Annotated in this window: 54 protein-coding genes and 1 pseudogene (1 of these 55 running past the window's edge); 37 read left to right on the top strand and 18 right to left on the bottom strand. The window is 66.5% G+C overall.

Going from position 1 to position 56,177, the window contains the following annotated elements; genetic code table 11:
- The 3 genes from iolB to D3877_RS20210 form a co-directional block, all read left to right on the top strand.
- Positions 1-753, top strand: the 3' portion of a protein-coding gene (iolB, locus tag D3877_RS20220; protein WP_119832615.1) for a 5-deoxy-glucuronate isomerase. The gene continues 57 nt to the left of window position 1, outside the view; the window shows 753 of its 810 coding nt (coding positions 58-810); its start codon lies beyond the left edge, outside the window; it ends in the stop codon at positions 751-753.
- A gap of 76 nt (positions 754-829) precedes the next feature.
- Entirely contained in the window at positions 830-2,161 is a 1,332-nt protein-coding gene (locus D3877_RS20215; RefSeq protein ID WP_119832614.1) for an HdeD family acid-resistance protein, read from the top strand.
- Complete coding sequence (locus D3877_RS20210) at positions 2,158-3,312, top strand: MFS transporter (RefSeq protein ID WP_119832613.1); 1,155 nt, start codon at positions 2,158-2,160, stop codon at positions 3,310-3,312. The genes D3877_RS20215 and D3877_RS20210 overlap by 4 nt, the downstream gene beginning before the upstream one ends.
- A gap of 4 nt (positions 3,313-3,316) precedes the next feature.
- Here D3877_RS20210 and D3877_RS20205 read toward each other — a convergent pair whose 3' ends face one another.
- From D3877_RS20205 to D3877_RS20180, 7 genes are all read right to left on the bottom strand, one after another.
- A complete protein-coding gene (locus D3877_RS20205) occupies positions 3,317-3,943 on the bottom strand; it encodes an SCO family protein (protein WP_119832612.1) in 627 nt (208 codons plus the stop codon).
- A 74-nt stretch (positions 3,944-4,017) separates the two neighbouring features.
- Positions 4,018-4,125: a cytochrome bd-I oxidase subunit CydX gene (gene cydX, locus D3877_RS20200; protein WP_119832611.1), complete on the bottom strand. Its 108-nt coding sequence runs from the start codon at positions 4,123-4,125 to the stop codon at positions 4,018-4,020.
- 13 nt (positions 4,126-4,138) lie between these two features.
- The gene (gene cydB, locus D3877_RS20195) at positions 4,139-5,290 is read right to left on the bottom strand and encodes a cytochrome d ubiquinol oxidase subunit II (RefSeq protein ID WP_119832610.1); all 1,152 of its coding nucleotides are present in this window, start codon (positions 5,288-5,290) and stop codon (positions 4,139-4,141) included.
- A 10-nt stretch (positions 5,291-5,300) separates the two neighbouring features.
- The gene (locus tag D3877_RS20190) at positions 5,301-6,860 is read right to left on the bottom strand and encodes a cytochrome ubiquinol oxidase subunit I (protein ID WP_119832609.1); all 1,560 of its coding nucleotides are present in this window, start codon (positions 6,858-6,860) and stop codon (positions 5,301-5,303) included.
- 15 nt (positions 6,861-6,875) lie between these two features.
- Positions 6,876-7,040 carry a hypothetical protein gene (locus tag D3877_RS29940; RefSeq protein ID WP_158599953.1) on the bottom strand — a complete coding sequence of 55 codons (165 nt, stop codon included), beginning with the start codon at positions 7,038-7,040 and terminating at the stop codon, positions 6,876-6,878.
- Positions 7,037-7,330, bottom strand: a complete 294-nt coding sequence (locus D3877_RS20185) for a hypothetical protein (protein ID WP_119832608.1) — start codon at positions 7,328-7,330, stop codon at positions 7,037-7,039. Before D3877_RS20185 ends, D3877_RS29940 begins: the two co-directional genes overlap by 4 nt.
- 342 nt (positions 7,331-7,672) lie before the next feature.
- Positions 7,673-8,086 (bottom strand): DUF2946 domain-containing protein, encoded by a 414-nt coding sequence (locus tag D3877_RS20180; protein ID WP_238474995.1) that lies wholly within the window; start codon positions 8,084-8,086, stop codon positions 7,673-7,675.
- A 252-nt stretch (positions 8,087-8,338) separates the two neighbouring features.
- Between D3877_RS20180 and D3877_RS20175 the strand changes: the two genes are divergently transcribed.
- The 11 genes from D3877_RS20175 to D3877_RS20125 all read left to right on the top strand — a co-directional run bounded on the left by D3877_RS20175 (position 8,339) and on the right by D3877_RS20125 (position 19,388).
- Complete coding sequence (locus tag D3877_RS20175; protein WP_119832607.1) at positions 8,339-9,613, top strand: aromatic ring-hydroxylating oxygenase subunit alpha; 1,275 nt, start codon at positions 8,339-8,341, stop codon at positions 9,611-9,613.
- The gene (locus D3877_RS20170; protein WP_119832606.1) at positions 9,610-10,728 is read left to right on the top strand and encodes an FAD-binding oxidoreductase; all 1,119 of its coding nucleotides are present in this window, start codon (positions 9,610-9,612) and stop codon (positions 10,726-10,728) included. The genes D3877_RS20175 and D3877_RS20170 overlap by 4 nt, the downstream gene beginning before the upstream one ends.
- Positions 10,729-10,839: 111 nt before the next feature.
- On the top strand, positions 10,840-11,820 hold the full coding sequence (locus tag D3877_RS20165) for a zinc-dependent alcohol dehydrogenase family protein (protein ID WP_147395244.1): 981 nt from the start codon (positions 10,840-10,842) through the stop codon (positions 11,818-11,820).
- A gap of 64 nt (positions 11,821-11,884) precedes the next feature.
- The gene (locus D3877_RS20160; RefSeq protein ID WP_119832604.1) at positions 11,885-12,559 is read left to right on the top strand and encodes an energy-coupling factor ABC transporter ATP-binding protein; all 675 of its coding nucleotides are present in this window, start codon (positions 11,885-11,887) and stop codon (positions 12,557-12,559) included.
- The gene (locus D3877_RS20155) at positions 12,559-13,182 is read left to right on the top strand and encodes an energy-coupling factor transporter transmembrane component T family protein (protein ID WP_119832603.1); all 624 of its coding nucleotides are present in this window, start codon (positions 12,559-12,561) and stop codon (positions 13,180-13,182) included. The genes D3877_RS20160 and D3877_RS20155 overlap by 1 nt, the downstream gene beginning before the upstream one ends.
- A 15-nt stretch (positions 13,183-13,197) precedes the next feature.
- A complete protein-coding gene (locus D3877_RS20150) occupies positions 13,198-13,749 on the top strand; it encodes a biotin transporter BioY (RefSeq protein ID WP_119832602.1) in 552 nt (183 codons plus the stop codon).
- Positions 13,750-13,753: 4 nt separating this feature from the next.
- Positions 13,754-15,235 (top strand): class I adenylate-forming enzyme family protein, encoded by a 1,482-nt coding sequence (locus D3877_RS20145; RefSeq protein WP_119832601.1) that lies wholly within the window; start codon positions 13,754-13,756, stop codon positions 15,233-15,235.
- Positions 15,232-16,404 carry a thiolase family protein gene (locus D3877_RS20140; RefSeq protein WP_119832600.1) on the top strand — a complete coding sequence of 391 codons (1,173 nt, stop codon included), beginning with the start codon at positions 15,232-15,234 and terminating at the stop codon, positions 16,402-16,404. Before D3877_RS20145 ends, D3877_RS20140 begins: the two co-directional genes overlap by 4 nt.
- Complete coding sequence (locus D3877_RS20135; RefSeq protein WP_119832599.1) at positions 16,401-17,639, top strand: MFS transporter; 1,239 nt, start codon at positions 16,401-16,403, stop codon at positions 17,637-17,639. The genes D3877_RS20140 and D3877_RS20135 overlap by 4 nt, the downstream gene beginning before the upstream one ends.
- Positions 17,640-17,791: 152 nt before the next feature.
- A complete protein-coding gene (locus tag D3877_RS20130; RefSeq protein WP_119832598.1) occupies positions 17,792-18,595 on the top strand; it encodes a crotonase/enoyl-CoA hydratase family protein in 804 nt (267 codons plus the stop codon).
- Positions 18,596-18,626: 31 nt separating this feature from the next.
- Positions 18,627-19,388, top strand: a complete 762-nt coding sequence (locus tag D3877_RS20125; protein ID WP_119832597.1) for an SDR family NAD(P)-dependent oxidoreductase — start codon at positions 18,627-18,629, stop codon at positions 19,386-19,388.
- Between the two features lie 7 nt (positions 19,389-19,395).
- Here D3877_RS20125 and D3877_RS20120 read toward each other — a convergent pair whose 3' ends face one another.
- Entirely contained in the window at positions 19,396-20,019 is a 624-nt protein-coding gene (locus D3877_RS20120; RefSeq protein ID WP_119832596.1) for a MarR family winged helix-turn-helix transcriptional regulator, read from the bottom strand.
- A gap of 188 nt (positions 20,020-20,207) precedes the next feature.
- Between D3877_RS20120 and D3877_RS20115 the strand changes: the two genes are divergently transcribed.
- Complete coding sequence (locus tag D3877_RS20115; protein ID WP_119832595.1) at positions 20,208-21,083, top strand: amidohydrolase family protein; 876 nt, start codon at positions 20,208-20,210, stop codon at positions 21,081-21,083.
- A gap of 137 nt (positions 21,084-21,220) precedes the next feature.
- On the opposite strand, the gene D3877_RS20110 is transcribed toward D3877_RS20115, so the two are convergent.
- A complete protein-coding gene (locus tag D3877_RS20110; protein WP_238474994.1) occupies positions 21,221-23,074 on the bottom strand; it encodes a feruloyl-CoA synthase in 1,854 nt (617 codons plus the stop codon).
- A gap of 220 nt (positions 23,075-23,294) precedes the next feature.
- Between D3877_RS20110 and D3877_RS20105 the strand changes: the two genes are divergently transcribed.
- Positions 23,295-24,008 (top strand): GntR family transcriptional regulator, encoded by a 714-nt coding sequence (locus D3877_RS20105; protein WP_119832594.1) that lies wholly within the window; start codon positions 23,295-23,297, stop codon positions 24,006-24,008.
- On the opposite strand, the gene D3877_RS20100 is transcribed toward D3877_RS20105, so the two are convergent.
- The 3 genes from D3877_RS20100 to D3877_RS20090 all read right to left on the bottom strand — a co-directional run bounded on the left by D3877_RS20100 (position 23,996) and on the right by D3877_RS20090 (position 26,912).
- The gene (locus tag D3877_RS20100) at positions 23,996-24,919 is read right to left on the bottom strand and encodes a SphA family protein (protein WP_119832593.1); all 924 of its coding nucleotides are present in this window, start codon (positions 24,917-24,919) and stop codon (positions 23,996-23,998) included. The genes D3877_RS20105 and D3877_RS20100 overlap by 13 nt on opposite strands.
- 185 nt (positions 24,920-25,104) lie before the next feature.
- Positions 25,105-26,103, bottom strand: a complete 999-nt coding sequence (locus D3877_RS20095; protein ID WP_119832592.1) for a fumarylacetoacetate hydrolase family protein — start codon at positions 26,101-26,103, stop codon at positions 25,105-25,107.
- The gene (locus D3877_RS20090; RefSeq protein ID WP_238474993.1) at positions 26,100-26,912 is read right to left on the bottom strand and encodes a cyclase family protein; all 813 of its coding nucleotides are present in this window, start codon (positions 26,910-26,912) and stop codon (positions 26,100-26,102) included. Before D3877_RS20090 ends, D3877_RS20095 begins: the two co-directional genes overlap by 4 nt.
- 258 nt (positions 26,913-27,170) lie before the next feature.
- On the opposite strand from D3877_RS20090, the gene D3877_RS20085 reads away from it, so the two are divergent.
- Positions 27,171-28,505, top strand: coding sequence for a spinster family MFS transporter (locus tag D3877_RS20085; RefSeq protein WP_158599952.1), 1,335 nt, complete (start codon positions 27,171-27,173; stop codon positions 28,503-28,505).
- A gap of 15 nt (positions 28,506-28,520) precedes the next feature.
- Here D3877_RS20085 and D3877_RS20080 read toward each other — a convergent pair whose 3' ends face one another.
- Positions 28,521-28,709 (bottom strand): hypothetical protein, encoded by a 189-nt coding sequence (locus D3877_RS20080; protein ID WP_147395243.1) that lies wholly within the window; start codon positions 28,707-28,709, stop codon positions 28,521-28,523.
- Positions 28,710-28,836: 127 nt separating this feature from the next.
- Between D3877_RS20080 and aspA the strand changes: the two genes are divergently transcribed.
- The 4 genes from aspA to D3877_RS20060 all read left to right on the top strand — a co-directional run bounded on the left by aspA (position 28,837) and on the right by D3877_RS20060 (position 34,847).
- Positions 28,837-30,255, top strand: a complete 1,419-nt coding sequence (gene aspA, locus D3877_RS20075) for an aspartate ammonia-lyase (RefSeq protein WP_119832589.1) — start codon at positions 28,837-28,839, stop codon at positions 30,253-30,255.
- 76 nt (positions 30,256-30,331) lie between these two features.
- The gene (locus D3877_RS20070) at positions 30,332-31,612 is read left to right on the top strand and encodes a dicarboxylate/amino acid:cation symporter (RefSeq protein ID WP_119832588.1); all 1,281 of its coding nucleotides are present in this window, start codon (positions 30,332-30,334) and stop codon (positions 31,610-31,612) included.
- A 78-nt stretch (positions 31,613-31,690) separates the two neighbouring features.
- Entirely contained in the window at positions 31,691-33,490 is a 1,800-nt protein-coding gene (locus D3877_RS20065; RefSeq protein WP_119832587.1) for a sensor histidine kinase, read from the top strand.
- 10 nt (positions 33,491-33,500) lie between these two features.
- Entirely contained in the window at positions 33,501-34,847 is a 1,347-nt protein-coding gene (locus D3877_RS20060) for a sigma-54-dependent transcriptional regulator (RefSeq protein ID WP_119832586.1), read from the top strand.
- Between the two features lie 41 nt (positions 34,848-34,888).
- Here D3877_RS20060 and D3877_RS20055 read toward each other — a convergent pair whose 3' ends face one another.
- Positions 34,889-35,806 carry a LysR substrate-binding domain-containing protein gene (locus tag D3877_RS20055; protein ID WP_119832585.1) on the bottom strand — a complete coding sequence of 306 codons (918 nt, stop codon included), beginning with the start codon at positions 35,804-35,806 and terminating at the stop codon, positions 34,889-34,891.
- 125 nt (positions 35,807-35,931) lie between these two features.
- Between D3877_RS20055 and argH the strand changes: the two genes are divergently transcribed.
- The 5 genes from argH to D3877_RS20030 all read left to right on the top strand — a co-directional run bounded on the left by argH (position 35,932) and on the right by D3877_RS20030 (position 41,558).
- Entirely contained in the window at positions 35,932-37,338 is a 1,407-nt protein-coding gene (gene argH, locus D3877_RS20050; RefSeq protein ID WP_119832584.1) for an argininosuccinate lyase, read from the top strand.
- A 102-nt stretch (positions 37,339-37,440) separates the two neighbouring features.
- Positions 37,441-38,286, top strand: a complete 846-nt coding sequence (locus D3877_RS20045; protein ID WP_119832583.1) for an amino acid ABC transporter permease — start codon at positions 37,441-37,443, stop codon at positions 38,284-38,286.
- 2 nt (positions 38,287-38,288) lie between these two features.
- The gene (locus D3877_RS20040) at positions 38,289-39,089 is read left to right on the top strand and encodes an amino acid ABC transporter ATP-binding protein (RefSeq protein ID WP_119832582.1); all 801 of its coding nucleotides are present in this window, start codon (positions 38,289-38,291) and stop codon (positions 39,087-39,089) included.
- 51 nt (positions 39,090-39,140) lie between these two features.
- Positions 39,141-39,983, top strand: a complete 843-nt coding sequence (locus D3877_RS20035) for an ABC transporter substrate-binding protein (RefSeq protein WP_119832581.1) — start codon at positions 39,141-39,143, stop codon at positions 39,981-39,983.
- A 171-nt stretch (positions 39,984-40,154) separates the two neighbouring features.
- Positions 40,155-41,558, top strand: coding sequence for an MmgE/PrpD family protein (locus tag D3877_RS20030; protein ID WP_119832580.1), 1,404 nt, complete (start codon positions 40,155-40,157; stop codon positions 41,556-41,558).
- A 38-nt stretch (positions 41,559-41,596) separates the two neighbouring features.
- On the opposite strand, the gene D3877_RS20025 is transcribed toward D3877_RS20030, so the two are convergent.
- Positions 41,597-42,160: a GNAT family N-acetyltransferase gene (locus tag D3877_RS20025; protein ID WP_119832579.1), complete on the bottom strand. Its 564-nt coding sequence runs from the start codon at positions 42,158-42,160 to the stop codon at positions 41,597-41,599.
- 83 nt (positions 42,161-42,243) lie between these two features.
- Between D3877_RS20025 and D3877_RS20020 the strand changes: the two genes are divergently transcribed.
- Entirely contained in the window at positions 42,244-43,152 is a 909-nt protein-coding gene (locus D3877_RS20020) for a polysaccharide deacetylase family protein (RefSeq protein WP_119832578.1), read from the top strand.
- Positions 43,153-43,173: 21 nt separating this feature from the next.
- Here D3877_RS20020 and D3877_RS20015 read toward each other — a convergent pair whose 3' ends face one another.
- Both D3877_RS20015 and D3877_RS20010 read right to left on the bottom strand, forming a co-directional pair.
- Positions 43,174-43,587 (bottom strand): OsmC family protein, encoded by a 414-nt coding sequence (locus tag D3877_RS20015; RefSeq protein WP_119832577.1) that lies wholly within the window; start codon positions 43,585-43,587, stop codon positions 43,174-43,176.
- An 88-nt stretch (positions 43,588-43,675) separates the two neighbouring features.
- The gene (locus tag D3877_RS20010) at positions 43,676-44,380 is read right to left on the bottom strand and encodes a pirin family protein (protein WP_119832576.1); all 705 of its coding nucleotides are present in this window, start codon (positions 44,378-44,380) and stop codon (positions 43,676-43,678) included.
- A gap of 130 nt (positions 44,381-44,510) precedes the next feature.
- Here D3877_RS20010 and D3877_RS20005 point away from each other — a divergent pair, with 130 nt between their 5' ends.
- The 9 genes from D3877_RS20005 (at position 44,511) to D3877_RS19965 (ending at position 54,369) form a co-directional block, all read left to right on the top strand.
- Positions 44,511-45,434 (top strand): LysR family transcriptional regulator, encoded by a 924-nt coding sequence (locus D3877_RS20005; protein ID WP_119832575.1) that lies wholly within the window; start codon positions 44,511-44,513, stop codon positions 45,432-45,434.
- A 496-nt stretch (positions 45,435-45,930) separates the two neighbouring features.
- Positions 45,931-46,569 carry a helix-turn-helix transcriptional regulator gene (locus D3877_RS20000; RefSeq protein WP_158599951.1) on the top strand — a complete coding sequence of 213 codons (639 nt, stop codon included), beginning with the start codon at positions 45,931-45,933 and terminating at the stop codon, positions 46,567-46,569.
- A 73-nt stretch (positions 46,570-46,642) separates the two neighbouring features.
- Entirely contained in the window at positions 46,643-47,308 is a 666-nt protein-coding gene (locus D3877_RS19995) for a hydrolase (protein WP_119832573.1), read from the top strand.
- A 96-nt stretch (positions 47,309-47,404) separates the two neighbouring features.
- Entirely contained in the window at positions 47,405-47,725 is a 321-nt protein-coding gene (locus tag D3877_RS19990; RefSeq protein WP_119832572.1) for a XapX domain-containing protein, read from the top strand.
- On the top strand, positions 47,722-49,611 hold the full coding sequence (locus D3877_RS19985; protein WP_119832571.1) for an amidohydrolase: 1,890 nt from the start codon (positions 47,722-47,724) through the stop codon (positions 49,609-49,611). The genes D3877_RS19990 and D3877_RS19985 overlap by 4 nt, the downstream gene beginning before the upstream one ends.
- A 2-nt stretch (positions 49,612-49,613) precedes the next feature.
- Positions 49,614-50,090 carry a DoxX family protein gene (locus D3877_RS19980; RefSeq protein ID WP_119833106.1) on the top strand — a complete coding sequence of 159 codons (477 nt, stop codon included), beginning with the start codon at positions 49,614-49,616 and terminating at the stop codon, positions 50,088-50,090.
- Positions 50,087-50,776, top strand: a complete 690-nt coding sequence (locus tag D3877_RS19975; RefSeq protein ID WP_119832570.1) for a YoaK family protein — start codon at positions 50,087-50,089, stop codon at positions 50,774-50,776. Before D3877_RS19980 ends, D3877_RS19975 begins: the two co-directional genes overlap by 4 nt.
- Positions 50,777-51,073: 297 nt before the next feature.
- Positions 51,074-51,550 (top strand): hypothetical protein, encoded by a 477-nt coding sequence (locus D3877_RS19970; protein WP_238474992.1) that lies wholly within the window; start codon positions 51,074-51,076, stop codon positions 51,548-51,550.
- A complete protein-coding gene (locus D3877_RS19965; protein WP_119832568.1) occupies positions 51,550-54,369 on the top strand; it encodes a bifunctional diguanylate cyclase/phosphodiesterase in 2,820 nt (939 codons plus the stop codon). The genes D3877_RS19970 and D3877_RS19965 overlap by 1 nt, the downstream gene beginning before the upstream one ends.
- Here D3877_RS19965 and D3877_RS19960 read toward each other — a convergent pair.
- Entirely contained in the window at positions 54,320-55,633 is a 1,314-nt protein-coding gene (locus D3877_RS19960) for an acetylornithine deacetylase/succinyl-diaminopimelate desuccinylase family protein (RefSeq protein WP_119832567.1), read from the bottom strand. The genes D3877_RS19965 and D3877_RS19960 overlap by 50 nt on opposite strands.
- Before the next feature lie 191 nt (positions 55,634-55,824).
- On the opposite strand from D3877_RS19960, the pseudogene D3877_RS19955 reads away from it, so the two are divergent.
- Positions 55,825-56,177: pseudogene (locus tag D3877_RS19955) on the top strand (2-keto-4-pentenoate hydratase); the annotation flags it as partial.

The raw sequence follows: 56,177 nt of genomic DNA, 5'->3' as shown, positions 1-56,177 counted from the left end.
GTGACCCCGGACTCGGCGGGTTGGGCGTGCGTCGGTTTTGACCTTTACCAATTGGAAACCGGGCAAAGCGTGAGCGGCCACAGCGCCGACCGTGAAACCTGTTTGGTTCTGGTCGCCGGGAAGGCGTCGGTGATGGCGGGCGATCAAGATTGGGCCGAAATCGGCGACCGCATGAGTCCGTTCGAGGACAAGCGCCCCTACGCCGTCTATGTGCCGCAGGGCGCTGCGTGGCGGGTGCGGGCGACCAGCGCGCTGGAATTGGCGGTGTGCAGCGCCCCCGGCCTGAACGGCGGCATCCCCGTGCGCTTGATCCGCCCCGACGACGTCGCGGCCTCCGTGCGCGGCCAGGGCAGCAACACCCGCCATGTCTTCGACATCCTGCCCGACTCGCAACCCGCCGACAGCCTGCTGGTGGTCGAGGTCATCACCCCGCCCGGCAACTGGTCGAGCTACCCGCCGCACAAGCATGACCAGGATGATGGCGGGGCGGAAACCCAGCTTGAAGAGACCTATTACCACCGAATCGACCCGCCGCAGGGCTTCGCCTTCCAACGCGTCTACACCGACGACCGTTCGCTGGACGAGGCAATGGCGGTGGAAAATGGCGATCTGGTGCTGGTGCCGCGCGGCTATCACCCGGTCGGGGCGGCGCACGGCTACACCGGCTATTACCTGAACGTGATGGCCGGACCGCGCCGGGCTTGGCACTTCAACACCGCGCCGGAACATCGTTGGTTGCTGAAACCCACCTGAACCAACCCGCCATCACCCTTCCCGCCCGCGAATTCACCCCTTATGGTGATGGGGATTTTCGGTTTCGGGTGATGGCATGGTGAAGTTGGCCTTGTTGCTGATCGGTCCAGGCGCGTTCCGCCGCCAATGGAGCGTTCTGGCCATGATCGGCGCCGTCTTCGTCGTGTTGGCGCTTCTTCTCGCCTTGGACATCTCGGCGACGGTTACGGATTTGACCTACGCGGCGTTGGGGCTGGTGTTCGTCGGCAATGGGTTGATCGGCGGGCTGATGGCGCTGTGCGCCCCGGTCGGCGTTGATCGCCGCTTTGGACTGGCAAAGGCCGCCGTCTCGGCGATGGTCGGCGGCCTCATCCTGGCCGCGCCCTTTCAAAGCGATTGGGCGCTGGCCATCCTCTTCGCCATCGCCCTGATTGTGGACGGCGCGGCGCGCATGACCTCGGCGCTGCTCTACCGCTATTCCGGTTGGTGGGGCATCACCCTGTGCGGCCTGGGCGAAGTGGCGATGGCGCTGATGATCCTGGTGGAATGGCCGCTGCCCGCCGACCGGAACGCGGCGCTGTGCGTCGGGCTGTTTCTCGGCCTGTCCGGTTGGTTGCTGTTGCGGCTGGGATTCCTTCTGCGCACGCTGGAGGATGAGGCGGCGATCCTGCTGCTGCCGGTCTTCTCGAATCGGGGCTGGTACGACAACGCGCCGGTGCTGATTGGCGAGGATCCGCCGCAGGAGCATGAACACCCGATCATCGTCCGCGTCTGGACCCCCGCCGGGTCGATTGGCGCGCCAGAGCGCCGCCCGCTGATCGACCGCTATCTGGCCGCCGTCGATCAAAACGGCGTGATTTCCACCGGGCACACCGCGCTGGAGCTGTCGCCCGACCTCTACATCAGCCATTACCCGGCGGTTGAGATCGAGCATACCGAACAGAGTTTTTTGACGACGGTCAGTTCCAAACCCGAGAACGACGTCGCGGGCCGCTTCATCGGCTCTTACGCGGAAGAGGTCGCGTCCTGGTGCGAGGCGGACGCCTGCGTGACGTTCCGCACCTACAGCCAACGGCGCTTGCGGGTCTATTGGGCCGGATACCGGCAGGACAACCGTTACAACCTGACCAACCGCAACTGTTCGGTGCTCGTCGCCGCCGCGCTCGACGCCGCGTTGGAAGGGGTGCTGGTCAGCGATTCGCCCTGGTCGCGGCTGGTCCGGTTGCTGCTGAATCCCGATCTGTGGGTGGCGTCGATGATCCGCAGCCGGGCCTCCTCGATGACATGGACGCCGGGTCTGCTGCTGGACTACGCCCGCGCGCTGGCCAACATTGTGGAGCGGCCGGAGCAATCCTGGATCACGCGGCTGCGCGCGGCGCTGGCCCGTCGGCGCCGTGAAACCCCCAGCCTGGACATTGTCGCCTCATGACCGAACAAAACTCTGCCGACATGGTGACGGGAAACCTGCTGTCGCGCGGCGCCGTCATCGCCACGGCGATGATGTTCGGCCTGACCTACAGCCTCAGCGCCGCGCTGATCGCGCTGGATCTGGCGAAGCTGAACATGGACGAGGCGCTGATCGGCGTGAACGCCGCCATGCACGCGCTGGGCGTTCTGGTCATGGCCTTTCTGCTGCCGCGCATCGTTGCGCGGGTCGGCATCCGCCGCTTGGTCATTCTGGCCCTGATTCTGTCCGCCGCGACTCTGGCGCTGTTTCCCGTCACGCCGGTGTGGCTGTGGTTCCCCCTGCGGATCCTGCTGGGCGCGGCGTCGGAGGTGATGTTCGTCCTGTCGGAAACCTGGACCAACAGCCTGAGCACGGAAGCCACCCGCGCCCGCGCCATGGCGGCCTACACGGCGGCGCTGTCGGTGGGCTTCGCCGCCGGGCCGTTGATCCTGTCGAGCGTCGGCACGACGGGGGCGACGCCGTTCCTGATCGGGTCGGCGGTCGCCCTGACGGCGGCGCTGTTCGTCGCCTCGCCACGGGTCACGGCCCCCGCCTTCGACCACCCGGCCAAGGAAACCCCGCTGTATTTCATGCGTCTGGCCCCGGTGGCCATCGGCGCCATCACCCTGAACGCGGCCATCGAAACCGCTGGCCTGTCCTTTCTGGCCCTCTACGCGGTCAGCCTGGGTTGGAACGAGGTCGGGGCGACGCGGCTGATGTCCTGCATGATGGTCGGCGCCATTCTGCTGCAACTGCCCATCGGCTGGCTGGGCGACCGGATGGACCGGATGCGGCTGGTCAGCGGGCTGGCTCTGGCGGCGGGCCTCGGCGCGTTGGTCTGGCCGCTGGCCCTGACCAGCGAGATCGCCACCTACGCCCTGCTGTTCGTCTGGGGCGGGGCCTTCGTCGGCGTTTACACCATCATGCTGGCGGTGGTGGGCAGCCGGTTCCAGGGATCCGACCTGATCGGCATCTACGCCGCCATGGGCCTGATGTGGGGAGTCGGCGCGCTGGTCGGGCCGGTTCTGGCCGGGCTGGCGATGGACCTCGTTCCGCACGGGCTGGCCTTTTTCGCCGCCGCCGCCTGCTTCGCCTTCGCCGCGTCCAGCGTGGCCAGCCGCAAGGCCGCCTGAGTCGTCAGGATTGCGGGCCGGGCTTTTGGTCAAGCAGATTGGTGAGCGCCGCCGCCACCCGATCCGCCGGGGTGGCGTGGGGCAGAACCTCCGCCAGTTTGCCTTGACGGTCGAGCAAGTAGAGAAAGGCCGAGTGGTCCATGGTGTAGGCGTCCCCGTCGCCGCCCTTGGCGCGGGCGTAATAGGCGCGGTAGCGTTTGGCGGCGTCGGCGATTTGTTCGGGGGTTCCGGTCAGGCCCAGAATGCGCGGGCTGAACATCGTGGTGAACTCCGCCAATTGGGCCGGTGTGTCGCGTTGCGGGTCGATGGTGACGAACAGCGGCTGCACCCCGTCAGCGCGCGGGCCGAGCTTGTCCAGCGCCTCCGCCAGGATCTGCAAATCGGTCGGGCAGATGTCCGGGCAAAAGGTGTAGCCGAAGAACAGCGCCACCACCCGACCGTGGAAATCGCGGTCGGTCACGGTGCGCCCGTTTTGGTCGGTCAGGGAAAAGGGGCCGCCCAGCGCCGCCAGCAGCGCCTTGCCATTGTCCGCCGTGTGTTTGGCCGCGCCGATTTGCGACCACAGCGCGCCCACCGTCAGAGCCAGCGCCAAGGCCGCGCCGGCGCCCCACATCCATGTTTTCGCGCGCATCGCGCCGTCTCCGTCTTGTGTTCAAAAGGGGCGCGCGGCGGGAGTCTTCACCCCGCCGCGCGCCGGGCAAGGGGTCAATCCACCGTGTCGGTGGCGGGCAAATGATGCTCATGCCAGACGGCGTTCAGAATGGCGCAGGTGCAGGCGAAGCCGACGCCGAGAACCCAGGCGAAATACCACATGGCGGAAACCTCCTCAGTACAGGCTGTTGGTCTGACGCTCGACGTCCGCCGGGCTGATCGTTCCGCGCAGGGTGCGGAAGACGAAGCCGGTGTAGGCCAGCACGATGGGCAGGAAGATCAAGGTCGCCACCAGCATGACGAACAGCGTGTTCTGGCTGGACGAGGCGTCCCACACCGTCAGGCTGGCCGACGGATCAAGGTTGGACGGCATCAGGAAGGGGAACATGCTGACCCCCGCCGTGCCGATCACCCCGGCGATCCCCAGACCGCTGGCGATGAAGGCGGTTCCCGGACGGTCCCGCGCCGACAGCCGCCACGCCGCCAGCGGCGCCAGCAGACCCACCGCCGGGGCCGCGACCATCCAGGGATAAGCCGTGTAATTGGCCAGCCACGCGCCGGGTTGGCGCGCCGCCTCCTTGAACAGCGGGTTGGACGGGCCGTCCATCACCGCAGCCTTGGTCAGCGCGTAGCCGGGAATCCCAAAGGCGACCCACAGACCGGCCAGCGCGAACAGCGCCACCATCACCGGCGCCCCGACCCGGACATAAGCCCGCGCGCGGTCGCGCACCCGGCCTTCGGTCTTCAGCGCCAGATACAGCGCCCCATGGGTGGTCAGCATGACGAGCGAGACCAGACCGGCCAGCAGACCGAACGGGTTCAACAGCTCGAACAGGCCGCCGCCCTCATAGGCGACCCGCAACGCGCCGTCGATGCGGAAGGGAACGCCTTGCAACAGATTGCCGAAGGCGACGCCGAACACCAGCGAAGGAACCAACCCACTGGCGAACAGCGCCCAATCCCAGAAGGCGCGCCAACGCGGATTGGCGAGCTTGTTGCGGAACTCGAACCCCACCGGGCGCAGAATCAGCGTGGCCAGCACGAGAAACAGCGCGATGTAAAAGCCGGAAAAGGCCGCCGCGTAAATGGCGGGCCAAGCGGCGAAGATCGCCCCGGCCCCCAGGATCAACCAAACCTGGTTGCCCTCCCACACCGGCCCGATGCTGTTGATGGCGACGCGACGCTCCACATCGGTGCGCGCGACAAAGGGCAACAGCGCCGCCACCCCCAGATCAAAGCCGTCCATGACGGCGAAGCCAATCAGCAGAACGCCCAGAAACAGCCACCAAATCAGGCGGAGGATCTCATAGTCAATCAGCGTGTGCATGGTGGTTTCCTCACTCGGCGGGCGTGGGAGAGACGGCGCCGTGACCAGGGCGCAACGCCTCCGACGGACCCATGCGGACGTATTTGCGCATCAGCACAACATCGACGACCGCCAGCGACGAATAGAACAGGACGAAGCCGGTCAAGGTGAACAGCACCTGCCCGCTGGACACCGACGACACCCCAAGGAAGGTCGGCAGCACCCCGTCGATCGACCAGGGTTGCCGCCCATATTCGGCGACGAACCAGCCCAGTTCGGCGGCGAGCCAGGGCAGCGGCATGGACCACAGGCAGATTTTCAAGAACAGCGGATGATCGAAATTCCGTCGGCACGACCGCCAGAAGGCCACGGCGAACAGCCCGATGAAGAAGAAGCCCAGCGCCACCATGACGCGGAAGCTCCAGAACAGCGGCCCCACCCCCGGCACGGTGTCGCGCGCCGCCTTGGCAATGGTCGCGTCGTCGGCCTTGCGCGGATCGGCGAGGTAACGTTTCAACAGCAGCGCGTGGCCCAGATTGTCGGCGTGGGCGGCCAGCGTGGCGCGGGCCTCCGCGTCGGCACGGTTGGCGCGCAACCGCTCCAGCGCGTCATAGGCGATCAACCCGTCGCGGATGCGTTCTTCCGCCTTCACCACCAGATCGTCGATGCCGGGCAGCACCGTGTCGGTGGAGCGGGTGGCGATCAGGCCGAGCGCCCAAGGCACTTTCACCTCCTCGTGGTTGGTCCGGTTTTGGACGTCGGGGATGGCGAACAGGGTGAAACCGGCGGGCGCTTCCTCCGTCTCCCACATCGCTTCGATGGCGGCGAGCTTCATTTTCTGGTGTTCGGACACCGAATAGCCGCTCTCATCCCCCAGCACCACCACCGACAGGGCGGACGCCAGCCCGAAGGCCGAAGCGACGATCATCGAACGCTTGGCGAAGGCGAGGTGCCGTCCCTTCAGCAGATAATAGGCGCTGACCGACAGCATGAAGACCGATCCGGTGACGTAACCGGCGCTGACGGTGTGGACGAATTTCGCCTGAGCCACCGGGTTGAACATCAACTCCCAAAAGGAGGTCAGCTCCATCCGCATGGTGTCGGGGTTGAAGACGGCGCCGACCGGATTTTGCATCCAGCCATTGGCGATCAAAATCCACAGGGCCGACAGGTTGGATCCGATGGCGACCAGCCACGTCACCGCCAGATGCCCGGTCTTCGACAGCCGGTTCCAGCCGAAGAAGAACAGACCGACGAAGCTCGATTCCAGGAAAAAGGCCATCAGCCCTTCGATGGCCAGCGGCGCGCCGAAGATGTCGCCGACATAATGGCTGTAATAGGCCCAGTTGGTGCCGAACTGGAACTCCATGGTGATGCCGGTGGCGACTCCCATGGCGAAGTTGATGCCGAACAGCTTTCCCCAAAATTTGGTCATGTCGCGCCAGATCGGGCGCCCAGTCATCACGTAAACGCTTTCCATGATGGCCAGCAGGAAGGACAGCCCCAGCGTCAAGGGCACGAACAGAAAGTGATAGAGCGCGGTCATGCCGAATTGCAGGCGCGACAGGCTCACAGGATCAAAATCAAGCATGGCGGATCTGAATCCTCAAAAGCGGTGCGGCGCCGGAGCGGTCAGACGGGCGTCCATCGCGGACGCGTCAATGACCGGGCGGTGCGCGCCGTCGAACAGGAAAAGCCGCATCGCCACGACCACGCACAGCTTGACAGCCAGGGTGAGGGTGATGGCGCGGGCGAGTGGATGGTCCATCATCGATCCATCTCCGTCGGTTTCGCGGGCGCCGACAGGGATGGCGCGATCACCATGCCCAGCAGGCCAAACAGCAACGGAATGGACAGAAACAGGTTCCAACGCGGCGGATGGTCGGCGCTGGTCAGCAGCGTGCGCAGGCCCGCGACGTCGAGGGTCAGCAGCAGCGCCACGAACAGCCCGCCGCCAAAGGCCCCGGCGGCGAAGCCGGGCAGAAGACGGCACAGCAGCGTCCATCCGGGCGGCGGCCGCAAGGCGGCGCCCGGGTCATCGTTGCGATCAGGATTTGGCATGACGAAACACGTCCCTGCGCCCGAAAGCGGTCAGGCGGTGGTGTGATGACGGCGCGCTCTCATGACGGACTCCAGACATGACGGATCATGGGACTCGATCAGGAGAGAAACCGGCGGGCGAAAAACGGCCACGCATCCTTTCCGTTTGTATTGAATCCGCAGCGAAACGGATCCCCGGCACGGAGGAGGCTTGGTGTGCTCGGACGGGCCGCAGCGACCGCTGGAGATGCCGGGGCTTTCAAAACGCGACGCGGGGGTTGCCCAGTCAACGCCAACCGCGCAACGACATTGTTGGGCGGAATGGATGGGCGCAATGGGGCCGCGCGCGAAAAAGCGCTCCGGTCAGCCGATCGGCGGCGGACCGCGCGCTTGGAGACTGGAGAGGAACCACCCCGCCGCGATCACATCGCCGGGCAGGGCGCGCGCGTCATGGGCGGCGACGCGCTCATTCGGCGCGACCAAGGGCGGCGGCGGGGGCAAGCCCGCCCCGCCGACCAGCGGGCAGAGCGGGCAATGGCCGGACGCGCCCGCCTTGCCCTGGTCATCATCAGGGATCGCCTGCCCGTCGGGGCCGATCTTGATCGTCTTGACCCCATCGACCGAACAGATGGTGATGCGCTCGCCAGACGCCGCCAGCGAAACGGCGGGCATCGCCACGCTCCACGCCAACACTTGGCACAGGAACGCCAGCACGCCAGCCATCAGGCCGACGCGGCGACATCCCAGGGCAAGGCGGCGGAACGGAGACACCAGCACGAACGCTTTCGGTCGATGAACGGACGACGGCAGGGGCCGTCCATTGTGGAGGCAGGTACTATAGGCGATTGCGACGCTGCGGGATACCCGCGTAACCTTGCCGCATGATGACAGTGTGTCGCACCCTAAACCGGAAGCCTGGACGCTCCTCGCTGTCGGTCTCAACAAAGAAGCTGTCGCATTTGAGCATCCCGACCGCCGCCGCCGGTGGAAGACTGAACGCGCCGATGCCTTGAACCAGGGGAGCCGTCCATGCCCGAATCCGTCTCCGTCGATGCCCTGATTGCGCGCCGCAAGCCGGGCCATTCGCTGGAAGCGCCGTTCTACACCAGCCAGAGCGTCTTCGATCTGGACATGATGGCGATCTTCGGTCGCCATTGGATCTATGTGGCCGTCGAGCCGGAAATCCCAGAGCCGGGCGATTGCGTGACGGTGAACATCGGGCGGGCGTCGGTCATCATCCTGCGCGACGACGACCTGCAAGTGCGGGCCTTTCACAACGTCTGCCGCCATCGCGGCGCCCGGCTGACGCCGGAAGGCGCGTCCACGGTCGGCAATCTGGTCTGCCCCTATCACCAATGGACCTACGGCCTGGACGGTCGCCTGCTGTTCGCCGAGCATATGGGGCGGGAGTTCGACACGTCCTGTCACGGGCTGAAGCCGGTTCATGTCCGCAGCGTCGGCGGGTTGCTGTTCGTCTGTCTGGCCAAGGAGCCGCCAAGCGACATCGACGCGCTCGCCGCCGCCATCGAGCCGTACATCGCCCCGCATGATCTGCGCCATTGCAAGGTCGCCCATTCCGAAGATTTGATCGAGCTGGGCAACTGGAAGCTGACGATGGAGAACAACCGCGAATGTTACCATTGCGTCGGCAACCACCCGGAACTGACGGTGCCGCTGTTTGAGTATGGCTTTGGCTTTTCCCCCGACAGTCTGGACGACAACCGGCGCGTCCATGCGGAGCGGTACGACGCGCTGCTGACCGAATCCTGCCAACGCTGGGAAGGCATGGGGTTGCCCTCGCGCGAGATCGACCGGCTGACCGACGTCACCGGCTTCCGCACCCAGCGGCTGCCAATTGACGGCAGCGGCGAATCCCAGACGAAAGACACCCGCGTCGCCAGCCGCAAGATTTTGGGGAGTTTGAGCGAACGCAGCCTGGGCGGCCTGTCCTTCTGGACTCAACCGAACTCCTGGCACCATTTCATGAGCGACCACATCGTCACCTTCTCGGTCCTGCCGCTGTCGCCCGACCGCACGCTGCTGCGCACCCGCTGGCTGGTCCACAAGGACGCGGTGGAGGGCGTGGATTACGACCTGAAGGCTCTGACGGAGGTGTGGAACGCCACCAACCGGCAGGACGGCGATCTGGTCGCCATCGCTCAGGCGGGCGCCGCCAGCCCAGCCTATGAACCCGGCCCCTATTCCCCCCACACCGAGGGGTTGGTGGAAAAATTCTGCGCTTGGTACATCGACCGCCTGTCGGCCCATCAAGGCGTCGCGGCGCCGGTTGAGGTCGCGGCATGAGTGGGCGGGCGGACAGCGGGCCTTCGGATTGGGACGCCGAACTGTCGGCGGCGGTTGAACCGCCGCTGTGGGATCCCGACCGCGACGACCGGCTGGTTTGCCGGGCGGTGCGGCAGGAAACCCACGACGTCAAGACCTTCGTCTTTTCCGGGCGCAGCCCTTGCCGCTTCCGCTTCACGCCGGGGCAGTTCATCACGCTGGATCTGCCCATCGACGGCGCGACGGTCAACCGCTGCTACACAATCGCCTCCTCGGCGGCGCGGCCGCACCGCATCGCCATCACGGTGAAGCGGGTGCCGGGCGGACCGGCGTCCAACTGGCTGCACGACCATATGGTTCCGGGGCGGGAGTTGCGGGCGACCGGCCCGATGGGTGACTTCACCCCGGCGGGGCGTCCGTTGAGCAAGCTGCTGTTCTTGTCGGCGGGCAGCGGGATCACGCCCTTGATGTCGATGGCCCGCACGCTCGACGATCTGGCGCTGGAGCGCGACCTGCTGTTCGTCCACGCCGCCCGCACCCCCGCCGACATCATCTTTCGCGCCGAGTTGGACGTTCTGGCGCGCGGCGGAACCGGCGTCCGGTTGGCCCATCTGTGCGAGACGACCGGGGCGGACGGGCCATGGCCGGGCTACACCGGGCGGCTGTCGCCGCCGATGCTGCGCTTGATCGCCCCCGATCTGTTGGACCGCGACCTCTATGTGTGCGGCCCGGCCCCCTTCATGGCCGCTGTACGCGCCATGGCGCTGGAGGCTGGAGTCGATCCGTCCCGCTATCACGAGGAAAGCTTCAGCTTCGAGGATCTGCCGGGCAACGCCCCCCCAGCCCCAACCGAAACCGAACCGGCGACGGTCAGCGGCTTCACGGTCGAATTCACCAAAAGTGGGCGAACGATCACCTGCGGCCCTGACACCCCCATCCTGACCGCCGCCGCTGCGGCGGGGTTACGCCTGCCGTCTTCCTGCTCGCGCGGGCTGTGCGGCACCTGCAAAAGCCGCCTGCTGTCCGGTCAAGTGGCGATGAGCCATGGCGGCGGCATCCGCCAGCGGGAAATCGACCAGGGGCTAATCCTGTTGTGTTGCAGCCGCCCGGTCAGCGATCTGGTCATCGAGCGCTGAAGCGGCGTTCGCCGTCCAGGATAAGCCCTCGACAGCCGCGCCCGACGTCGGCATGAAGACCCCGTCCAAGGGCCTCCGGCAATCGGGGCCTCAGCGGTGGGGAGCGGCGTCTTGCGGGCGATTTTCTGCGACCAATTCGGCGACCCGGCGGCGGTCCTGCGCTGCTGCGACCAACCGGACCCGGTTCCAGCCCCCGGCGAGTTGCTGGTCCGCACGGCGACGGCCAGCGTCAACCCGTCCGATCTGCTGACCGTGCGCGGCGCCTACGCGCGGGCGACCGCCCTGCCTTTCATTCCGGGGTTCGAGGCCGTCGGTCGGGTGGTCGCGGTGGGCGCCGACCTGTCCGCCGACTGGATCGGTCGGCGGGTGCTGCCCCTGCGCGGGTCGGGAACCTGGGCCGAACTGGTGGCCAGCCCCGCCCAATGGGCGGTTCCCGTTCCCTACGCCATCCCCGACGCGGTGGCGACGCAATGCTACATCAACCCGCTCACCATCGACCGGCTGCTGACTCTCGACCTTCCGTTGAGCGCCGGGGACGTGGTGATCGTCAACGCCGCCGGATCGGCCTGCGGGCGCATCGCCGCGCAAACCGCCCGCGCGTTGGGGCTGCGCATGGTCGCCGTGGTCCGCCGCGAGGATCACCGGGACGAGCTGTTGAGCCTGGGGGCCGCCGCCGTGGTGAACAGCGGGCGCGACGATCTGGCCGCGACCGTCGCCGCCTTGACCGATGGGCGCGGGGCCGCCGCCGCGCTCGACGCCATCGGCGGAGCGGAGGGGGCGGCGCTGGCCGGGTTGATCGCGCCGGGCGGCACGCTGGCGTCTTACGGTCTGCTGTCGGGATCCCTGCTGTCGCCCGACCTGCCCGCCGCCGCCGAACGCGGCGTCCGCGTCCTGAGTTTTTGGCTGAAACGCTGGGTGGACCGCTGCTCCCCCGAAGACTGGCAAACCGCCTTCGCCGCCCTGATGGCGCGGGTGGGCAGCGGCGCGCTGACCCTGACCGCCGCCCCGCCCGTCCCGTTCGCCGACGTCGCCGCCGCCATGCGGCTAGCCGAACAGCCCGGACGTCGGGGCAAGGTCGTGCTGGCGGGGTGAGGGCAAAGCGGTTAAGAGGGTGCTCGCCGGTGCAACCGAATCGCAACAGAACCGACTTGGCCCCATGATCGAGCTTCGCGCCGTCACCCACGCCTATGGCGACCGCGCCGTTCTGCGCGACCTGTCTTTGTCGATTCGCGAGCGGCGCGTCGCCATTCTCGGCGGCAACGGGTCGGGCAAGAGCACGCTGGCCCGGATGCTGAATGGGTTGATCGTGCCGTCCTCCGGCGTGGTGACGGTCGATGGGCTGGACACGCGGACCGATGGGCGGGCGGTGCGCCAGCGCGTCGGCTTCGTCTTTCAAAACCCCGACGTCCAGATCGTCTATCCGACCGTCGAGGAGGATGTCGGTTTCGGCCTGAAAGCCCGCAAGGTTGCAAAGGACGAGATCGCCCGGCGGGTGACGACGGTGCTCGACCGCTACAATTTGACTCGCTACCGCCACCAACCCGCCCACCAGATGAGCGGCGGGGAAAAGCAGTTGCTGGCCATCGCCGGGGTGCTGGTGTTGGAACCGGCCCACGTCGTGTTTGACGAGCCGACCACCCTGTTGGATCTGCGCAACCGCCGCACGGTGATCCAGGTGATCCGCGAGCTGCCGCAAAAGGCCGTCGTCGTCACCCATGATCTGGACATGGTGATGGATTTCGACCGGGCGCTGGTGCTGGAGGAGGGACGAATCGTGATCGACGATGTTCCGGCGGTCGCCGTTCCCGCCTATGTCGCGCGGCTCGGCTGATGCTGGGTCTCTATCTGCACCGGGATTCCGCCGTTCACCGGCTGGGGGCCGGGGTGAAGATGGGCGGGTTGCTGGCGGCGACGCTGGTCGTGCTGGCCCTGCCCGGCGCGCTGGGGGCGCTGGCCGCCGGGCTGCTGGGTCTGGGGCTGCTGGTCGCCGCGAAATTGCCGGTTGGCCGGGTGCTGCGCGAGCTGCGCGCGCCGGTGGTCATGCTGACGCTGCTGTTCGGCTGCCAAGCGCTGTTGGCCGGAACCGGCTGGGCGGAGACGCTGGCCGCCGTCACCCGCTTCGCCGCGCTGATCCTGCTGGCGACGCTGATGACGCTGACCACCAAGGTCGCCGACATGGTCGATCTGTTCGAGCGGTTGTTTTCCGCCCTGCGCCCGCTGGGCGTCAACCCGGCGAAAATGGCCCTGATGCTGGCCCTGACCATCCGTTTCATTCCGCTGCTGGCCGAACAGGTGCGCGAGGTGCGGATGGCGCAACAGGCGCGGGGCGTCGAACGGAACATAGCCGCCCTGTTCGTTCCGCTGCTGGTCAAGATTCTCCGCTTGGCCGATGATCTCACCGCCGCGCTGGACGCGCGGGGGTATGACCCGACCGACGACGGTCGCCACACATAAGGACTCGCCCGACCCATGTTGAGCACCCGCGATCTTGTCCTCAGCGCCCTGTTCGCCGCCCTGGTGGCCGGTCTTGGCATGGCTCCACCCATTCCGCTGGGCTTCCTGCCCGTGCCGATCACCGCGCAATCGCTGGGGGTGATGCTGGCGGGCGCGTTGCTGGGGGCCAAGCGCGGCGGCTTGGCGCTGCTGCTGTTCGTGCTGCTGGTCGCCGCCGGGTTGCCGTTGCTGGCCGGTGGGCGCGGGGGAGTCGGCGTTCTGATGGGACCGTCGGGCGGCTTCGTCCTGGCCTTCCCGGTCGGGGCCTTCGTCACCGGCCTGCTGGCCGAACGCTTCGCCACCGGGGCCAACCCGATCCGGCTGTTCGCCGTCTGCGCCATCGGCGGCATCCTGGCCGTCTACGCCGGTGGGATTCCCTGGCTGTCGGTCGTCGCGGGCATGCCGTTGGAAAAGGCGGCGCTGGCCGTCATGGCCTTCATTCCGGGCGATTTCATCAAGGCGGGAATCGCCGCCTTCGCCGCCGCCGCCGTGCGCCGCGCGGGCGTGCTGCCGACCGCCCACGCCTGAACCGATGAGCCTCGCCCACCCCTTCGCCGAGGCGGCCACGCGCGCCCCGGATCGCCCCGCCCTGGTCTTCGACGGCGCGCCGCTGAGCTATGGCGCGCTGTTCGACGCCGTGACGCGGGCGGGGGCGGGCGTCGCCGCCCTCACACACGCCAAGGGCAAACACGCCAAGGGCAAACAGGCCAAGGACGCGCCGCCGCGCGTCGCCCTGCGGCTGGGCAACCGGGCGGAGTTGCTGGCGCTGTTTTTCGGAATCGTCGCGGCGAGGGGCGTCGTCGCCCTGCTGGATCCGAAATGGAGCGCCGAGCAAAGCGCCAGCGCGCTCGCCGCCCTGCAACCGGATTTGCTGCTGGACGACGCCAGCGTCGCCCCGTGGCTGGACGCGCAGCCCGGCGGCTGGAGCCTGCCGCCGGTCGATCCGGCCACGCCCTTTCTCATCGGTTTCACCTCCGGCACCACCGGGCGGCCCAAGGCCTTCATCCGCAACCAAGGCTCTTGGCTGGCGACGCTCGACGCCAGCCGGGCGGAGTTCGGCATCGACGCCGACGACGCCGTTCTGGTGCCGGGGCCGCTCGTCCATGGGCTTGGCCTGTATGGCGCGGTCGAAGGGCTGTCGGTCGGGGCCGCCGTTCATGTCCAACCGAGATTCGACGCCGCCGACGCCGCGCGGCGGCTGGCCGATCCGGGCGCCGCGATCACCACGCTGGTCGTCGTTCCCACCATGCTGGTCGGCATCCTCGACGCGGCGGAGCGGCAAGGCTTGCGCTTTCCGGCCCTGCGCCGCGTCGTCTGCTCCGGGGCCAAGCTCGCCCTCGCCGCGCATGAGCGGCTGCTCGCCCGCTGCCCCGGCGTGGTGGTTCTGGAATATTACGGCGCGTCGGAGCTGAGCTTCGTCAGCCTGCGCGATTCCCGCGAGGGCGCGCCGCCCGACAGCGTCGGCCGCCCCTTTCACGGGGTGGAGCTGTCCTTGCGCGACGATAACGGCCAGCCGGTTCCCACAGGCCAGCCCGGCACGGTTTGGGTGCGCAGCGCCATGCTCAGCGACGGCTACATCGGCGGGTCGGACGGGTCGGGCTTTCGCGCGGAAGACGGCTGGGGAACGGTCGGTGATTACGGTTGGCTCGACGCGCATGGTTGGCTGCGGTTGATCGGGCGGGCGGGCGACATGCTGATTTCCGGCGGCCTGAACGTCTACCCGGCGGAGGTCGAAGCCGCCCTGCGCGCCCATCCGGCGGTGGCCGAGGCCGTGGTCTTCGGCCTGCCCGATCCCTATTGGGGCGACGCGGTGTCCGCCGTGCTGTGGTGGCGTGGCGCCGACCGCGCGTCGTCCGCCGATCTGCGCGCCTGGTGTCACGAGCGGCTGGAGGGTTACAAGGCCCCCCGACGCGTCTTCACGGCGACCGACATGCCGCTGACCGGCAGCGGCAAGATCGCCCGCGCCGACGTGCGCGACCGCGCCCGCGCGGGCGGCTTGGAGGACATCGCGTGAGCGACCGCGCCATCATCGTCGCCGCGCGCCGCAGCCCGGTCGGGCGCGTCGGCGGCAGCCTGCGGGAATTGCCAGTCGAGGCGTTGGCCGCTCCGGTGATCCGCGCCGTCCTGGCGGACGCCGGTCTGGATGGGGCGGAGGTCGACGACGTGCTGTTGGGCAACGCCGTCGGTCCCGGCGGCAACGTCGCCCGGCTGTCGGCGCTGGCCGCCGGGCTGCCGGTCTCCGTGCCGGGGGTGACGGTGGACCGCCAATGCGGATCGGGGCTGGAGGCGATCAACCTCGCCGCCCGGTTGATCCAGGCGGGGGCTGGGGACGTCTTTCTGGCGGGCGGGGTGGAGAGCGTCAGCACCGCGCCCTGGCGCGTCGCCAAACCGACCAGCCTCTACCGCAGCCCGGTCTTTTACGACCGCGCCCGCTTCGCGCCCGACTGCGTCGGCGATCCGTCGATGGGCGAGGCCGCCGAAAACGTCGCCGCCGCCTATGGAATCAGCCGGGACCGCCAAGATTCCTACGCCCTGGCCAGCCACCGCAAGGCGGTCGCCGCGCAAGAGGCCGGTCGTTTCGCACGCGAAATGGTCCCGATGATCCTGCCCGACGGGCGGATCATCGACCGTGACGAGTGCCCACGCGCCGACAGCAGCCTCGCCAAGCTGGCCAGCCTGCCCCCGGTCTTCCGCGACGGCGGCAGCGTCACGGCGGGCAACGCCTGCCCGGTGAACGACGGCGCGGCGGTGGTCGTTGTCGTTTCGGAACGAAAATTCCGGGCGCTGGGCCTGACGCGCGGCCTGTGGGTCGTCGATTCCCAGGCGGCGGGCGTCGATCCCAAACTGTTGGGAACCGGGCCGATCCCGGCGGTGAAAAAGCTGTTGGCCCGCCATCCGGGCTTGAGCGTCGCCGACATCGATTTGATCGAGTTCAACGAGGCGTTCGCCGCGCAAGTGCTGGCCAGCCTCGACGCGCTGGGCGTGGACGAGGCGCGCGTCTGCGTCGGCGGCGGGGCGCTGGCGCTCGGCCACCCCTATGGCGCGTCGGGGGCCATTTTGATGACCCGGCTGTTTTCCGAAATCCTCACCCCAACCGGCTCAGCGCGGCCCCGACGCGGCTTGGCCACGCTGGGCATCGGCGGCGGCCTGGGGCTGGCAACCTTGGTGGAACCGATTCCATGACCGCTGTTTCCCAGTCCGGGAGCGCCTTTCGCTCGGCCTTCCGTCACCGGGCCTTCGCCCTGTTCTGGACCGCGCGCGTCTGCTCGATGCTGGCGATCCAAATGCAGGTGGTCGCCGTCGGTTGGCAAATCTACGACATGACCAGCGACCCGCTGGATCTGGGGCTGGTCGGGCTGTTCCAGTTCTTGCCGTCGCTGGCGCTGGCGCTGTTCGCCGGGCATGTGGTGGACAGCCACGACCGCAAACGCATCCTCTTCGGCGCGTTGACCACCGAATGCGTGGCGGTGGCCGGGCTGTTCGCGGCGACGCTGGTCGGCGCCCTGTCGCCGACGGCGATCTTCGCCACCGTGGCGCTGATTGGCGTGGCCAAGGCGTTCGAGGGACCGGCCAACCAAGCCCTGCTGTCGGCCACGGTGCCGTTGGAGGATCTGCCCAACGCCGTCGCCTGGCAATCGTCGGGCGTCCAGGTCGCGCAAATCTCCGGCCCGGCGCTGGGCGGGTTGCTCTACATCGCGGGGCCAGCGGTGGTCTATGGCGTCAGCGCGGCGATGCTGCTGGTCGCGGTTCTGTTGATCCTGGCCACCCGCCCGCGCCCCGTCACCATGGTCCGCCGGTCGATGAGCTGGTCCACGCTGCTGGCCGGGGCGGCCTTCATCCGCAGCCGCCCGGAAATCCTCGGCGCCATCTCGCTCGACCTGTTCGCCGTGCTGCTGGGCGGGGCGACGGCGCTGCTGCCGATCTACGCCCGCGACATTCTGCATGTCGGCCCCTGGGGGTTGGGGCTGCTGCGCAGCGCGCCTGCGTTGGGGGCGCTGGTGATGGCGGTGGCGATCACCCGTTGGGGGGTGCGGCGCCACGCCGGGCGTTGGATGCTGATCGCGGTGGCCGGGTTCGGCGTGGCGACCATCCTGTTTGGGCTGTCCGCCGACCCGGTCCTGTCCTTCATCGCCCTGCTGGCGGTGGGCGCGACCGATCAAGTCAGCATGTTCGTGCGCCAAACCCTGATCCAACTGTCCACCCCCGACGACATGCGCGGGCGGGTCGGCGCGGTGGCGTCGCTGTTCATCGGCGCGTCGAACCAGTTGGGCGAGTTTGAATCCGGCGCGGCGGCGGCGGCCATTGGCGCGGTTCCGGCTGTCGTGGCGGGCGGCGTCGGCGCGGTCGGTCTGGCCGTCGTCTGGGCGTGGCGCTTTCCAGCCCTGCGCCAGATCGACCGTCTGTCGGAAACCAAGTGAAAACACGCGCGGCGCGGATCAACCTCCGCGCCGCGCTTGCGTGCGCTGTGCTGGCTTTACCCCCCCTTGCGGTTCGCATGGGGTGGTTGACCGACGTCCCATAAACTGTTATTGGCTATAACCATCATTCCGAAGAATTAAGTGGTGACGCCATGCCCCCGACCGAGCCAATCCTGACCGGCATTCTGCCCGCCTCCCTGCGCGCCGAACAGAGCGGCGCGGTCGCCATCTTGCGGCTGGACCGCCCGGAAAAGCGCAACGCGCTGAACGACGAGGCCATCCTGGGCTTGGAAGCCTTCTTCGCCGCCCTGCCGGACAGCGTGAAGGCGGTGGTGCTGGCCACCGACGGCGACAATTTTTCCGCCGGGCTGGACCTGTCGGAATTGTCGGAGCGCAGCACGGTGGAGGGCGTGACCCACTCCATGATGTGGCACCGGGTGTTCGAGCGGATCGAGTTCGGGCGCGTCCCGGTGGTCTCGGTCCTGAAGGGGGCCGTCGTCGGCGGCGGGCTGGAGTTGGCCTGCGCCACCCACATCCGCGTCGCCGAGCGCGGGGCCTATTTCGCCTTGCCCGAGGGCCAGCGCGGCATCTTCGTCGGCGGCGGCGGCTCCATCCGCTTGCCGCGCTTGATTGGCGTGTCGCGGATGGCCGACATGATGCTGACCGGGCGCGTTCATGACGCCGAGGCCGCCTACGCCATGGGCCTCGCCCAATATCTGGTGGAGCCGGGCGACGGGCTGAGCAAGGCGCTGGAATTGGCCGGAAAGATCGCGGCGAACGCGCCGATCACCAACTTCGCCGTCATCCACGCCCTGCCCCGTATCGCCGAGGCCGACCCCCGCCAGGGCTTCATGATGGAGGCGCTGATGGCCGCCGTCGCCCAGGGCAGCGACGACGCCAAGGACCGGCTGCGCGCCTTCCTGGAAAAGCGCGCCAAGAAAGTCACCGAATTCTGACCATCCGGCGCAACGGAAAGGACAGCGCATCATGAACATCCAGGGACAGGCCGCCATCGTCACCGGCGGCGGGTCGGGTTTGGGCGCGGCGACGGCCCGCGCGCTGGCCGCCGCCGGGGCCAAGGTCGCGGTGTTTGACGTCAACGCCGACGCCGCCCGCGCGGTGGCGGCGGAGCTGGACGGCGTCGGCGTCGCCTGCGACGTCACCGACCCGAACGGCGCCATCGCGGCGTTGGCGACGGCGCGCGAGGCCCATGGCCCGGCCCGCATCCTGGTCAATTGCGCGGGCATCGGCGTCGCCAAGCGGATTTTGGGCCGCGACGGGCCGCAGCCGCTGGAGGATTTCGCCCGCGTCGTCCAGGTCAATTTGATCGGCAGCTTCAACATGCTGCGGTTGGCCGCCAATGACATGGCGACGCTCGACCCGTTGGCCGATGGGGAGCGCGGCGTCGTCGTCTCCACCGCCTCGGTCGCCGCGTTCGAGGGGCAGGTCGGGCAAGCCGCCTACGCCGCGTCGAAGGGCGGCATCGCGTCCCTGACCCTGCCCGCCGCCCGCGAGTTGGCGCAGTTCGGCATTCGCGTGCTGGCCATCGCCCCCGGCCTGTTCCTAACCCCGATGATGCGCAATTTGCCGGACGAGGTTCAGGCCAGCCTTGGCGCCTCGATCCCCTTCCCCAAGCGGTTGGGCAAACCGGAGGAGTTCGCCGATCTGGTGGCGCATTGCGTCGCCAACCCGGCCTTGAACGGCGAGGTCATCCGGCTGGACGGCGCGTTGCGGCTGCCGCCGCGCTGAACGTGGGTCAGGCCGGCTCGGCAGCGGATTTGGCGGCGGGTTTGGCCGCCCGTCGCCCGCGCGGCTTGGCCGTGGGCGGCGGCAGTTCGACGAGATCGGCCTCGTCCAGGCCAGCCGCGCCGCCGAATCCCTCAAGGCCGGTCAGCAGCGTCAACAATTGCGTCCGGCCATCGCCGCCCAGCTTGTCCTGAATCCGCTGTTCATGCTGCTCCCACAACAGGCTCAGCTCCTTCAGCAACGCCGCGCCCTTGGGCGTCAGATGCAGCGCGTGAGACCGGCGATCCATCGCCGCCATCTTGCGCTTGACCAGCCCGCGATCCTCCAGGGAATCAAGCAGCGGCACGAAGTTGGTGCGCTTGATGCTGAGCGCGGCGCTGACCTGCGATTGCTTCAGTCCGGGATTCCGCCCGACGATGACCAGAACCGAAAATTGCGCCGGTCGGATGTCGGCGGCGGCGAAGGTCGCGATGAAGTCGGCGAAAACCGCCATCTGCGCCCGCTTCAGCAAAAAGCCCACCGATTCGCCCAGCACGCCGTAATCGATCGCCGTCTCGCCGTCCGGCTCGGCGCTGGTCGTTGACGAGACGGGCGTGCGGCGTGCGGTGGAACGGGTTGGGCGGCTGTCGGTCATTGCTTTGCGACTCTGGTTTGGAAACAAGCGGTGATCGTAACAGAGGCCGCCGCGATATGGTATCGCCATAAATGTTATTATACATTATAGTCATTAGAAGATGATTTTCCGCCTGACGACACAGTGTCAACCGCAGCGCCCACCATCATCCTGAACCATCCCAGAGCCGGAAGGCCGGAGACCCCACCATGAACGTCGACGAACTCGTCGCCATCGACATCCACACCCACGCCGAAAAATCCTGCCGCGCCCCGCTGCTGGAAGAGGCGTTGGCGATGGAGGAGGCGAAGGCGAAATACTTCAAGAATGATTTGGGCCAGCCGGGCATCCCGGAAATCGCCGAATATTACCGCCAGCGCAAGATGGCTTGCGTCATCTTCCCGGTGGACGCCGAATGCTGCACCGGCATGCCGCGCGTCCCCAACGACGAGGTGGCCGAACTGGTCGCCCAAAACAAGGACGTGATGATTCCGTTCGCCAGCATCGACCCGGCGCGCGGCAAAATGGGCGTGCGCGAGGCGCGCAAGCTGATCGAACAGTATGGCGTGCGCGGCTTCAAGTTCCACCCGACCGTCCAGGGCTTTTACCCCAACGACCGTATGGCCTATCCGCTCTATGAGGTCATCGCGGAACACAAGCTGCCCGCCCTGTTCCACACCGGCCAGACCGGCATCGGGGCGGGCATGCCGGGCGGCGCGGGTCTGCGCCTGAAATACTCCAACCCGATGCACATCGACGACGTGGCGGCGGATTTCCCCGACATGCCGATCATCCTCGCCCACCCCTCCTTCCCCTGGCAGGAAGAGGCGCTGGCGGTGGCGACCCACAAGCCGAACGTCTACATCGACCTGTCGGGCTGGTCGCCGAAATATTTCCCGCCGATCCTGGTCCAGTACGCCAACAGCCTGTTGAAGCACAAGGTTCTGTTCGGGTCCGACTTCCCGCTCATCACCCCGGATCGCTGGATCGCCGATTTCAACAAGCTGCCGATCAAGGACGAGGTGCGCCAACTGATCCTGAAGGACAACGCCGTCAAACTCCTCGGCCTGAAAAGCGCCGCCTGATCCGACGCCGATCTGCCGAACGCCGATCCGCCAAAAAAAAGAACCGGGCGCCGCAAAGCGCCCGGTTTTCAGTGTCTGCGCGGCTTGGAAGGGAGGCAGCGCAGGATGAAGCCAGAAAAGCCGTCAACCGACCGCCATCACCCGTCGATGGCGATGACGCGGGGGCCGGGGGCCGGATCGTAGAGGGACTCGACCAGGGCGGCCCGGTTCTTCAACACCGCGCGCTGGTTGATCGATCCCTTGTCGGTGATCTCGCCGACGTCGAGGGAGGGCGGTTCGCTCAACAGCGCGGCGCGGACGATGCGGGTCGAGCTGCCGGTGCTGGCCCCGGCCAGGCTGGACAGCAGCGCGCGGAACCGCAGCAACACCGCGTGGTCGCTCAACACCTCCTCCAGCGTCGCCGACGGCTCCAGATGCGGGCACAGCTCCCGGCAGGACGCCGCGTGCGGGAAGATCATGATGGCGATGTCGTCGCGGTCATGCCCGGCGACCACCACATCCTCGACCAGCGGGGCGCAATGCTGGATCACTTGCGCCCGCAAGGTTCCGACGCTGACCCAGGTTCCGGTCGCCAGCTTGAAATCCTCGGCGATGCGGCCATCGAAGACAAAGCCCTCGTCGATGTTGTCGGGGTCGGCGAAGCGAATGGCGTCGCCCAGGCAATAGAAGCCTTCCTCGTCGAACGCCTTGCCGCTCAACTCCTCCTGCCGCCAATAGCCCGGCGTGACGCTCGGCCCCTTGATCCGCGCCTCCAGCTTGTCGCCCGACGGCACCAGCTTCACCACCACGTCGGGCATTGGCAGGCCAATGCGGCCCGGCTGGTCATATTGGCGGTTGGCGTTCAGCGCCATCGGCCCGGTTTCCGTCGCGCCCAACCCGGTCAGCATGACGATTCGCTCCCCCACCGAGCGGATGGCCAACTCGTCCAGCTTGCGCCAGACATGGGGGGCGAGGCCGGCGCCGGCGTAGAACAGCACCTTGACCCGGCGGAAAAAGCGCTCGCACAGGTCGGGATCGGCCTCCAGATGCGGCAACAACGCCTCATAGCCCTTGGGCACGTTGAAATACATGGTCGGCGAGACGTCGCGCAGGTTCCGCACGGTGACGTCGACGCCGCTGCCCATCGGCTTGCCCTCATCGATGTAGAGCGTCCCGCCATTGTTCAGGGCGATGCCGAAATTGTGATTGCCGCCAAAGGTGTGGTTCCACGGCAGCCAATCGACCAAAACCGGCGGCTCGTCGCGCAGGAAGGCGAAGAGATAGGCCAGAATCTCCTGGTTGCTGCACAGCATGCGCTGGGTGTTGATGACCCCCTTGGGCATGCCGGTGGATCCCGAGGTGAACAGGATCTTGGCGATGGTCTCCGGCCCAACCCGGTCATGGGCGGCGTCCACCGCCGCCGTCACCGGGGTTTTGAGCAGATCGTCAAACAGGGTCACGCACAGATCGTCGGGCGGGTTGCGGGCGATCATCCGATCCACGTCGGGCGGCACGGCGACGCGGAAGGCCCGCTCGAACCGATGGCCGTCGTCGGCGTAGACCAAGCCGGGCGGAAACAGCCCCAACACATGGCGCAGCTTGCCGAAATCGCTGCTGATGAGCGAATAGGCGGGCGACACCGGGGCGTAAGGCACGCCGACATATTGCGCCGCCAGCATCATCAGCGCGTGTTCGACGCTGTTGTTGGACAGCACCACCACGCCGCGCGTGACCGACAGGCCGCGATCCAGAAAGGCTTGACCCAACGCGCGCACGCTTGCCAGCGCTTGGGCGTAGGTGATCTCCCGCCACGCCCCATCGGCGCCGCGCTGGGCCAGGAACAGCCGGTCGGGCGTCTCGCGCGCCCAATGCTCCAGCCGCAGGGTCAGCTTGTCGGGATAGGGCGGCAGCCGCTGCGCGGCGCTCACCAGCGAGGTTCCATCGGATCGGCGCTCGACCGACACGTCGAGAGCGCCCAGGTGAACCGCGCGTGTCGGAATCGTCTGAGGCAACACGTCCTCCCTTCGGGCGTGCGGCGGCGCGCGCCGCTCATTTTTGAAATTCACAATAACTGTTATTAAACATACCAATTTGGTTGGCGGAGTCAATGGTCGTGATGCGATCTTTTGTCCAGCATATCGCCAAAATTCCGTTTCTCGACAAAACCGCCTTGACGTGGACGAGCGGGCTTTCGATCTTCCCGATGCAGCGCACGGAATTGGAGCAAACGCGATGGCCGACACACCCACCGAAGACACGCTGGCGAACGTCGCGGTTCAGCGGATCATCGACGACATCGTGTCGGGCGCCTTGGAACCTTGCGCCAAGCTCCGAATCGAATCGCTGAAGGAACAGTATGGCATGGGCGCGTCGCCGCTGCGCGAGGCGCTGTCGCGGTTGACCACCTTGGGATTCGTCACCAACGAAAGTCACCGGGGCTTTCGCGTCGCCCCGATGTCGGAAGCCGATCTCCAAGACATCACGCTGAACCGCCGGATGGTGGAGCGTGAGGCGCTGCTCCGCTCCATGCGCCGCGATGACGATGAATGGGAGGTCGGCGTCGTCGCCGCCTTCACCCGGCTGGAGCGCACGGTGGAACGGCTGCGCAGCGGCCAAGGCGCCGAGGGCGCCGATCTGGAGCGGGCGCACAAGCAGTTTCACGCCGCCGTCGTCGCCCATTGCGACTCCCCGCGCCTGCTCGGGCTGCACGACACGCTTTACGATCAGGCGCAGCGTTACCGGCGGCTGATGATGCGCGGGATCCAGGATCTCGACGAGTTCCTGGATCACCACGCCATCCTGCTGAAAGCGCTGCTGGGCGGCGACGCCGACGCGGCGGCCAGCGCGTTGGTCGATCACCTGAACCTGACTCTGAAGTCCGTTTACCCGGACAGCGACGCCGGTGGCCCGGCCCGGCATCGGACAAACACTGCTCAGAACTTGTAGGCGGCGTTCAGCCAGAATTTTTGTCCGCCATAGGTGTTGCGGGTGAGAACCTCGCTCGTCGCCATGGCGGTGAAGCGGATCGGGCCGATCTGGCGCCCGACCAGCAGGCCAAGGGCCAACTGTTCCGGCTCCTTGAACACCGCGCCGCCGAAGGTCGCGCGACCGCCGTTGTTGCTGTCCTCCGTGACCTGCTTTTGATAATAGCCGACCGGGCCGACGGTCCAATCTTCGATGTTTTTCGTCACGGTCGCGTTGACGAACACTTGGTCGCCCGAGAGATATTTGTTCTTGTTGTTGCGCGTGTTGGCGTCATAGAGCACCTGCAAGGACGCGTTCCAGCCGTCTTTGAGATAGGTGAATCCGACGCTCGGCTCCAGCGTCCAGAAATTGCCGCCCAGATTGATCTCCGATCCCGCCGACCAATTGCCCAACGGCAGATACACCCCGACCCCGGCGGTGACGTTGAAGCCATCCCCCAAATTCCAAGCGATGTCGAGCGGCTGGATCTTGGGATTGCCAAAGCCCGAGGTGTGCCAGGATCCCAGCCGCCCGACCGCCGTGGTCTTGCGGTCCTGCTGGATGTCAAGGTAAGGCGCGGTGATGAAGGCCTTGTAGGTTCCGCCCAACAGCTCGACGCCAGGAATCCAGGTCAATTGAACCGAGTTGGAAAGAATTTTGGCTTTCTGGCCGTTGTAATGGCCGTTGTCGTCGTAAAGTTTGGCCGTGTAATACGCGGTGCGGTTGGTCAGATAAACGCCCGGCGGCGGGTTGACGGCGATGGGCAAACCCATGGTCAAACCGGGCGGAATCATCGGCGCGATGCCGGGTTCACGGGCCAGCGCCGCGCCCGCCGCGACGCCGCAACCGATGGCGGCCAGGCACAGGCTTTTGAGGAATCCTCGGATCGTCATCTGCGTCCTCCTGATGGTCGTGTTTGTTTTTTAAGCGCGCGGAACCACGCCGGTTCGGCGCGCGCCGAACAGGAACCAGGCCGCGCCGACGCGGCGTCGCAACGCCGCGCCAACCGGGCGGATTTGAAAAACTCAAACCGGGAGTGTTTGAAAAGGCGGGGCCGTCGTTCAGCCGCCGCCGCTGGTCAACGCGCCGGGAGAACCACCCGATTGCGCAAAACGCCAATGCCCTGAACCTCAAGCTCAACCACGTCGCCGGGATTCAACCAGCGCCCGATCTCCAGCCCGCTGCCGCCGCCGACCGTTCCCGATCCCAGAAATTCGCCGGGATGCAGGGTTTCATCGCGCGACGCGTGGGCGATCATCGTTTCAAAGCTGTGGATCATCCCGGCCGACGTGTTGCGGCACCATTCCTCGCCATTCACCCGCGCGATCATGGTCAGGGCGTAGGGATCGGGCAGTTCGTCGGGCGTGACGATCCATGGCCCCATGGCGTTGCCGCTGTCGAAATCCTTGCCCTTGCAGGGACCGAAGGGGCCGGACATTTCCAATTCCTGCGCGTCGCGGGCGGAAAAATCGTTGAAGATCGTGTAACCGAAGATGTGCGCCTGGGCGTTCGCCGCGTCGATGTCGCGCCCGGCGCGCCCGATGAAGACGCCGAACTCCAGCTCAAAATCCATCTTCTGACAATAAGAGGGCCAACGCACCTCGGCGTCGGGGCCAACCACATTCATCCGGTTGGCCTTGTAATAAAGCGGCTGGGTGTAGAAGACCGGCGGCAGGCGAATGTCGGCGGGGGTCGGCAGCGGTCCTGAGTCCCCCGTGCGCTCGGCCCGCATCCGGGCGATGGCGGCCCCCGCCTGCTTCATGTGCTGCTCGAACACCGAAAAATCACGCATCTGGGTCGGGCGCGGGACCGGGGCCAGCAGCCGGACACCAGCCAAGCCGATCACCGCCGGGTCGGTTCCAACCGACGTGTCAGCGAAACGCTCCCCCAGCGCGCGGGCGCGGTTCAGCGCAGCCTCGCCCCCCTCCATCAGCGCGATCATGTCGGCGAAGGCCGGGTCGGGCGCCCCGCGCAGGGCGATGTGGGCGGCCTGAAGGTCGATCAGGCTGGCGCGGTCGCGCCGAACCGCCGCGACGCGAGCCGTCCCGTCCGCCGCTTGAAAACTGGCCAGAATCATGGATTTGGAGCCTCGTCGTTGGGAAGGATGGCCACGGCGCGGGTGAAACCGGCGGATCCGCCCTTCAATTTGTAGGGGAAGCAACTGACCAGAAAGCCGCTGTCGGGCAACGCGTCGAGGTTGGCGAGCTTTTCCATCTGGCAATAGCCGATGTCGCGCCCCGCCTTGTGGCCTTCCCAGATGATCGTCGGATCGCCGGTTTCCAGGAACCGCCGCCGGGTGTGGACGAAGGGCGCGTCCCAACTCCAGGCGTCGGTGCCGACCACGCGCACGCCCTGGCGCAACAGCCACAGCGTGGCGTCCCGCCCAATGCCGCAGCCCCGGTCCACATAATCGGGCTGGCCATAGGCCGCGCCCGCCGCCGTGTTCACCAGCACGATGTCGAAGGGCTGGAGCGTGTAGCCCATGCGCTCGAACGCCGCCGCCATGTCCGCTTCGCTGACGACAGAGCCGTCGGGACGGTCGCGGAAATCGACGCGGACGCCGGGCCGAAAGCACCAGTCGAGCGGCACCTCGTCGATGGTCATCGCCGGTTTGCCGCCGTCCATCGTCGAGGCGTAATGCCACGGCGCGTCCATGTGGGTGCCGCTGTGGCTGGTGATCGTCAGATCCTCCACCGCCCAGCCTTCCGCGTCGGGCAAATCTTCGGCCTTCAGGCCGGGGAAGATGGCGGTCAGATGCCCCGCCCCTTCCTGATGACCGATGTAGTTGACCTTCGGACGCAGCGGCGGCGGATCCGACGGCACCGCCGGATCCAGAGCGACCGACAGGTCGATAAAGCGGCCCATCACCATGGCGGCGCCTCGCATAAACGGTTATTGACTGGAATTGTTGATCGCACAAACAGACGGCGCTGTAAACGGCAAAAACTATTTTATCGACAAAACTTGCTTTAATCGATTGCCCGCACGATTATGCCATGGCACTATCAGCGCATCGAACAAACCGCCGGGCGGCGCGCCGATGCGCGCTGTGAAGAGGGAAGGGTTGCGCGCGCTTTCCGCCGCCCCTCTTCACGGCTCCCATGGACCCGCGCCCGATCCACCGCATCGCCATGGAGGCGTCCCTTGACCACCACAGCCGCCCTCGGTCCGCAAGACGGGTATCCGCCGATGCGGATCGCCTGCTACCTCGTCGGCGTTCTCATCATCGCGAACATCCTGTCCTTCGTGGATCGGCAGATTTTGGCCCTGCTGGTCGGCCCGATCCGCCGCGATCTGGCCATCACCGACACCGACATCAGCGTGCTGCACGGCTTCGCTTTCACCATTCTCTATTCGTTTCTCGGCTTGCCGTTGGGGCGATTCGTGGACCGGCACAACCGGCGGCTGGTGATTGTCGCTGGGGTGGCGATCTGGAGCGTGATGACCATCGCCTGCGGTCTGGCCAACAGTTTTTGGGAGCTGTTCGCCGCCCGCGTCGGCGTCGGCATTGGCGAGGCCACCTTGGCCCCCGCCGCCTATTCGTTGATTTCAGACGCCTTCCGCCCGGATCGGCGGGGAACCGCGCTCAGCGTCTACACCAGCGGCATTTATCTGGGAATCGGCGCGGCGCTGACGCTGGGCGGTCTGGTCATCGCCATGACCAACCAACAGGCTGACGTGACGCTGCCTCTGTTCGGAACCGTGCGTTCCTGGCAGGCGGCCTTCATCGTCGTCGGGCTTCCCGGCCTGTTGCTGGCGCCGCTGATTCTGACCATCACCGAACCGCCGCGCCGCCGCCCCCTCTCAGCCGCCGCGAACGTCACGCCCGACGACGCGCTGCGCTATCTGAAGGGCAACGGGCGGGCCTTCCTGTTCACCCTGCTGGCTTATGATTGCTTCGCCATGGCGGCCTACGCCGCCGGATCCTGGGTGCCGACCGTGTTCGTCCGCGTCCATCACTGGCCGATGGCGCAAACCGGCCTCTATTACGGCCTCGCCATCATGGTGATGGGCTGCGCGGGCGGCGCGCTGGCCGGGATTTTCGGCGACCGGATGATCGGCGCCAATCTGGATGGGCGGTTGCGCCTGTCGCTCTATAGCATTCCGCTGTGGATCCTCGCCATCGCCACCGGCACGCTGAGCGGCGATCCCTGGATCGCGCTGGCGGGCTTCGGCTTCTCCGCCTTTTTCAGCAGCGTGTCCAACTGCATCGGCCCGACGGTGGTGCAGGAGATGACCCCCGGTCGGTTGCGCGGCCAAGCCACCGCGCTCTATTTCTTCACGCAAAACCTGTTCAGCCTGACTCTCGGGCCGATGGCGGTGGCGCTTGTCACCGACAAGATTTTCCACGACGACACGGCGGTCGCCGCGTCGATCCTGGTGGTCGCCTTGCCCGCCATCCTGCTGGGCGGTCTGTTCACCCTGCTTGCCCGCCGCCCCTTCACGCAAACCCGCCAAACGCTGGAGCTTGCGGCGTAAGTTCGGACGGTCCGCTCAGTCCCGGCGCGCGGTGTCGATGGCGACGCCGCCACGGGCGATCCAACGCATCAAGCGCATCAAGCGGCTGTCCGACACGGCGATGGTCCCGCCCCGGCGCAAGACGACCAAGCCCCGCGCCAGCGTTCGGATTTCCGAACGGACCGCGCGCCGCTGGTTCGGAAATCCGAACGCTGGCGACGCCAACAGACAAAACATCCATAAAAGACAACGCTATAGAATCTCAACACGGAGGCGCGACGGTGGCACGCGCGTTGCTCTTGCTGGTGGCAACCCGCACAGACGGGCGACCATTTACGGAGCGAAACGTCCGATGCCTGCCGCCGCCACCCGCCTCGAACATGATCTGCTCGGCGACCGCGAGGTTCCCGCGCGCGCCTATTACGGCGTTCACACCCTGCGCGCCGTGGAAAATTTCCCGATCACCGGCACGCCGATTTCCCATTACCCCGATCTGGTCCAGGCGCTGGCCGACATCAAGATGGCCGCCGCGCGGGTCAATCAAGAACTGGGGCTGTTGAGCGCTGAGAAGGCCGACGCCATCGTCGCCGCCTGCCGCGAGATCCGCGCGGGCAAGCTGATCGACCAATTCGTGGTGGACGTTATCCAGGGCGGGGCGGGCACCTCGACCAACATGAACGCCAACGAGGTCATCGCCAACCGCGCGCTGGAGATTCTGGGGCAGGAGCGCGGGGCCTACACTCACCTGCACCCCAACGAACATGTCAACATGAGCCAGTCCACCAACGACGTCTATCCGACGGCGTTGAAGTTGGCGACCTACACCGGCATTTTCCGGTTGGTCGAGGCGATGGGCCATCTGCGCGCCGCCTTCCAGCGCAAGGCCGACGAGTTCGGCGACGTGCTGAAGATGGGCCGGACCCAGTTGCAGGACGCGGTGCCGATGACGCTGGGTCAGGAATTCTCCACCTACGCCGTCATGCTGGCCGAGGATGAGGAGCGGTTGAAGGAAGCCGCCCTGCTGATCCGCGAAATCAACCTGGGCGCCACCGCCATCGGCACCGGCATCAACGCCCACCCCGATTACGCGCCGCGCGTCTGCCGCCTGCTGGCCGAAATCAGCGGCGTGCCGGTCGTCACCGCCCCCAATCTGGTGGAAGCCACGCAGGATTGCGGCAGCTTCGTCCAACTGTCGGGCGTGCTGAAGCGGGTGGCGGTCAAGCTGTCCAAGACCTGCAACGATCTGCGCCTGCTGTCGAGCGGCCCGCGCGCCGGGTTTGGCGAAATCAACCTGCCCGCCCGTCAGGCCGGGTCGTCGATCATGCCGGGCAAGGTCAACCCGGTGATCCCCGAAGTGATGAACCAGATCGCTTTCGAGGTGATCGGCAACGACATGACCGTGACCTTCGCCGCCGAGGCGGGCCAGTTGCAGCTCAACGCCTTTGAACCGATCATCGCGCACAGCCTGTTCAAGAGCATCACCCATCTGCGCCAGGGCTGTCTGACGCTGGCCGATCTGTGCGTGGACGGCATCACCGCCAACCGCGACCATCTGGCCGCCGGCGTGCGCAACTCCATCGGCATCGTCACCGCGCTCAACCCCTACATCGGTTACGCCAACGCCACGGAGATCGCCGCCGAGGCGCACCGCACCGGCAAGGGCGTCGCCGAACTGGTCGAGGCGCGCGGCCTGATGACCGCGCAGGCGCTGGCCGAGGTGCTGCGGCCCGAGGTGTTGACCCGGCCCCAACACATCCCCGCCGCAGGCTGACCCGCCCGCCTCACGACATCCCGTTCACGCGCGCCCCGGCGGCCTCGACGCCGCCGGGCAGGGAAGGAAACGCCTTATGAACAAACAAACCACGCACATCATCGTGGCGATGCTGCTGGGCATCCTCACCGGCTACCTCTGCAACGCCTCTCTGTCCCCGGCGGACGCGAAGACCGTCGCCGGCTACTTCGTGATCGTCACCGACATTTTCCTGCGCCTCATCAAGATGATCCTCGCCCCGCTGATCTTCTCCACCCTGGTGGCGGGGATGGCGGGCATGGGCGACGCCAAGGCGGTGGGCCGCATCGGCGGCAAGGCGGTGGGCTGGTTCCTGATGGCGTCCTTCGCGTCGCTGTTCATCGGGCTGGTCTTCGCCAACCTGCTGCAACCCGGCGCCAACGTCGGCGTGCCGCTGCCCGAGGCGACGGCCAGCGCCGGGTTGAAAACCGCGTCGCTGAACCTGAAGGAATTCCTGATCCACGTCTTCCCGCGCAACATCTTTGAAGCGATGGCGAACAACGAGATTTTGCAAATTCTGGTCTTCTCCCTGTTCTTCGGTCTGGCGTTGGGCCAACTGCGCGACACCAAGGCTGGGCTGCTCGCCCAGGCGATTGAGGAGGTGGTGCCGGTGATGCTGCGCGTCACCGATTACGTGATGCGCTTCGCCCCCATCGGCGTCTTCGCCGCCGTCGCCAACGTCGTCGCCACCCAGGGTCTGGGCGTGCTGCTGGTCTATGGCAAGTTCATGGGCGGCTTCTATCTGACGCTCGCGGTGCTGTGGCTGGCCCTGATCGGGGCCGGGTTCGTCGTGCTGAAGGGCGAGGTCTTCCGCCTGTTCATGGCGGTGCGTCAGCCGATGCTGCTGGGCTTCTCCACCGCGTCGAGCGAGTCCGCCTATCCGCGCCTGATGGAAACGCTGAAGAAATTCGGCGTGAACGAGCGGGTGATCGGCTTCATCCTGCCGCTGGGCTATTCCTTCAACCTGGACGGTTCGATGATCTACACGACCTTCGCGTCGCTGTTCATCGCCCAGGCGTTCAACATTCCGCTCAGCCTCGACCAACAGATCCTGATGCTGCTGGTGCTGATGGTGTCGAGCAAGGGCATCGCCGGGGTTCCCCGCTCATCCCTGGTGGTGGTGGCCGCCGTGCTGCCGATGTTCAATCTGCCCGAGGCGGGCATCCTGCTGATTTTGGGCATCGACCATTTCCTCGACATGGGGCGCACCGTCACCAACGTGCTGGGCAACGCCATCGCCACCACCGTCGTCGCCAAATGGGAAAACGCGCTGGGCGCGGAAGAAGAGGACGACGAGGACGCCTCCGATCCCGTCCTGGCGGCGGCGGTCGCCAAGTAACCGCCTCCCCGCGCCGGGCGCTTTCACGCCCGGCGCGGCGGGGGTATAAGCCGCCGGTGCAACAGCGCGGATCCGTCGATGCTCCTTTCGCCCGCCATCCGCCGTCTGCGTCGGGTCGGCCCCGTCCCGCTCCTTCTGTTGGCGCTAGCCCTGCTGGCGGGCGTCGTCGGTTTTCGCGTCAGCGAAACGGCGGGGCTGGACGCGCTGCGCGACACCGGGCGTCACCGGCTGGATCTCTACGCGGCCAGCCTGGAACGGGAAATCGACAAATACGCCTTCTTCCCGGCGACGTTGGAGCTGGAACGCGACGTTCTGGATCTGGTGGCCGGGCGCTTGTCGTCGCCCCACGCGGTCAGCCGCTATCTGGAACGGTTGAACCAGCGGACGGGGACGCTGGCCATCTACGCGATGAATTTGCAAGGCCGGGTCGTCGCCGCCAGCAATTGGAACCGGCCCGACAGCTTCATCGGCGAGGATCTGTTCTACCGCCCCTATTTCGTGGCGGCGGCGGCGGGCCGTCCGGGGCGTTTTTACGGCGTCGGCACCACGCGCAACGAGCCGGGCTATTTCCTGTCCTCCCCCTTGACCGAGGATGGCGAGGTGATCGGCGTCGCCGTGGTCAAGATCAGCCTGGAGCAGCTTGAACAATCCTGGGCGACGGTCGAGGCCCCGGTCCTGGTCGCCGACGACAACGGCGTGGTGATTTTGGCGTCGGTGCCGTCCTGGCGTTACGCCACCTTGCGCCCGCTGGACGAACCGCTGCGCCGACGCTTTGAACAAACCCTGCAATACAACGCGCGCCCGCTGCCGCCGCTGGGCCTCACCCCGCTGCGGCGGCTGTCCGAGGACGCCGAACTGGCCCGCCTGCCGTCGCTTGGCGGGGCGGCGGCGGAGAGCGCCTCCCCCTTTTTCGCGTCGGGCCTTGTGCTGGCGCAGACCGCGCCGCTCCATGGCACGCCCTGGACCCTGACCGTGCTGTCGCCGGTCGCCCCGGTGACGGCGATGGCCTGGACCCGCGCGGCGTTGAGCGCGGTTGGCAGCGCGCTTGTCGGCATCCTGATGATTTTGTGGCGCCAGCACCGGCGGCATCTGCGCGCGCTGCGCCGCGCCAACGACGCGCTGGAGCGCAAGGTGGAGGAGCGCACCCACACCCTGCGCGCCGCCCAGGGCGAGTTGATCCACGCGGGCAAGCTGGCGGTGATCGGCCAATTGTCCGCCGGGTTGGTGCATGAGCTGAATCAGCCGCTGGCCGCCCTGCGCACCCTGTCGGGCAACACGGTGAAGTTTCTCCAACGCGGCAATCTGGAGGCCGCGCAAAGCAACCTCGACCGCATCGGCCAGTTGGTGGACCGCATGGGCGCGCTGACGGGAGATCTCAAATCCTTCGCCCGCAAATCCACCGGCGCCCCCCAGCCGGTGACGGCGGCGCGCGCCATCGGCAACGCGCTGTTTCTGCTGGACCAACGGTTGAGCCGGGGCGGCGTCGCCGTGTCGGTGACGGCGGCGGATGACGCCACGGCGCTGTGCGACGCCAACCGGCTGGAACAGGTTTTGGTGAATGTGATCGCCAACGCGCTCGACGCCCTGCACGGCCAGCCGGACGGGCGGCTCACCCTGTCCGCCGCGCGCGCGGGCGACCGGGTGCGGATCGCGGTGGCTGACAACGGCCCCGGATTGCCCGACGCGGTGCGCGCCCGCCTGTTCGAGCCGTTTTTCACCACAAAAGAGACGGGCGACCGGGAGACGGGGGGCGGGCTGGGCTTGGGGCTTGCCATCTCGGCGGGGATCGTGCGTGACTTCGGCGGCGCGCTGACCGGGGCCAACGGCCCGGACGGCGGCGCGCTGTTCACCATCGATCTGCCCGCCGCCGAGAGTTGAGAGAGGCCGCATGACCGCGCCCGCCGCCCTGAAGGTCCTGATCGTCGAGGATGACGCCAACGTCCGCTTGGGCTGCCAACAGGCGTTGGAGTTGGAGGACATCGCGGTCGAGGTGGCGAGCAGCGCCGAGCAGGCCCGCCGCCTGGTCAACGCCGCCGCGTCGGGCGGCGGCGGACCCGCCGTCGTCGTCACCGACATCCGCCTGCCCGGCATGGACGGGATGGAGCTGTTGCGCGCGCTGCACGCCGCCGACCCGGAATTGCCCGTCCTGCTGATGACCGGCCATGGCGACGTGGCGATGGCGGTGCAGGCGATGAAGATGGGCGCCCATGACTTCATCGAAAAGCCCTTTTCCCCCGATTATCTGGTCGAGGTGGTGCGCCGGGCGCTCGACAAGCGGCGGCTGACGCTGGAAGTCCGCGAACTGCGCGACCGCTTGCAGAACCGCCAGAGCATCGAGGCGCGGCTGGTCGGCGACTCCCCGCAGATGGAGCGGGTGCGGCGGCTCATCCTGGATCTGGGCAATTCCGCCGTCGATGTGCTGATCCATGGCGAAACCGGCACCGGCAAGGAATTGACGGCGCGTTGCCTGCACGAGGCCAGCCCGCGCCGCGCCGGAAACTTCGTCGCCATCAATTGCGGCGGCCTGCCGGAAAGCCTGTTCGACAGCGAGATTTTCGGGCATGAGGCCGGAAGCTTCACCGGGGCGGGCAAGCGCCGGATCGGCAAGGTGGAGCACGCCAACGGCGGCACCCTGTTCCTGGACGAAATCGAAAGCATGCCGATGCCGGTGCAGATCAAGTTTCTGCGCGTGTTGCAGGAGCGCGCGTTGGAGCGTCTGGGATCCAACACCATGATTCCGGTCGATTGCCGGGTGGTGGCGGCGACCAAGGTCGATCTGCGCGCCTTGGCCGATCGTGGGCAGTTCCGCGCCGATCTCTATTACCGGCTGAATGTGGCGACCCTGCCCCTGCCCTCCCTGCGCGACCGGCGGGAGGACGTTCCGCTGCTGTTCGAGCAATTCGCCTTGCAGGCCGCCCTGCGCCACGGACGCCCGGTTCCCCAACCGGACGCCGAACGGATGGCGCGCTTGATGGCCTATGACTGGCCGGGCAACGTTCGCGAATTGCGCAACGTCGCCGACCGCTGCGCCTTGGGCATCGAGCAGGGCTTTCCCCCCTTCGGCGACGGCGCGACCACCGGCCCCCGCCCGCTGGCCGACGCGGTCGCGGCGTTCGAGCGCTCGTTGATCGCCGATTCTCTGCGCCGCAATGGCGACAGCCTCGCCCGCGCCGCTGAAGAGTTGCAGATCGCCAAAACCACCCTGCACGACAAGATCCGCAAACACGACCTCTGACCGGCCAACCCAATCAAAGGGACCGAATCAAAGGAGCCGGATCAAAGAGGCCGACCGCGCGCGGGCTTCTCGATGGTCGCCGCCTCTTCGATGATCCAGTCGCGCAAGGCGCGAATGCCGGAATCCAGGCGACGGTCTTCGCGGATGGTCAGCCAATAGCAATGATCGCTGGAAAAGCCCAAGCCCTGCGGGTTGACCAGCCGCCCGTCGGCCAACTCATCTTGGATGAGACAACGCGGCACCAGCGCCAGCCCCTGGCCGGTGATGGCCCCACGCAAAACCAACGAATAATAGCCGAAATGAATGATGTTGGAGGGCGGCGGAGCGTAGAGTCCGTGGGCGGCGGCGAACACGCCCCAGCGCAGCGGGGTCTGCGGGTGGTCGAGCAGAGTGTAACGCCAAATGTCTTCGACGCCGTTCAAACCGCCATGCCGCTCGATCATCGCGGGCGCGCCGACCAGCAACGCGTCGCGCCCGAACAGATAATCGGCGTGCCAGCCCGGCCAATGGCCCAGTCCAAAACGGAACACCAGATCGGCGGTGTCGGCGGTGTCGGTCGGCGCGAAGGTGGTGAATTGCACGGCGGTGTCCGGGCAACGCTCCACAAAGCGCGGGTAGATCGGCATGAACCAGCGGTCGCCCAGGATCGGCAGGACATGCACGCGGATGGCGGTGCGCGTCCGCCGCAGATCGGCAACCCGCACGGCGGCGGTTTCCAAGGCGCCGATGACCATTCGCGCTTGCTGGATGTAAATCGCCCCCGCCTCGGTCGGAACCAGCCCGTGGCTGGTCCGGGTGAAGAGCGGCATCCCGACAAGATCCTCAATGCTTTTCAACTGCTTGCTGACCGCGCTTTGCGTCAGATTCAACAGCGGGGCCGCCGCCGACACCGTGCCGCCTTGGGCCAGGGCGGCGACGACGCGCAGCGCGGTGACGGTCGGATAGAGGTTGCCAACCATGGTGACGCGTTTCTCCTGCCGCCCGCTTGGTATTCCATTTCCGACTAGGATCGGGGAAATCAATTCCATTGTCCAGACCCGGCGTCTGAGGCACGGTTTGTTCATCACCACAAGGCAACCGACCCATGACGCAGAGCACTCAGCTTTGGGGAGCGCGTTTCCGTTCCGCCCCCTCTCCGGCCATGAAGCGTTTGTCCCGTTCGCCGGACAGCTATTTCCGACTGGTTCCCCAAGATTTGACCTCCTCCATCGCCCACGCGCGCGAGCTGGTGCGGGCGGGAATCCTGTCAGACGGGGAAGGCGAGACGATCATCGCGACGCTGACCGCCATCGGCGCGGATGTCGCTTCTGGAATAGCCGCTCCCGCCCCGCAGGACGAGGACGTCCACACCTTTTTGGAACGGCTGCTGGTCGAACGTCTCGGCGCGCTGGGCGGCAAGCTGCGCGCCGGTCGGTCGCGCAACGATCAGGCGGCGAACGATCTGAAGCTGTATCTGCGCGAAAAGTCCCGCCACATCGTCGCCGACCTTCTGCGTTTGCAGGACGCGCTGCTGGCGCAGGCCACGGCGCATCAGGGCACGTTGGCCCCCGGCTTCACCCATTTGCAACCGGCCCAGCCCGTCACCTTCGCGCACCAGCTTCTGGCCCACGCCCAGGCCTATTCCCGCGACATCGACCGTTTCGCCGATTGGGACCGCCGGTCGGCCCGCTCGCCCTTGGGGGCCGCCGCCATGGCCGGATCCGCCATCGCCCTCCACGCGGAGGAATCCGCACGCGAGCTTGGCTATGACGCCCCGTGCGAAAACTCCATCGACGCGGTGGGCAGCCGCGACCATGTCGCCGAATTCCTGTTCGTCACGGCGATGCTCAGCGTCGATCTGGCCCGGCTGGCCGAAGAGATTTTCCTGTGGTCGTCCCGTCAATTCGGTTGGGTGACGCTGGACGACGCCTACGCCACCGGCTCCTCGATCATGCCGCAGAAGAAGAACGCGGACATCGCCGAGTTGACGCGGGGCCGCTCCGCCCGGCTCATCAGCGGGCTGAATTTGATGCTGGTCGCGCTGAAGGGGCTGCCCTTCGCCTACAACCGCGATCTGTCGGAGGACAAGTTCGCCGCCTTCGAGGCCATCGACACGCTGGAACTGGTCTTGCCCGCGATGGCCGGAATGGTGGCGACCCTGACGGTCCACGCCGAGGAGATGAAACGGCAATCGGTGGACGGCTTCACCCTGGCGACCGAAGTGGCCGACTGGCTGGCCCGCAACGGCGTGCCGTTCAGCGAGGCGCACGAGATCACCGGCGCGCTGGTCCGCTTTTGCGAAGAGCAGGGCGTCGGCCTGTCGGATCTGTCGCCGGACGCCTTGGCCGCCGTCGATCCCCGCCTGACCGCCGAGGTTCTGCCGCATTTGACGCCGGAGGCGGCGGTCGCCGCGCGCGCCGGTTACGGTGGCACCGCCCCGGCCCGCGTCGCCGAGCAGATCGAACGGCTGCGCGCGCTCTGCGACCAGCAACGCCGCTGGGCCGAGGCGTAACACCCCAAAAACTGGGGCGGGAAACCGACCGTCGCCGCCACCCGATCCAGGGCGTAGGCTTGCGGTTTCCCGCTCAATCCCCCCGCGCGACGAGGGCCGCCCATGACCGACAGCGTTTACGAGATCAGTCACCTCACCTTGGTTCCCCGCCGCCACATTGGCCGCATCGTCGGCGCGGTCGCGGTGGTCGGGATTCTCGCCAGCATCGTCTATTCCTTCGCCGTCGGGCAAATCGAATGGTCCTATGTGGCCGAATTCCTGACCGTGCCGGTCATCCTGCGCGGTCTGGGCAACACCATTGTCATGGCGGTGTGCGCCATGCTGCTGGGTCTGGCGCTGGGCGTCGTCTTCGCCGTCATGCGGCTGTCGGACAACCCGGTTTTGAAACACACCGCCGTCGCCTATGTCTGGTTTTTCCGGGCGGTTCCGGCGCTGTTGCAGCTTTTGCTGTGGTTCAATCTGGCCCTGATTTTTCCGACCATCGGCTTTCCCGGGCTGTTCAGCGTCCGCACGGTCGATGTGATGACGCCCTTCGTCGCCGCGCTGCTGGGGCTGGGCATCCAACAGGGGGCCTTCACGGCGGAGGTGGTGCGCGCCGGTTTGCAAGCGGTGGACAAGGGCCAGTATGAGGCGGCGCAATCCATCGGCATGCCGCGTTTGCAGATGCTGCGCCGGATCATCATGCCGCAGGCGATGCGGGTGATCGTGCCGCCGGTCGGCAACGAGTTCATCGGCATGGTCAAGCTGACCTCGCTGGCCAGCGTCATCCAATTCACCGAGATCCTGCACAGCGCGCAGAACATCTATTACGCCAACTCGCGGGTCATCGAGCTGCTGATCGTCGCGGCGAGCTGGTACCTCGTGGTCGTCACCGCGCTCAGCCTGATTCAAATCCGCATCGAAAAATTCTACGCCAAGGGCGTTCGCCCGGTCGGCGGGGAGGCGTGACGATGACGAACGAAGCCCTGCATCTGCACGCCGTCGGCGCCGAACCCCTGGTCGTGGCGGCGGATGTCCGCAAGCGTTTTGGCTCGGTCGAGGTTCTGAAGGGCATCAGCCTTCAGGTCGCCAAGGGCGAGGTTCTGTCCATCATCGGCCCGTCCGGGTCGGGCAAAAGCACCTTTCTGCGCTGCATCAACCAGTTGGAGCGTCTGGACGGCGGCGCGATCTTCGTTGGCGGCGAGCTGATCGGCTACCGCCGGGTCGGCGACAAGCTCCACGAACTGGTCGACGCCGAGATCGCCCGGCAGCGCCGCTCCATCGGCATGGTGTTCCAGCGCTTCAACCTGTTCCCGCATCTGACCGTCACCGAAAACATCACCGAAGGCCCGGTGCAGGTGTTGCGCGAACGGCCCGGCGAGGCCCGCGACCACGCCCACGCGCTGCTGGAGCGCGTCGGGCTGGGAGAAAAGCGCGACGCCTACCCGTCGGAATTGTCGGGCGGCCAGCAACAGCGCGTCGCCATCGCCCGCGCCTTGGCCATGCGGCCCAAGCTGATTTTGTTCGACGAGCCGACCTCCGCCCTGGATCCCGAACTGGTGGGCGAGGTGTTGACCGTCATGCGCGATCTGGCGGCCAGCGGCATGACGATGATCGTGGTGACGCACGAGCTGGGCTTCGCCCGCGACGTCTGCCAGCGGGTCGCCTTCATGGATCGCGGGCAGATCGTCGAGATCGGCGAACCCCGTCACGTTCTCGGTCAACCGACCCAGAAGCGGACCCAGGAGTTCATCTCCATGGTCCGCACGTAAGCGGCGCGCGACGCCGGAAAAACAATCGACCCTGAACAGGAGGTTTTGTTGATGCGCTCTTCCCTTTCCCCGCTTTGCGCCGTGGCCCTGCTGGCCGGTTTCGCGTCGGCCCCCGCCGTCGCGCAAGCGCTGCCGGACCACATCAAGGCGTCCAAAACCATCACCGTGGCCAACGTGCCGAATTACCCGCCGATGGAGTTCAAGGATCCCAAAACCGCGACCCTCACCGGCCTGGACATCGACCTTGGCGTCGCCCTGTTCAAGAAGATGGGGCTTGAGGTGAAATGGCAGGAAATCAGCTTTGAACAGATGGTCAGCGGCCTGACCACCGGACGCGTGGACATGATCCTGTCGGGCATGACCGACACCGACGCGCGGCGCGAAACGCTCGATTTCGTCGATTACCTGACCACCGGCGCGCAGTTCTACACCACCATCGACAACAAGGACGCGTTGAAGGCGATGACCGACCTGTGCGGCAAGACCGCCGGGGCCAGCCGCCGCACCAGCTTCCCCAGCGAAATGGAGAAATGGAGCAAGGCCAATTGCGACGCCGCCGGGAAACCGGCCTTGACCATCGTCGGCACCGAAGGCTCCGCCGACGCGCGCACCCAACTGCGCCAAAAGCGTCTGGACGCCGCCGTCCAGGGCAGCGAGACCCTGCCCTATCTGTTGACGCTGGAGCCGAACGCCTATGTGATCGTCGGCCAGCCCTTCACCCAGCAATATCAGGGCATGGCCTTCGCCAAAACCGCCCCCGGCCTGCGCGACGCGGTCGCCAAGGCGTTCCAGGAGATGATCGCGGACGGCAGCTACAAGGCCGTTCTCGCCAAATGGAACCTGGAGGCCAACGCGGTTCCGTCGGCCCTGGTCAACGGCCAGCCGGTGAAGTGATTGCCCCGCTTGGCCCTCTCCCCCCCGGGGAGAGGGTTGGGTGAGGGGGAGGCGGGATGGTTGACGACCGGACGGTGTGGCGCTGTCCGCGCGCTGTCTTCGCCCTTCCCGCCGCAACGCCCACTCACCAGAATTTTCCGCCCGCGCCTTCCGATGAACGGTTGACGATTCATGCTTTCCCCCGCCCAGCCTTCGCGCCTTCTGGCCCGCTTCATCGCCGGAACCCGGCCCGCCGATCTGCCGGACGCCCTTCTCCTCAAGGCCAAGCGCCACACGCTCGACACGCTGGCCTGCGGCGTCGCCGGGGCCTGTTCGGCGGAGGGCGCGGCGCTGCTCGCCACGCTGCTCGCCAGCGAACCGACGGGCGATCAGCCGGTGTGGGGGACCGCGCGCAGGCTTGGCGCGCGGTCGGCGGCGCTGGTCAATGGAACCGCCTGCCACGCGTTTGAATTGGACGACACCGGCGGCTGCGATCATTCCGGCGCGGTGGTTTTGCCAGCGGCGGTCGCCGCTTTGGGGTTGGCCGACCGTCCAGTGTCGGGGCTGGAGTTTCTGACGGCGGTCGTGCTGGGCTACGACGTCGCCCGCCGGGTTCTGGAGGCCTGCGGCGCCTACCGCCCGCACAACGAGGCCGGGTGGCATTCGACCGCGACCTGCGGCGTCTTCGGCGCGGCGGCGGCGGCGGCCCGGATCCTTGGGCTGAGCGAGGACGCGATCATTCACGCGCTGGGCCACGCCGCCAGCTTCAGCGGCGGCCTGTGGGCCTTCATCCACGACGGCAGCCAAACCAAACGGATCCACACCGGGCGGGCGGCGGAAGGCGGTCTTCTTGCGGCGTTGGCCGCGCGCGGCGGGTTGTCCGGGCCAAGCCGCGTGTTCGAGGATGTCTGGGGCGGCTTCCTGCGCAGCTTCGCCCCCCAATCGGCGGTTCCCGACGCGCTGACCGTCGGGCTTGGCGAGGGGTGGGGCGAGGGGTGGCGGCTGGAGCGGGTGGCGATCAAGCCGCACGCCTCTTGCCGGGGAACCCACAGCGCCATCGACGCGTTGGGCGCGTTGATCCACGCCCATGGGCTGGAGGCGGGCGACGTGGAGCGGATCCGGGTGCGCGCCCCGGCCTTTCTGGTCGGCATGTGCGGGGGACGCGACGCGTCCGGCTTGGCCGCCGCGCAGATGAGCCTGCCTTACGCGCTGGCCCTGCGGCTGCGGCTGGGCGCGGTTGGCCTGGATGGCTTCCGGGCGGAGATCCGCCGGGATCCGGCGGTTCTGGCGATGATGGAGCGGGTCACGCTGGACAGCGATCCGGCGCTGGGCGGGTCGGAGGAACCCTTCGTCACGGTGGAGACCACCGATGGCCGCAGCCTGTCCCATCGGGTGACGGATCCGCTCGGCTCGCCAACCAACCCGTTGCCCGCCGCCGATCACGCCCTGAAGGTCCGCCGCCTTGCGGCGATGACCTTGGACGCGGCGGCGGTCGAGGGGCTGGTCGCCGCCATCGACGGGTTGGACGACGAGGCCGACGTCCGTGGTCTGGGCGAACGGCTCCGGGCCGCCGCCCCGCCGCGTCCGTTTCGCTGATGGACCGGCGGCGCCCCCATCCGCCGTCCCGTCCGCCGTCAGGCCGCGCCGTCCCCCTCGGGCTGCGTGGGCAGGCGGGCGGGATCGTCCCAGACATACAGCCAATTGTCCGACCGCCAGAGCGGGCCGGGATCGGTGTAGCGCCCGTGGCGGCGGCCCCCCATCGCCTCGTAAAAGGCGATGGCCGGATCGTTGCCGACGACGACGCCCAGACCGATTCCGCTCGCCCCGCCCGCCCACAGTTCGGCGCACAGCGCGGCCAGCAGACGCCGCCCGATGCCCCGCCGGGCGTGGGCGTCGTCCACATAAAGATGCTTCACCTCGGCCCGCCCGGCGAAGGCGGCCTCCGTCGCCGGTCCCCCGGACGCGAAGCCCCCGGACGCAAAGCCGATGACGGCCCCGCCGCTTTCCGCCACCAGAACCAGACCGGGCCGCGCCGGATCGCCCAGCGCCCCGGTCCAAAAGGCCAGCCGCCGCGCCTCGTCCAGCGCGTCTTGGGCGCTTTGCGGGGCGAGGTCGCGGTAGGTCCGGCGCCAGACGGCGACGTGCATGCGGGCCAGGGCCGGGGCGTCCGCCGGGCGGGCGGGTCTCAACAGGATCATCGCGGGCCTTCTTGCGGCGTTGTTCGCTTCACAAGGGGCCAGAACACCCCATCCCACCGTCCTTCGCAATCCAGGAACACGCCATGACGCACGACATCCCGGCGAAGCCCGCCAACCCGGCCCCGGCGGCCCCCTTGTTCCCCTGGCCGAACGGCGCGCGCTGCGCGCTGTTTCCCGGTTTCGACGTTGACGCGGAATCGGTGTGGATCGCCGGGGACCGGCGCAACGCCGAACGGCTCGTCACCCTGTCCTATGGCGGGTACGAGGCGCGGGTCGGCATCCCGAAGATTCTGGAGCTGCTGGACCGCTACGCCGTGAAGGCGACCTTCTTCGTCACCGGCTGGACGGCGGAGGCCCACCCCGCCGCCTGCGAGGCGATTGTGAAGGGCGGCCATGAAATCGCCCATCACGGTTATCTGCATCTGCGCCCCGAACCCGGCGATCTGGCGACGATGGTGGAGGAGGTTGACCGGGGATTCGACGCGCTGAAACGAATCCTCGGCGTCACCCCGGTCGGCTACCGCGCCCCGTCGGGGGAAAATTTCACCGAACTGCTCCAACTGCTGCGGGATCGCGGCATCCGTTATTCCAGCTCGTGGCGGGACGACATCCGGCCCTACCGCCATCGGTTGCCCGACGGGGCCGGGCCGATTGAAATTCCGGTGAATTACAGCTTCGACGACTGGAATTTCGGCATGAGCCACCGGACCAGCCCGCGCGCCCTGTTTGGTCGGGAGGATGTGTTGTCGATCTGGCGCGACGAGTTCGACCAGACCCGCGAGTGGGGCGGGGTCGCCACCATGGTGATGCACCCGCAGGTCAGCGGTCGCCCGATGCGCTTCCGCATTCTGGAGGATTTTCTCAAGCATGTTCGTCAGTATGACGATGTCTGGTGGGCGACCGGGCGGGAGATCACCGACCATTACGAGGCCTGCGAGCGTTCCATCACGCCGCCGGATGTTGACGCTGAGAGCCGAGCGACGGGCGCCTGAATCCGACGATTCCCGAAACACTCAGGCCGTCGGATACTCAAACGTCGTGATCCGGGGCGTGCCTTCCAGCACGCGCTGGACCGGGCATTTCGCGGCGATGCTCATCAAGCTGGCGCGTTGATCGGACGACAGCGAGTCGCCCGTCAGATGAATCGTCTTTTCAAAGACATCCTGCCGACCATCCTTGAAATGGGCGATCCGAACCTCAACTTTCTCCAACGGCCATGTCTGTTGCAGAGCGTACCAGCGCACCGTCATCGCCGTGCACTCGCCCAAGGCGGCGGTGAGAAAATCGAAGGGCGACGGCCCCAGATCACCCCCGCCGACCGCAACGGGTTCATCCCCCGTCAACGTCCGGCCCGCGATGGCGATCGCAACCGCATAAGGGCTGTCGCCGGTTTCCGTGATGGTCGCAATCGTCGTTTTGTCCGTCATGGATCATCTCCAAAGCGTTGAGCGCGTTTCGCCTGTGGCGGCGACGCCAAAGGGGCCGCCACAGGTCTGCGGTGATAGAGCGATCAGGTTAGGCGCCGACGTCGATGATGAGGATTTCGGCATCCGTTTCGGCGACGATGCGCAGCGCCGCTTCCTCGGTGACTTCCGCGCCGTCGCCCGGATTGAGCCGCGCGCCGTTGACGGTGAAGGAGCCGGACGACGCCAGCACATAGACCCCGGCGCGGATCGGATGCTCGATGACCGTCCCCGCCGCGATTTTGCCGCCGTAAATCGCGGCGTCTTGATGGATGAACAACGCGCCGCTGTCCGCGTCCTCCGCCCGCCCGGACACCAGCAGCGGCAACGCGCCTGAAGTGATCGGGGCCTCGGGGAACTGCCGGGCCTCCCAGCGCGGCTGAACATTCTGTTGATTCGGCTGGATCCAAATCTGGTAAAGGCGGGTGTCTTCCTGTTCCAGATTGTATTCCGAATGCATGACGCCGGTTCCGGCGCTCATCACCTGGACATTGCCCGCCGAGGTCCGCCCGACATTTCCCATGCTGTCCTTGTGGGTGATCGCCCCCTGACGGACATAGGTGATGATTTCCATGTCGCGGTGCGGGTGGGTTCCGAAACCTTTGCCCGACGCCACCGTGTCGTCATTCACCACCAGCAGATTGCCAAAGCCGGTCCGCGCCGGGTTCCAATAACGCGCGAAGCTGAAATGATGACGTGCGTCCAACCAGCCATGGTTGGCGTGACCGAGCGTGTTGTAGGGATAAACGGCGATCATGGCGCTGTCTCCTGTTGGTGTGCCGCCCCGGCGGTCGGGGCCGTGTTCCGTTGAGACAGACCATAATTCGATTGCCTTTCGGCGATAATACGCCATTCTTTGAGAACATTGTTTACCACAGGTTATCAATATGGCGACCCTGGACCGCGTGTCTCTCTTCGTCGAAGTCGCGCAACACAACAGCTTCACCAAGGCGGCCCGCAAGCTGGGGCTGTCGGGCGCGGCGGTCAGCAAGCAGATTCAAGCGTTGGAGGAGGAACTGGGCGTCAAGCTGCTCCGCCGCACCACCCGCCATGTGTCTCTGACCGAAGAGGGGGCGATTTATTACGAGCGGACGCGGCTGGCGCTTGACGAATTGACCGCCGCCGCCGCCGAAATCCGGGAGCGGCGGGAAACCCCCAAGGGTGAATTGCGTGTCAACGCGCCGATGTCGTTCGGACACATGCATCTGATGCCGGTGATTACCGGCTTCGCCCAGCGCTATCCGGAAATCCAGCTTCACACGGTGTTTGAAGACCGGCGCGTCGATGTTCAGGCCGACGGCTATGATGTGGTGATCCGCATCGGCACGCTCGACGATTCCACCCTGGTGGCGCGGTCCTTGGGGGATTGTCCAATTCTGCCGGTGGCGTCGCCCGCCTACATCGCCCGCCATGGCCGACCGACCACGCCGGACGACATGAAGACCCATGCGTTGATCTCTTACGTCGTCAATGGCGGGGCCGCCCAATGGCGGCACAAGGGGCCGGATGGCCGCGTCGGGGTGTTCCGCGCCAATGGGCATTTCCACGCCAACACCGCCGAATTGATGTTGCAAGCGACGCTGGATGGCCTGGGCATCGCCCTGTTGCCGATCTTTTCCGTGGACACCCTCATCAAGTCCGGTCAACTCGTGAATGTTTTGCCGGATTATCACGCCCACCCGATGCCGGGGATTTTCGCCCTGACGGCGCCCTCGCGCCACCGCTCGGCCAAGGTCCGCCTGTTCATCGACTGGCTGCAACAATCCTGCCGCGCCATGTCCTGGTCGTCGGAAACCGCGCCCTCTCTGTGAATTCGGATTTTCCCGTTCTGATGCAAGATCGCTAGCCAGGGCAATCGCTTGAACCATTGAAGGCTGAATAAGCCCCTCTCCCCTCGCGGGAGAGGGGTTGGGGTGAGGGGGGAAGGGAACCTTTCCGGCCTCGTTCGGACCGCACCCCTCATCCCAACCCCTCTCCCACAAGGGGAGAAGGGCTTTTATGGGTGTGAAAGCGTTCAAGCGATTGCCCTGGATCGCTAGAGGAGAGCTTGTAGGCCGCTCATCCTCGCTGTATGAATTTGAAGTTCACATCAATAATTCGCACAATTTTTGAATGGTTACTATGGTCAACAGCCGTATGTATCATTGGCAGGGCAACGGGTGCGATTTCACCCGGTTCGACATCGCCCCGAAAGACCGCATAAACATTGTTAAAGCTTTCAACGACGACGTCTCGATTATTGCCTTTACCGGATCCATTTGGGAAACCCAGCAAGACGGCCGGAGTTACATCGAACTGCCGGCCAATATGATCCTCCGCGACGCCGGGCAGGTCTATTCGACGACGATGCGGCAGGTCGCCGACACCGGCGCGATCTGCCGTGAAATCAGGATCTCCCCACAGCGGTTGGCCGAGATGTACGCCGCCGCCGACCAAGAACTCGCCCCCATCAATTTCCAATCGCCGGTGATGGAAGCCCCCGAGGTCCACGAGGTCTTCTGGCTGATGCATTGGTTGTCGGAGCAAAACCCGTGCGCGCTGGAAATGGCGACGGACACGCACCGGCTGCTCTGGCGGTTGAGCCGCCGGAGCGGGCATCCGGGCCTGCGGCGCTCGCGGGAAACCTCACCCCAGAAAATCGGTCGGGTCGCCGATTACATTCGCGCGCATTTTTCCGACGGCGTCGCCCTTCAGACATTGGCCGAGATCGCGGGGTGCAATCCCTTTGTCCTGTTGCGTCAGTTCCGCAAAAAGATGGGGGTTACGCCGCATGATTATCTGGCGATTTGCCGCGTCAACGCCGCTCGTGACTTGCTGAAACGCGGCGCTCCGATCCTTGAAACCTCCTTCGCCTGCGGCTTTTCCGATCAAAGCCATCTGACCCGCTGTTTCAAGAAACACATGGGCGTCACGCCGGGACGCTTTGTCACGATCAATCGCCGATAGGTCAATATCGTTCAAGACAGGCAAAATTTTGTTTCTTATATGGCGGGCTGTGTTTTCAACCACGGAGCCAATCATGCCCGCCGCGACCGAAAAGCTGATTACCCCCGACAATTGCGTTTTCATCTTCATCGACCACCAGCCGCAGATGTCGTTTGGCGTCACCAGCATCGACCGCCAACTTCTGAAGAACAACACCATCGCCATGGCCAAGGCGGCCAAGGTGTTCAACATCCCCACCATCGTCACCGCCGTCGAAACCGAATCCTTCAGCGGCTACATCTGGCCGGAACTGCTGGATGTTCTGCAACAGGACCCCATCGAGCGGTCCAGCATGAACAGCTGGGAAGACGCCGCCTTTGTCGAGGCGGTGAAGGCCACGGGCCGCAAGAAGCTGGTGATGGCCGCCTTGTGGACCGAAGCCTGCCTGATTTTCCCGACCATCTGCGCGCTCGCCGAGGGTTATGAGGTCATCATGAACGTTGACGCCTCGGGCGGGATGTCGAAGGAGGCGCATGACGCCGCCATCCGCCGTTGCGAACAGCATGGCGCGGAATCCATCACCACCGTGCAGACGGTGCTGGAGCTGCAACGGGACTGGGCGCGTCGGGACACCTATGACGGCGTGATGGAAATCACCCGCGAGCATTTCGGCGCCTACGGCATGGGCGTGGATTACGCGTACACGCGGGTTCACAACGCCCCGCAGCGCGGCGCCTATCCCCACAAGGTGAACAAGTAACGCCAAGGGCCGTCAACGGGGGCGGCGCCAATCATCCAACGGGCATCGCCCAAAGGAAGATCGGCGCCGCCCTTATGACCGAAAGGGGGAAGTGGGATGAAAATGTATCTGCTGTCGTTGGCTGGCGGCCTTCTCGTCGGCGTGATTTACAGCCTCATCAACGTGCGTTCGCCAGCGCCGCCCGTCGTCGCCCTGATCGGTCTGTTCGGCATGCTGGTGGGCGAGCAGGTGATTCCGATCACGCGGCAATTGTTGGCGGGATCGGCCTTCAGCGCCGCTTGCGACAAATCCCAGGCGGTCGCGCATCTGTTCGGGCGCCTGCCCGGCCTCCAGTCCCCAGAACGCACGGCGCGTTCCATCGTTGAAGAACGCACGGCGCGTTCCACCGTTGACATTCCTGAGGAGAAGCGGTCATGACCGATTCCGTTGTCGCCGACGTCATTCTCCAGAATGGCGCGTTCGTCACCCTCGACCGCAGCAACCCCACGGCCAGCGCTGTGGCGATCAAGGACGGCAAATTCATCGCCGTCGGGCGCGAGAACGACATGGACGGCCATCGCGGCCCGGCCACGCGGGTCATCGACCTGCGCCGCCGCAGCGTGCTGCCGGGGCTGACCGACAACCACACCCACGTCGTGCGCGGCGGACTGAATTTCAACATGGAACTGCGGTGGGACGGCGTGCGCTCCCTGGCCGACGCCATGGACATGCTGAAGCGGCAGGTGGCGATCACCCCGCCGCCGCAATGGGTGCGGGTGATCGGCGGCTTCACCGAACATCAGTTCGCGGAAAAGCGGCTGCCGACCCTCGACGAAATCAACGCCGTGGCTCCCGACACCCCGGTCTTCATCCTCCATCTTTACGACCGCGCTCTGCTCAACGGCGCCGCCTTGCGGGCGGTCGGCTACACCAAGGACACGCCGGAACCGCCCGGCGGCGAGATCACCCGCGACGCCCAAGGCAACCCAACCGGATTGCTGCTGGCCAAGCCCAACGCGACCATTCTTTACGCCACCTTGTCCAAGGGGCCGCGCCTGCCCTTCGAGTATCAAGTCAACTCGACCCGCCACTTCATGCGGGAACTCAACCGGCTGGGCGTGACCGGCGTCATCGACGCTGGCGGCGGTTTCCAGAATTACCCCGAGGATTACGCCGTCATCCAGCATCTGGCCGACGAAGGGCAGATGACGGTGCGCCTCGCCTACAACCTGTTCACCCAGAAACCCAAGCAGGAAAAGGACGATTTCCTGCGCTGGACCTCGTCGGTCACATACAAGCAGGGCGACGATTATTTCCGCCACAACGGCGCTGGCGAAATGCTGGTGTTCTCCGCCGCTGATTTCGAGGATTTCCGCCAGCCGCGCCCCGACATGCCGCCGGACATGGAAGGCGATTTGGAGGAGGTCGTGCGCATCCTGGCGGAAAACCGCTGGCCCTGGCGCCTGCACGCCACCTATGACCAGACGATCTCCCGCGCCCTCGACGTGTTTGAAAAGGTCAACCAGGATGTGCCGCTGAGCGGGCTGAACTGGTTCTTCGACCATGCCGAAACGATTTCCGACCGCTCGATCGACCGCATCGCGGCGCTGGGCGGCGGCGTCGCCGTGCAACATCGCATGGCCTATCAGGGCGAATATTTCATCGAGCGCTACGGCGCGGCGGCGGCGGAGGCGACCCCGCCCATCGCCCGCATTCTGGAAAAGGGAGTCAAGGTTTCGGCGGGGACCGACGCGACGCGCGTCGCCTCCTACAACCCATGGGTTTCGCTGTCCTGGATGGTCACGGGCCTGACGGTCGGCGGCACGTCGCTCTACCCCCGCCGCAACTGCCTGGATCGGGAAACCGCGCTGCGCATGTGGACGGAAAACGTCGCCTGGTTCTCCAACGAGGAGGGCAAGCGGGGGCGCATCGAAGTCGGTCATTTTGCCGATCTGATTGTGCCGAATAAGGATTATTTCCACTGCGCCGAGGATGACATCGCCTTTCTGACCGCCGATTTGACCATGGTGGGCGGCAAAATCGTCTATGGCGCCGGGGATTTCACCGCGCTTGACGACAACCCAGTGCCCCCGGCGATGCCGGATTGGTCGCCGGTCCGGACGTTCAAGGGCTATGCCGCGTGGGGCGAGCCGGACGGCGCGGGGGCCAAATCCCTGCATCGCGCGGCGGCGGCGGGTTGCGGCTGCGCCAACAGTTGCAACATCCACGGCCACGCCCACGCCCGCGCCTGGGGCGCCGAGGTCCCGACGTCGGACGCCAGCAGCTTTTGGGGCGTGCTGGGTTGCGCCTGCTGGGCGGTGTGAGCATGCCCCTTCCCCCCATCATCAAGCGCGCGTGGATCGACCGCGCGCGCGCGGCCTTCACCGCCGGGCCGATCCGCTGCCTCGCCCATCTCGGCCTCTGCGCCGCCTACCTGCAAGGGGGCTTGGTGAAGCTGTCCGATGTTCCCGCCGCCATGGATGAAATGGCGCATTTCGGTCTGTCCCCTCCGGCGCTGTTCGCCGGGATCGTCATTGTGGTGGAACTGGCGGGATCGGCCATGGTCCTCAGCGGCTTCTGGCGCTGGCTGGGGGCGCTGGGGCTTGGCGTCTTCACCCTGTTCGCCACATTGACGGCCCTGCGCTTTTGGGAGCTGCCCATCGGTCACGACCGTTTCATGGCCGCCAACGCCTTTTTTGAGCATCTCGGCCTGATCGGCGGATTCCTGTTGGTGGCGTGGCATGACCTGACGCGGCAAGGCCAACGTTCCTCCACCCCCAGCGCGGCGGAGGAACGCCGATGACCGCGCCATCGAAACCCCTCCTTCCCTTGCTGCTGAGCGCCAACGCCGGCTATGTCGACACGGTCGGCTTTCTGGCGCTCCAAGGGCTGTTCGTCGCCCATGTCACCGGCAACTTCGTCACGCTGGGCGCGGCGCTGACCCACGGCAGTTCCGGAATCATCGCCAAGCTGCTGGCGCTGCCGGTGTTTTGCATCGCCATCGTCGCCCTGCGCCTGATCGTCCGCAAGGCGCAGCCGAAGCCCGAGGGCGCCTTGACCAAAATCCTGGTGGCGCAGGTCGCTTTCCTGACGGCGGGGGGCGGGTTGGCCATTTATTTTGGCGGTTTCGCCAATCCCGACGGCCTGCCGCTGGTGATGACCGGGATGCTTCTGGTCGTCGCCATGGCCTTGCAGAACGCGGCGCACCGCCTCTATCTCGGCTCCTCGCCGCCCTCCACCCTGATGACCGGCACGACCACCCAAGTGATGATCGACCTCGCCGATTTGATCTTTGGCGGCCCCGCCAACGAGCGCGCCATCGTTCGCGGACGGTTTGGCGCCCTGGGCGTCACGGTTCTTTGCTTTGCGCTCGGTTGCGGCGTCGGCGCCCTATCCTACATCACGCTGGGAATGTGGTGCTTCGCGCTGCCGCCGGTTCTTGCCCTGGTCTGCGCGGGCATGGTCGCCGCGACGCGGGCGACGCCATGACCTTGACAATGAACCAGCGGTTTCATGTCCGCGTTGTCACAAACCGACCGGGACCCATGCCATTTGTGTCGAGACAGCCCCCCATGACAGCCCCGTCGCGGCGCCAGCCGCCGCCCAAGCCCTTGGCCCTGGTGGCAGAACGCCGCAATTGATTCTTACGTTGCTGTAACGCTACCGGACCGGCATGAGCTTGGTGTAGGCTGACCTCGGGTTTCATCGGCAATCGGCAGCGGAAGAGGCGAGCGTGAGCGTGAGCGGAGGCTGCCTATGGCGAAGGTGACGATTGTCGTTCTTCGGATGGCCCGAAAGCTTACGGAAGACATTGCGACTCTCGCTCGTTTGCGGGCGGGGGGAAGACCGAAAACCTTTCCGCGTTTTCGCGAGATCCGCAACGCCTACCTCGACATACAGGGGCTGATCTTTTCCATCCAGGAACGGTTGGGAGAGGCGGGGAAGGAGCTTCCCGACAATTTTCCGCAATGGGTGTTGCGCCAGAAATTGACCGCCATCGCCATTTTCACCGACATCAGCTACAGCTTCGTCAGCGACCCGCCCCTGGCCTTGACCAGTTCGCTCGGCGCCTTTGACGTGCTGGAAGCGGAACAGAAAGCCTTCAACGAAACGCTGCACACCTTCGACACCATGTTGATGGAGGCGGGCATCGACGACAAAACGGCGGACGAGTTGGACGCGACCCGGACCAAAATCGAAGAAATCTTGGGCATGATCGAGACCTTGTTGATCCACAGCCCAAAGATTTTGAAGGAGTTCTGATGAGCGCGGCGCTTCAGGGACCGAGGGCGGAACCCTTGACGCCCCCGTCATCCGTGCCGACGCTGGCCCGCCGCGCGCCCTGGCTTGCCCTGGCGGTTGGCCTTGGTCTGACTCTGTTCGCCTGGGATCAATCGGTCCACGCCCTGAAGAGCGAGCAGCAGCACCGCTTTTCCCTGCGGGTCGGCGCGTTGCACAGCCAACTGGCCGACCGGCTGGCGGTGTATGAGCAGGTGGCGCGCGGGGCGGCGTCGGTCGTCACCGCCTTTCCCGCCATCCACAGCGCCGAATGGCGGCACTTCGTCGACGGGCTGCGCATTCCCGAACGCTACCCCGGCATCATCGCCGTCGCCTACGCCCGCGCAACCCCGGCCAACCGGGGACAGGATCTCGTCGCCGCCATGCGCGCCGACGGGGCCGACAATTTTCGCATCTGGCCGGAAAGCGCCGGGGCCGAGCGGGTCGTCAACATCTTCGCCGCCCCAGCCAGCGAGGGGAACAACCGGGCGCTTGGTTTCGACATGATGTCCGAAGCCATCCGCCGCAACGCCATCGAACGGGCGCGCGACAGCGGCGAACCAACGGCGACCCGCGCGATCACGCTGAAGATCGACGAAACCAGCGGGGCGCAACCCGCCTTCATCCTGTATCAGGCGACCTACCGCGACGACCGCGCCGCCGCCACCCCATCCGCCCGGCGCGCGGGCTTCACCGGCGTCGTTCTGACCCCGGTGCGAATCGCGCCGCTGATCGACGGCCTGTTCACCGACGACCAACGCGACGTCGGCGTCGAAATTTATGACACCCCGGCGGCAACCGAATTCCCGCTGTACCGCAACGGCCCACAACGGCAAGACGCCCCGCAATTTTCCGCCATGCAGAGCCTCATGGTCGGCGGGCAGGCCTGGGCCGTGCGGTACGCCAACCTTGCCAACGCCGATCTTGGTGGGCAACCTTGGGTTCCGTCCGCCGTTCTGGTCGCCGGTCTCACGCTCAGTCTGGCGCTGTTCCAGATGATGCGGTCGATGACCGCAACCCGCGCCCGCGCGTTGATTCTGGCTGACCGCATCACGGCGTCGCTGCGGCGGCAGGAGGTCGAGCGCCACCAGCTCTTCACCCAGGCCCCGCTTGGCATCGCCCTGATTGACCATGATGGTCTCATCATGGATTGCAACCCGGCCTTTGCCCAAGCCGCTGGACTGTCGCGCGCCGAATTGATCGGCGCCGACATGCGGCTGCGCGCCGCCGACCAGTCGGCGGTCGTCGCGCTCGACGCCGCCCTTCAAGGCGACAGCGGCAAGCTGGAGATCGACCAACCCCTGCTGATGGGCGGGCGGCGCGGTCATTTCAGTCTGCATGTCCAGCCGGTGACGTCGGATCGGGAGTTTCTGTTCGCGCTCGTCTTCGTCGAGGATGTCGGCGACAAGCGGCGGGCGGAGCAGCACATCCAGTATCTGGCCCATTTCGACGCGCTGACCGGCCTGCCCAACCGGGTCCTGCTGTTCGACCGCATCGCCCAGGCGTTGAAAGAGGCGCGGCGCGACGGCGACAAGGTCGCCGTCCTGTTCATCGACCTCGACCGCTTCAAGGTCATCAACGACAGTTTGGGCCATTCCTTTGGCGACGAGGTGCTGCGCTCGGTCGCCCGCCGCTTGCAAGCGGGCGTGCGGGAATCGGACACGGTCGGGCGGTTGGGCGGCGACGAGTTCCTGATCGTCGCCCGTCAGGTGAAGGATCCCAGCGACGCCGCCCAGGTGGCGGAAAAGGTCGTGGCGCATCTCGCCAGCCCGTTCAACGTTGGTGGGCAAAGCTTCGTCGTCACGCCCAGCGTCGGCATCAGCCTGTTCCCCGACGACGCCGAGGACGCCGAGGGGCTGATCCGCTGCGCCGACATCGCCATGTACAACGCCAAGGAAAGCGGGCGGAACGGCTATCGCTTCGTCACCCGCGAAATGGGGACGAAATCGCGCGACCGCATGGATCTGGAAGGCAATTTGCGGCACGCCATCGCTCAGGGCGAGCTGTTTCTGGTCTATCAACCTCAGGTGGACACCGCCAACGGCCACATCGTCGGGATGGAGGCGCTGATCCGCTGGCGCCACCCGCATGAGGGGTTGATCCTGCCCGGCCGCTTCCTGCCGGTGGCCGAGGAAACCGGGCTGGTCGTCGCCATGGGCGATTGGGTGCTGAACGAGGCTTGCGCCCAAATCCGCCGTTGGAAGGACATGTTCGGCCTGGACATCCCGGTGGCCGTCAACGTGTCGGGCGCGCAGTTCCGCGACGGGCAATTGCCGATCAAGGTCGCCCGCGCGCTCGACGCCAACGGGCTGACCGGGCCGGAGCTGGAAATCGAGGTGACGGAAAGCACGCTGATCGAGGACATCGACGGGGCCACCGCCACCCTGAACGCGCTGAAGGAGCGCGGCGTGTTGATCGCGCTGGATGATTTCGGCACCGGCTATTCGTCGCTCAGCTACTTGCACCGGCTGCCCATCGACAAGCTGAAGATCGACCGCTCCTTCATCCATGATCTGTCGATCGGAGTCAGCAACGCGTCGGTGCCGCGCGCCATCGTCGGGTTGGGCCGCAGCCTGGGCCTGTCGGTCATCGCCGAAGGGGTGGAGACGGAGGAGCAGTTGCAGTTGCTCCGTGACCTCACCTGCGAAAGCTACCAGGGCTTCCTGTTCAGCCGCCCGGTTCCGGCGGAGCAGTTGGATCCGCTGCTGGCCAAGCTCACCGCCCTGCGCGCCCTGCCGATCAGCGCCATGCCGGTCAGCCCCCCGCCCGCCCAGCCAACAGCGCCAGCGTCGCCAGCGCCATGACCTTCGCCGACTGAACCATGTCGTCGATGCCGACATACTCGTCGGGCTGGTGGGCCAGATCGAGGATGCCGGGGCCGTAGGCGATGCAGTCCTTCAGATGGCCGATGCGGACGATATGTTTTTGGTCATAGGTGCCGGGCGACACCACCCGTTGTGCCGGACGGCCCAACACGGTTTCGATGGCCGCCGCCACCGCCAGAACGACGGGCGCGTCGGCGTCGGTCATCGTCGGCAGGAAGGCCAGAATCTCGCGCAGATCGTAATCGAAGCCCGGACGCCGCTGGCGCAGATCGTCAAGGATGGCGACGATCTCGCCGCGCACCGCGTCGGGATCCTCCTCGATCAGATAGCGGCGGTCGATGACCATGCGGCAGCGGTCGGGAACCATCGGGCTGGGCAGCCCGTCATGATCCTCGCGCTGGCCGCCATGGATGGCGTTGATGTTGATGGTGGATTGCCGCGCGCCCTCCGGCACCACCGGCATATCGGTGCGTTTTTCGGACAGACGGGGGATCAACTCTTCCTCGATCCGGTGCAGCACCGCCCCCATGTGGCGCACCGCGCAATTGCCCAGAAAGGGCATGGAGCCATGGGCGACGCGGCCCTTGGTCTCGATCTCCGCCCACCAGACGCCGCGATGGCCGACGCAGACCCGATCCACGTTCAAGGGTTCGGGAATGATGACGTGATCGACGCGCGGTTTTGAGAAATAACCCAGCTTGGCCAGATGCCCAACCCCGCCGAATCCGCCGGACTCCTCGTCCACCGTGCCGGAAATCTCCAGCGCGCCCGCCGTCAGCAACCCAGCGTCGAGCAAGGATTCCACCGCGATGATCGACGCGGCGATGCCGCCCTTCATGTCGCAGGCGCCCCGCCCATAGACCCGCCCGTCCTTCACCACCCCGGCGAAGGGATCGACGGTCCAGCCCTGTCCCGGCGGCACCACGTCGATGTGGCCGTTGAAATGCACGCAAGGGCCGGGACGGGGGCCTTCGATCCGGGCGATGACGTTGGTGCGGGGGAAACGGTCGCTGTCGCCCGCGCTGCCATGGGCGCGCACATACTCCACCTGAAAACCGCGCGCCGCCAGCCGCCGCCCGATCAATGCGGCGCAGTCGGCGTAGACGTCGCCCGGCGGGTTGATGGTGGGGATGCGGATCAACGCCTGGGTCAGCGCGATCAGCTCGTCGCGGCGATCCGCGATGCGGGCGAACAGCGCGTCCCGAAGGAACGGGTCAATGACGGCGGTGGGGGCGGCGGACATGGCGTCTCCCGATGTGCGGACCGCGCAAGTCTGCGCCCCAGACCGTCGCCTCGTCCAGTCCCCGCCGCCATACCGCGCTTTCCCCCACGGGCACGCGCCGCTACAGTCGTGGCGCGCCATGCTTGGCATGCGGTTCTTTGGCGACAATCCGGGCGCAAGCCCCGACCCACAGCGTTTCAGGAGCAGGCAGGATGACCGTCTCACCCCCCACCGGGCTTGACCAACCGGCCTTCAACACCCCAGCCAACACCCCAGCTTTCGATGGTCCGGCCATCGCCAGCGCCGCCACCGCGCTGGTCGCCGCCCGCCGCGTGGCGGCGGGAATCGACGCCTTTCCTGGCCCTCTGCCCGAGGATCTGGCCACCGCCTACGCCATCCAGAACGCGGCGACGGCGGCCTGGCCCGACGCCGTGGCGGGCTGGAAGGTCGCCCTGATCCCACCGGCGTTGACCGAACGCTTGGGCGCCAACCGCTTTGTTGGTCCAGTGTTCGCGAACACGGCGACATTCTGGACCGGCGCCCCCTTGCGCTTTCCAGTGATCGG

The sequence above is a fragment of the Azospirillum cavernae genome (assembly GCF_003590795.1).
Classification (GTDB): domain Bacteria; phylum Pseudomonadota; class Alphaproteobacteria; order Azospirillales; family Azospirillaceae; genus Azospirillum; species Azospirillum cavernae.
Note: the sequence above shows the minus strand (reverse complement) of the source record. Positions and strands in the feature narration are given on the sequence as shown.

Coding starts and splice junctions, on each gene's coding strand:
- D3877_RS20215 (WP_119832614.1), top strand. CDS start 830: ATGGTGAAGTTGGCCTTGTTGCTGATCGGTCCAGGCGCGTTCCGCCGC.
- D3877_RS20210 (WP_119832613.1), top strand. CDS start 2,158: ATGACCGAACAAAACTCTGCCGACATGGTGACGGGAAACCTGCTGTCG.
- D3877_RS20205 (WP_119832612.1), bottom strand. CDS start 3,943: ATGCGCGCGAAAACATGGATGTGGGGCGCCGGCGCGGCCTTGGCGCTG.
- cydX (WP_119832611.1), bottom strand. CDS start 4,125: ATGTGGTATTTCGCCTGGGTTCTCGGCGTCGGCTTCGCCTGCACCTGC.
- cydB (WP_119832610.1), bottom strand. CDS start 5,290: ATGCACACGCTGATTGACTATGAGATCCTCCGCCTGATTTGGTGGCTG.
- D3877_RS20190 (WP_119832609.1), bottom strand. CDS start 6,860: ATGCTTGATTTTGATCCTGTGAGCCTGTCGCGCCTGCAATTCGGCATG.
- D3877_RS29940 (WP_158599953.1), bottom strand. CDS start 7,040: ATGATGGACCATCCACTCGCCCGCGCCATCACCCTCACCCTGGCTGTC.
- D3877_RS20185 (WP_119832608.1), bottom strand. CDS start 7,330: ATGCCAAATCCTGATCGCAACGATGACCCGGGCGCCGCCTTGCGGCCG.
- D3877_RS20175 (WP_119832607.1), top strand. CDS start 8,339: ATGCCCGAATCCGTCTCCGTCGATGCCCTGATTGCGCGCCGCAAGCCG.
- D3877_RS20170 (WP_119832606.1), top strand. CDS start 9,610: ATGAGTGGGCGGGCGGACAGCGGGCCTTCGGATTGGGACGCCGAACTG.
- D3877_RS20160 (WP_119832604.1), top strand. CDS start 11,885: ATGATCGAGCTTCGCGCCGTCACCCACGCCTATGGCGACCGCGCCGTT.
- D3877_RS20155 (WP_119832603.1), top strand. CDS start 12,559: ATGCTGGGTCTCTATCTGCACCGGGATTCCGCCGTTCACCGGCTGGGG.
- D3877_RS20150 (WP_119832602.1), top strand. CDS start 13,198: ATGTTGAGCACCCGCGATCTTGTCCTCAGCGCCCTGTTCGCCGCCCTG.
- D3877_RS20145 (WP_119832601.1), top strand. CDS start 13,754: ATGAGCCTCGCCCACCCCTTCGCCGAGGCGGCCACGCGCGCCCCGGAT.
- D3877_RS20135 (WP_119832599.1), top strand. CDS start 16,401: ATGACCGCTGTTTCCCAGTCCGGGAGCGCCTTTCGCTCGGCCTTCCGT.
- D3877_RS20130 (WP_119832598.1), top strand. CDS start 17,792: ATGCCCCCGACCGAGCCAATCCTGACCGGCATTCTGCCCGCCTCCCTG.
- D3877_RS20125 (WP_119832597.1), top strand. CDS start 18,627: ATGAACATCCAGGGACAGGCCGCCATCGTCACCGGCGGCGGGTCGGGT.
- D3877_RS20120 (WP_119832596.1), bottom strand. CDS start 20,019: ATGACCGACAGCCGCCCAACCCGTTCCACCGCACGCCGCACGCCCGTC.
- D3877_RS20115 (WP_119832595.1), top strand. CDS start 20,208: ATGAACGTCGACGAACTCGTCGCCATCGACATCCACACCCACGCCGAA.
- D3877_RS20105 (WP_119832594.1), top strand. CDS start 23,295: ATGGCCGACACACCCACCGAAGACACGCTGGCGAACGTCGCGGTTCAG.
- D3877_RS20100 (WP_119832593.1), bottom strand. CDS start 24,919: ATGACGATCCGAGGATTCCTCAAAAGCCTGTGCCTGGCCGCCATCGGT.
- D3877_RS20095 (WP_119832592.1), bottom strand. CDS start 26,103: ATGATTCTGGCCAGTTTTCAAGCGGCGGACGGGACGGCTCGCGTCGCG.
- D3877_RS20090 (WP_238474993.1), bottom strand. CDS start 26,912: ATGCGAGGCGCCGCCATGGTGATGGGCCGCTTTATCGACCTGTCGGTC.
- aspA (WP_119832589.1), top strand. CDS start 28,837: ATGCCTGCCGCCGCCACCCGCCTCGAACATGATCTGCTCGGCGACCGC.
- D3877_RS20070 (WP_119832588.1), top strand. CDS start 30,332: ATGAACAAACAAACCACGCACATCATCGTGGCGATGCTGCTGGGCATC.
- D3877_RS20065 (WP_119832587.1), top strand. CDS start 31,691: ATGCTCCTTTCGCCCGCCATCCGCCGTCTGCGTCGGGTCGGCCCCGTC.
- D3877_RS20060 (WP_119832586.1), top strand. CDS start 33,501: ATGACCGCGCCCGCCGCCCTGAAGGTCCTGATCGTCGAGGATGACGCC.
- D3877_RS20055 (WP_119832585.1), bottom strand. CDS start 35,806: ATGGTTGGCAACCTCTATCCGACCGTCACCGCGCTGCGCGTCGTCGCC.
- argH (WP_119832584.1), top strand. CDS start 35,932: ATGACGCAGAGCACTCAGCTTTGGGGAGCGCGTTTCCGTTCCGCCCCC.
- D3877_RS20045 (WP_119832583.1), top strand. CDS start 37,441: ATGACCGACAGCGTTTACGAGATCAGTCACCTCACCTTGGTTCCCCGC.
- D3877_RS20040 (WP_119832582.1), top strand. CDS start 38,289: ATGACGAACGAAGCCCTGCATCTGCACGCCGTCGGCGCCGAACCCCTG.
- D3877_RS20035 (WP_119832581.1), top strand. CDS start 39,141: ATGCGCTCTTCCCTTTCCCCGCTTTGCGCCGTGGCCCTGCTGGCCGGT.
- D3877_RS20030 (WP_119832580.1), top strand. CDS start 40,155: ATGCTTTCCCCCGCCCAGCCTTCGCGCCTTCTGGCCCGCTTCATCGCC.
- D3877_RS20025 (WP_119832579.1), bottom strand. CDS start 42,160: ATGATCCTGTTGAGACCCGCCCGCCCGGCGGACGCCCCGGCCCTGGCC.
- D3877_RS20020 (WP_119832578.1), top strand. CDS start 42,244: ATGACGCACGACATCCCGGCGAAGCCCGCCAACCCGGCCCCGGCGGCC.
- D3877_RS20015 (WP_119832577.1), bottom strand. CDS start 43,587: ATGACGGACAAAACGACGATTGCGACCATCACGGAAACCGGCGACAGC.
- D3877_RS20010 (WP_119832576.1), bottom strand. CDS start 44,380: ATGATCGCCGTTTATCCCTACAACACGCTCGGTCACGCCAACCATGGC.
- D3877_RS20005 (WP_119832575.1), top strand. CDS start 44,511: ATGGCGACCCTGGACCGCGTGTCTCTCTTCGTCGAAGTCGCGCAACAC.
- D3877_RS20000 (WP_158599951.1), top strand. CDS start 45,931: ATGATCCTCCGCGACGCCGGGCAGGTCTATTCGACGACGATGCGGCAG.
- D3877_RS19995 (WP_119832573.1), top strand. CDS start 46,643: ATGCCCGCCGCGACCGAAAAGCTGATTACCCCCGACAATTGCGTTTTC.
- D3877_RS19990 (WP_119832572.1), top strand. CDS start 47,405: ATGAAAATGTATCTGCTGTCGTTGGCTGGCGGCCTTCTCGTCGGCGTG.
- D3877_RS19985 (WP_119832571.1), top strand. CDS start 47,722: ATGACCGATTCCGTTGTCGCCGACGTCATTCTCCAGAATGGCGCGTTC.
- D3877_RS19980 (WP_119833106.1), top strand. CDS start 49,614: ATGCCCCTTCCCCCCATCATCAAGCGCGCGTGGATCGACCGCGCGCGC.
- D3877_RS19975 (WP_119832570.1), top strand. CDS start 50,087: ATGACCGCGCCATCGAAACCCCTCCTTCCCTTGCTGCTGAGCGCCAAC.
- D3877_RS19970 (WP_238474992.1), top strand. CDS start 51,074: ATGGCCCGAAAGCTTACGGAAGACATTGCGACTCTCGCTCGTTTGCGG.
- D3877_RS19965 (WP_119832568.1), top strand. CDS start 51,550: ATGAGCGCGGCGCTTCAGGGACCGAGGGCGGAACCCTTGACGCCCCCG.
- D3877_RS19960 (WP_119832567.1), bottom strand. CDS start 55,633: ATGTCCGCCGCCCCCACCGCCGTCATTGACCCGTTCCTTCGGGACGCG.